This is a genomic window from Stenotrophomonas humi (assembly GCF_001431415.1).
GTDB lineage: Bacteria > Pseudomonadota > Gammaproteobacteria > Xanthomonadales > Xanthomonadaceae > Stenotrophomonas > Stenotrophomonas humi.
The window spans coordinates 115,344-171,493 of sequence record NZ_LDJI01000027.1 but is presented as its reverse complement, the minus strand read 5'-3'; the positions used below and the strand labels follow the sequence as shown (position 1 = coordinate 171,493).

Sequence of the window (56,150 nt, the reverse complement as noted above, 5' to 3'; positions counted from 1 at the left end):
CGGCCTGGCCATCTCCGAGCGCTTCGGCACCCAGATCCGCGGCACCGACGTTGCCATCCGCAATGCCAACGACGGCATTTCGCTGGCGCAGGTCGCCGAAGGTTCGCTGAGCGAAATCGGCAACAACCTGCAGCGCGTGCGTGAACTGGCCGTGCAGGCCTCCAACGCCACCAACTCGGCCAGCGACCGCAAGGCGCTGCAGGCCGAAGTGACGCAGCTGGTCAGCGAAATCGACCGCGTTGCCAAGCAATCCGAGTTCAACGGCACCAAGCTGCTGGACGGCTCGTTCTCCAGCAAGCTGTTCCAGGTGGGCGCCAATGCCGGTCAGTCCATCGCCATCGACAAGGTGGTCGACGCCAAGGCTGACGCACTGGGCAATGCTGGGTTTGACGTCACTGCGATCACCATCGCAGCCGGTGGCTCGGTGGCTGCCGACAAGGGCAAGACCATCAGCTTCGACGGTCTGAAGATCGGTGGTGGCGGCCTCACCGCCGCAGTGGCCATCGACAAGGTCGAGATCACCTCGACCGGCGTTCCGGCCGACGACCAGAAGGCACTGGTGGCCGCCGTGGCCACTGCTGTCAACGCGAAGATCGGCGAAACCGGTGTCTATGCTGAAATCGACGCCGCCGCCGGCAAGATCAACCTGACCTCGGTGAAGGAAAGCGTCGACAAGAACGGCAACTTCAGCGCCATGAGCGTCACTGCCGGTACCAGCGCAGGTGTTACGGGTTTCAACTCCGCTGCTCCCACTGCAACGACCGGCGCGACGGGCAAGCTGCTCAAGGACGTCAACATCGATAGCGTCAAGGGCGCCCAGCAGGCTCTGGAAATCGTCGACAAGGCGCTGAGCTCGATCAACAGCACGCGTGCTGACCTCGGTGCGATCCAGAACCGCTTCACCTCGGTGGTGGCCAACCTGCAGACCTCGACGGAAAACCTGTCGGCGTCGCGCAGCCGCATCAAGGACACCGATTTCGCCAAGGAAACCGCCGAACTGACCCGCACCCAGATCCTGCAGCAGGCCGGTACGGCCATGCTGGCCCAGGCCAACCAGGTGCCGCAGAACGTGCTGAGCCTGCTGCGTTGATTCAGCAACTGGTGCACTTTGCTTGATCCCTTCTCCCGCTCGCGGGAGAAGGGGGCCAGAAGAGCCGGAACCCCTCTCCTGCAAACGGGAGAGGGGCTCTGGAAACCGCTTCACAGGTGCAGGCCATGCCCGGCCCGGGGACTCCCCGAGACCGGCCCGGCATCGCCAGCCCCTGTGGCTCTTGAAGTTTCAGCGTTGTGGTTTTTTTGACTGTACGTACCGGACGGCTTCGTCTCCCTCCGATTGTCAGTAGCCTGATCCCTCCCCTGCTTTGGGGGAGGGTTTTCTTGCAGACCACCAGCAGCCTGCGGCATATCGCCCGCACCCTGCCCCCCAGCTCCTGCAACCCGCGTGCCAGAACCGTCCCGCGCCGTTGGCACAGCTCCTGCATCAATCCAGTCCTCAAGACCCGGCGGCGCAAGCCGCTACTTTCGTTGACGACGTGGTCAGCGGCCATCCGGCCCGGCCAGGAACAAGGAGATACAACGTGGCAGACTTTGGTTACGGCGGCATCGGTTCGGGGCTGGATATTTCCGGCATGGTCAGCCAATTGGTAGCTGCTGACCGCAAACCCGCCGACAACGCGCTCAACCTTCAACAGTCCAAGGCCAAGTTGCAGCTCTCGGCCATCGGCACGGTCAAATCGGCGTTTGACACGCTCAAGACCGCGCTGGAAGCGCTGAAGGCCAACACCGCGTTCGACACGCGCACTGTCACCGCCAGCAAGTCCGGCACCGACGAGATCCTGTCCGCCTCGGTCTCGCTGATTGAAAACGTCACCGGCAAGACCGCTGCTGCGAACGGTACGCACATCATCAAGGTTGACTCCCTGGCAACCGCCAACAAGTGGATCGCCAACACGTCCGTGCCCAAGACCCAGACCTTCGCGGCTGGCACCTTGACGCTCACCGTCGGTACCGGCGACAAGCAGAAAACACTGAACATCGAAGTCGAGGAAGGTGACACCCTCACCACCATCCGCAACAAGATCGACGCGACCGGCCGCAAGGAAGGCGTGCAGTCCACGCTGATCAGTTCGGGTGACAACCAGTACCTGTCGATCGCACAGGAAAAATCCGGCACGGCCAACGCGATCCAGCTGTCCTATGCCGGTAGCGATCCGGGCCTGACCGCACTGGTCGGCTCCATGACCGAGCACACCAAGGCCACCGACGCCAAGCTGACCATTGACGGCGTCTCCGTGGTGAGCAGCGAGAACACCATCACCGATGCGGTTCCGGGGCTGACGCTGAACCTGAAGAAGGAAGGCACCAGCACGGTGACCATCAGCACCGACGTGGCGGCAGCCACCAAGGTCATGCAGGATTTCGTCACCGCGTACAACGCCGCGCTGGCAGCGATCAACGGCGCCACCAAGTATGACGCCGAGAACAAGGAGCCATCCGCGCTGACCGGCGACGCGCAGATGCGCGGCGCATCCAGCCAGCTCCGCTCGATGATGAGCGGTGTACTCAAGGAATTGTCCGCATCCGGCCTGGATCCCAAGACGCTGGGCCTGCAGACCCGTGGCTATCCCAACGCCGACGGCAGCCTTGTCCTGGACACTACCAAGTTCGGTGCGGCCCTGGCCAACCAGCCGGAGAAGATCCGTCAAGCCATCACAGGGGACCTTGGCGGCGCAGGCAAACTGTTCGGGGTCGTGGACGGCTACGTCAACACCACCGTCGGCAAGGAAGGCGCATTCGTCTCCCGCACCAAGAGCCTCAACGCCAACCTGACCGACATCGACAAGCGCAGAAAGGCGCTGGATACCCGTATGGAAGGCGTGGCGGAGCGATACAAGAAGCAATTCCTGGCCCTGGACACCTTGATGGGCAAGCTCAGCCAGAGCAGCGCCGCCCTGCAGCAACAGTTGGCGCAGCTGTCCGGCTGACAGGCAGTCACGGACGCGTGGCACTCAAGTTTTGCGCCACGCTCACCGATAACAGGCTAGAAACGTCACCGTCGCACTGCGACGCGCAAGCCACCCAAACGGGTGCGTACCAGGAGAATCAGCCAATGTACGGTTCCAGCCGTCAATACGCAGAACAGTACCGCCATGTGGGCGTGAGCAGCGCGGTCGCCGAAGCCGACCCCCACAAACTGGTGGCCCTGTTGCTGTCCGGCGCGCTGGACCGCTTGCGCCTGGCATCGGCCAGCCTTGAGCGTGGCGACCAGGCACGCAAGGGCAAAGCCATTGGCGAGGTCTGCGCCATCGTTGGGCACCTCAACGGCTCACTCGATCATCAGGCCGGCGGCGAGATCGCCGCCAACCTGTCGGCGCTGTATGACTACGTGCTGCAGCGCCTAACTGACGCCAACCTGCATAACGATCACAGCGCATTGGATGAAGCCCTGCAGTTGTTGACCGAAATCGACAGTGCATGGAACGCCATTCCCCACGACCAGCGGCAGCCGGCCAAGGCGACACCATGACCGTCGCCGCGCTCAATGCCCACCTTGATGCGTTCGAGCACGCGCTCGGTGAGCAGGAACTGGACAACGCCGAAGCCATCCTCGGCCGCCACGACGACGCCCTGCACGCGCTGCTGCAACAGCCCATTGATCCGGCCCAGGCATCTGCACTACGCACGTTGCTGCAGCGTCAGCAGAGCATTCTCGGCAAGCTGGGCATCCAGCGTGAAGCAGCTGCCTCACTCGTGCGCGAAGGCCAGCGCACCACGCGCGCGGTCAACGCCTACCAACAAGCCGGCGCATTGCCATGACGCCGGACAGCCTCTCGCACCCTGCTGAAGTGGAACTGTTTGACGACACATTGACCTGTGACGTCATCCTGCCCGTGGTGTTTGAGGCCGGTGCCAGCGTGCAGAGGCCGGGGGCATCGGAAGTGCTCCTGCGCAGCGTTGCACTGGTGGAGGATTCGCGCAGTGGCGATGACAGCGAGGAGCGCGCTGAGAGCAGCGCACAACTGCAGCGCCTTGAAGCGCGCATGGACTTGACCCTGGTGTTGCTGGGGCGCCTGCTGCAGCAATCCAACGCCACGCTGCCCACACGCCCAATGCGCTGGTCGCGTCACGGCCTGCGCATCGATCTTGAACAGCCCGCCAACGTATCCCCGGGCACGGCAGGCGTAGTGAGACTGCAACCGGCCGAATGGTTGCCCGACAACATCGAACTGCCGGTACTGGTGCTTGCCGAGACGGGGACCGCTGGCCAGTCTCACCTGTGGTTGCGGCTGCACAATGCCAGCGATGCACTTGGCTCAGCCTTGGAAAGACATCTGTTTCGCCTGCACCGTCGTCAAATTGCCGACAGTCGACGCAATCGTTGAAACACACAGTACTTTTGGCCTGCTGGCGCCTGCTCCCCCGCTCCGTTAAGGTGCTGCATTCCGTTGAGTTGACCGATTCCCGTGCGCGTTCTGATCGTTGACGACCACACATTGGTGCGGGCCGGGCTGACCCGGTTGCTGCAGTCGTTCGACGGTATCGAGGTCGTCGCCGAAGCCAGCAATGCCGAGCAGGCATTGGAAATGGCGTTGTTCCATGTCCCCGACCTGGTGTTGTTGGACCTGTCACTGCCGGGCCGCAGCGGCCTGGACGCACTGAGCGACATCCGCGAACGCATTCCACACGCACGTGCAGTGATCATGTCCATGCATGACGATGCCGCGCATGTGCGCGATGCACTGGATCGCGGCGCGGTAGGTTTTCTGGTCAAGGACGCGGCACCGGCCGAGCTGGAGCTCGCGCTGCGGGCGGCACATGCCGGCCAGGTGTTCCTCAGCCCGCAGATCTCCGCCAAGATGCTGGCCCCGCTGCTGTCGCGCGCGCGCCCGACCGGCATTGCCGCACTGTCACCGCGTCAGCGACAGATCCTGCGCTACCTGGGCAATGGCCGGACCACCAAGGAAATCGCCGCCGAACTCGGCATCAGCGTAAAAACAGTGGAAACCCATCGCGCCCGGATGATGGAAGTGCTGGGTTGCCGTCGCGCAAATGACCTGCTGCTGCTTGCCGTGCGCCACGAAAAAGACCTGGCCTGAGCCAGCTCGCGCCCTCAAACCTGCGCGACGTCACAGAAACGGATTTCCGGCACGGCATGCAATGCAATCGTTTAAAATCAATTGCTTGCGCGTTATCCAGGCACTACTGGCGTCATATAACCGTCGCTTTGTAGGGGAAACCCCTACATGACGTAGGTCCGACAACCACTCCCCTCAGGTGGGCACCTATTACGGGCCTGACAGCGGCCACGCAAGATGCGTTCCACAACGCGCCATTGAAGCGGCGCACCGGGGAAAACGCATGAAAACCACACTGTCCGCACAACTGGGTCAACAGCTGCATTTGACCCCCGCCCTGCTCCAATCCATCCGCCTGCTGCAACTCAATGGCATGCAGTTGGAGCTGGAGGTGCGACAGGCGCTGGAGAACAACCCGCTGCTGGAGTTGAGCGAAGAGCGCGAAGAGACCGCCCCGGCCAGCACCACCGACGAGGCGCAGATTGAAACCGCCGCGTTCGATGAGCTGCCCGAAAGCACCATGTGGGACGTGCCCGCCTCCAGTTGGAACGGCGCTGACGACGACCACATGGCGCGTATCGCCGCCGGCGAATCCAGCGATCCTCAGCTGCGCATCCTCAAGGCACTCGCCCTGGAGCTGGATGAAGCCGACCTCGGCATTGCCCGCTACTGGCTGGAGCAGTGCGACGACGCCGGTTACCTGCAGGGTTCATTGTCGGCACTTACGCAGTTGGCCTGCGCGCGCCTGGACCGCACCAGCAGCGATGTTGAAATGGTCCGTCAACGCCTGCTGCATGGCGAGCCGGCCGGCATGGCGGCGGTTGATCTGCGTGAGTGCCTGCTGGCCCAGCTGACCTCCCTGCCAGGCCGCGTCCCCGCGCGTCATCTTGCAGTGCGCCTGCTGGATGCCGATCTCCAGCTGCTGGCCAACCACGACCTGCCCGCGTTGGCGCAGGTACTGGATGCGGAACTGGACGACGTGCGCGAGGCATTCCGCCTGGTGCTGTCGCTTCAGCCGCGTCCGGCCGAAATCCTGCTCCCGCAGCCGGAATTGACCGTCATCCCGGATGTGGTGGCTTGGCACGCCGATGGCCAATGGCGCATCGCGCTCAACCCGGCAACCACGCCGCGACTGGGCATCAACGCCAGCTACGAGCGCGTGGTGGCCGAAAGCTCAGGGGACGCCGCACAACCGCTGCGCGAGCTGCTGCAGGAGGCACGCTGGCTGACCCGCGGGCTGTCGATGCGCTACGACACGCTGCTGCGCACCGCACGCGTGATCATCGAGCGTCAGGCCGCCTTCCTGGTCAATGGCGAAGAGGCCATGGCGCCACTGACCCTGAAAGAAGTGGCCGACACCATCGGCATGCACGAGTCCACCGTCTCGCGGATCACCTCGGGCAAATACCTGCAGACCCCGCGCGGGACGTTCGAGCTCAAGCACTTCTTCGCGGTGCGGCTGGAAGGTGCCAGCGTCTCCGGTCAGGCCGTCAAGGCCATGGTCAAGCGCCTGATCGACTCCGAACCGGCCGCGCGCCCCCTGGCCGACGAAGCCATCGCCGGGCTGCTGGCACGCCAGGGGGTGAACATTGCACGCCGCACCGTCGCAAAATACCGCGAACAGCTCGATATCGCCCCGGCCCGAGAGCGTCGCCGGTGCAATGCCAAGCCCTCGCTGGCCCGTGTGGGCTGAAACCAAGGATTCCCATGAGCAAGCTCACCGTATTGCTGGTCGACGACCACGAAGGTTTCATCAACGCCGCCATGCGCCACTTCCGCAAGATCGACTGGCTGCAGGTTGTCGGTAGTGCCGCCAACGGGCTGGAAGCGATCGAGCGTTCCGAAGCGCTGCGCCCACAGGTGGTGCTGATGGACCTGGCCATGCCGGAAATGGGCGGGCTGCAGGCCACGCGCCTGATCAAGAGCCAGGACGACGCGCCCTATATCGTGATCGCCAGCCACTTCGACGATTCCGAGCACCGCGAGCATGCGCTGCGCGCCGGTGCCGACAACTTCGTCAGCAAACTGTCTTACATCCAGGAAGTCATGCCGATCCTGGAAACCCTGAAGGACCCGAGTCATGAGTGAGTCGCGCATTCTTGTCATCGATGCCGATGCCGTGCGTGCGGAGCGCACCATCGCGCTGCTGGAGTTCATGGACTTCAACCCACGTTGGGTCAGTGACGCACAGGACATAGACACACGTCGCCACCGTGCCAATGACTGGATGGCGATCGTGGTTGGCACACTGGAAGATGCCGACCGCGCTGCAGGCTTCTTCAACTGGCTGGCCGCCGCGTCGCTGCCGCCGCCGATTCTGTTGGCCGGAAGCGACCCGTTGGCGTTCTCTCGCCACTACGGTCTGCATGAAGCCAACGTCTGGCCGCTGGAACAACCGATGCGGCACGCGCAGGTCGAAGCATTGCTGCGTCGTGCCAGCCTGAACCGACTCGATGCCGAGCACCAGGCCAGCACCAACGACGACACCGGCCCCACCGGGCACAGCCCGGCTGTCACCGAGCTGCGTCAATTGATCGAGCAGGTCGCCAACTTCGACACCACCGTGCTGGTGCTGGGTGAATCTGGCACCGGCAAGGAAGTGGTGTCGCGTGCCATCCACCAGCGCTCGCCCCGCCGCGACGGCGCGTTCGTTGCGATCAATTGCGGCGCGATTCCGCCGGACCTGCTGGAAAGCGAGTTGTTTGGCCACGAGAAGGGCGCCTTCACCGGCGCGCTGAGCGCACGCAAGGGCCGTTTCGAAATGGCCGAGGGCGGCACGCTGCTGCTGGATGAGATCGGCGACATGAGTCTGCCGATGCAGGTGAAGCTGCTGCGCGTGCTGCAGGAACGCAGCTTCGAGCGCGTCGGTGGCAACCAGACCATCCGCTGCAACGTGCGCGTCATCGCCGCGACCCATCGCGACCTGGAAAGCCGCATCGCCGAGGGCAAGTTCCGCGAGGATCTGTTCTATCGCCTCAACGTGTTTCCCATCGACGTGCCCGCACTGCGCGAGCGCACGACCGACATTCCGGCGCTGGTGGAAACCATTGCCGCGCAGTTGGCGCGTACCGGTCGCGGTGAAGTGCGCTTCACCCATGAAGCGCTGCAGGCACTGGCCGGCTATGCCTGGCCGGGCAATGTGCGTGAGCTGACCAACTTGGTCGAACGCCTTGCGGTGCTGCATCCCAACGGTCTGGTGCGGGTGCAGGATCTGCCCAGCCGCTACCGGGGCGATCAGCTGGCCGTGCAGGCTGCTAACGGTGATGACGAACGTCCGTTGCAGTCGATGGCCGTGGCGACATCCGTTGCCGCAGCGCCGGCGCGCGCCAACAACGGTGGCGTCGCTGCGCCGGCGCAGGAGCAGACCCATCTACCCAGCACTGGGCTGGACCTGCGTGACCATATGGCCAGCATCGAGTTGACCCTGATCAACGAAGCGCTGGAACGTACCCAGGGTGTGGTTGCACATGCGGCCCAACTGCTCGGCCTGCGGCGTACGACCCTGGTGGAAAAGCTGCGCAAATACGGCATCGAACGCGATCAGCTGGAAGCGACCGGCTGATCAGCACTTCGGCTGCCCCCGGCAGGCAGCCATGAGCGAGTGGAGCCTGCCTCATTCAGCTTGATGTCCTGCTGTCGCCCCTGCCGTCCATTCCGCAACCGGACTGCCGGGACATGCCGATGATGCAGGCCGGTCCACAGGCCAGGAGGAAATCCTGGCACCCGCCCGACCGCGGTTCGCTGATTGTCGCGATCACCCTGCACTACTTCCCGCGCGCAGCATCCGCCGATGGGGGTCATGCCACTGAGCGCAAGCATGCTGCAGCGAAACTCGGGCAGGACTGCCCTCCGCACATGGCCCGGCACAGCAGCCTCCCCTCCGCGCGGACCGGACCGTAACGCCAGCGTCGTCGCTCGCACCCTCTCCCCCTCGCTGCTGAAACCGCGCCTGGTCGTCGACGCTAGCCCTACTGTGACGTCGGAAACCCGACAACACGCAGGATTGCAGACATCGTTTGGCACCGTGGTGTCGGATAAATGTCTTCACATTCGTGGCACGCCACTTGCAACCGTGAAGGCAGAAAGTTCTCTCTCTGGAATCCGTTTCGATGTCTCATTCCATCACCTCTGTTCTCTCCCAGATCCGAACCCTGCAGACCCAGGTAGGCCAGGTTGCGCCGCCTGCCGATATGCCGCGCAGCAATGCGATCCAGGGGCTGAGTGAAGGCCAGAACATCAATGCGCCGTCGTTCAGCCAGACCCTGCAGGGCGCCATCAAGGGTGTGAACGAGGCTCAGCAGAAATCCGGGCAGTTGGCCGCCGCCTTTGAGCGCGGCGAAGCCGGTGCAGATCTGGCCAAGGTGATGGTCGCCTCCCAACAGTCCCAGCTGGCGTTCCGCGCCACCGTGGAAGTCCGCAACCGTCTCGTCCAGGCTTACCAGGACGTGATGAACATGCCGCTGTAAGGATAGAAACGCATGGCCCTCGCGCTTCCCAAAGACTCGTTGAACACCCAGCAGGCCGGTGCCTGGTTCGACCGCCTGCAAAGCCTGCAGATCACCCGTCGCCTGGGATTGATGGCGATGATCGCCGTGGCCGTGGCGGCGGGCCTGTTCGTGTTCTTCTGGGCTCAGAAGCCGCAGATGATGCCGCTCTACACCGGGCTGGACCAGAAGGCGACCGCCGAGGCCACCGACCTGCTGCGTGCGGCGCAGATCCCGTTTGAACTCAATGCCAGCACCGGCGCCATCAGCGTGCCGGAGAAGAACGTCCACGACGCACGCCTGAAGCTGGCCGGCTCCGGCTTGACCGAAAGCGGTCGCCTGGGCTTTGAAATGATGGAGCGCGACCCTGGCTTCGGCGTCAGCCAGTTCGTTGAAAGCGCCCGTTACCAGCACGCACTGGAAACCGAGCTGGTACGCACCATCTCCACGCTGCGCCCGGTGCGTGATGCGCGCGTGCATCTGGCCATTCCCAAGCCCAGTGCCTTCACCCGCCAGCGCGATGTCGCCAGCGCCTCGGTGGTGCTGGAACTGCGTGGCGGCCAGCAGCTGGAGCGCAACCAGGTGGATGCCATCGTGCACATGGTTGCGTCCAGCATTCCCGATCTCGCACCCGAGCGCGTGACCGTGGTCGACCAGAGCGGCCGCATGCTCACCATCGCCGACCCCAACAGCGATGCCGCGCTCAACGCTGCACAGTTCGACCAGGTGCGTCGCCTGGAAGGTTCGTACAACCAGCGCATCCGCGAACTGCTGGAGCCGATGGCCGGCGCCGGCAGGGTCAACCCGGAAGTCAGCGTGGACATGGACTTCTCCGTCACCGAAGAAGCCCGTGAGCTGTACAACGCCGAGCCGCAGAAAATACGCAGCGAGCAGATCAGCGAAAACTCCACCAGCACCGCCGGCCCGCAGGGCATCCCCGGCGCGGCCAGCAACACGCCCCCGGGCGCTGCGGCAACACCTCCGCCGGCCACGGCCGCCACACCGACCGAAACCTCCAAGAACGCCACCCGCAACTACGAGCTGGACCGCACCCTGCAGCACACCCGCCAGCCGGCAGGCCGGGTCAAGCGCGTGTCGGTGGCGGTACTGGTCGATCACGTGCCGCGTGCCGGCGCCAACGGCAAGGTCAGCGACCAGCCGCTCAGCGCGGCCGAGCTCACCCGCGTCGAAGCATTGGTCAAGCAGGCCGTCGGCTTCAGCGCCGAGCGTGGCGACACCGTGTCGGTGATGAACGCGCCGTTCGTGCGTGAAGCCATCCCGGTGGAAGCGCCCAACTGGTGGGAGAACCCGCAGCTGCGCGATGCACTGCGCCTGGTCCTGGGCGCCATCGTGGTGCTAGCCCTGCTGTTCGGCGTGCTGCGCCCGGCCCTGCGCCAGATTTCCGGCCCGCCCAAGGCCCTGCCAGGCAGGAGCGACGATCCGTTGAGCGCCGATGTGCAAGTGCTCGACGATGGCGTGCAGATGCCCGAGCTGGCGGCGGACCGCCTGCGTCTGGACAACGACGCCAAGCTCGCCCTGCCGGTCGATGCCTATGAAGAACGTCTGCGCATGGCGCGCGAGGCCGTGCGCACCGATTCCAAGCGCGTGGCACAGGTAGTGAAGGGTTGGGTGGCAAATGACTGATGTAGTTCCCATGACCGGCGTGCAGCGCGCCGCCGTATTGCTGTTGTCGCTCGGTGAAACCGATGCGGCCGAAGTGCTGCGCCACATGGAACCCAAGGAGGTGCAGAAGATCGGCATCGCCATGGCCACGCTCAGCGATGTCACCCGCGAGCAGGTGCAGCAGGTGATGGACGACTTCGGTGCTCAGCTGGGCAACAAGACCTCGCTGAGCGTCGGCTCGGACGACTACATCCGCAACATGCTGGTGCAGGCGCTGGGCAACGAAAAGGCCAGCAACCTGATCGACCGCATCCTGCTCGGCCGCAACACCACCGGCCTGGATGCATTGAAGTGGATGGACCCGCGTGCGGTGGCCGACCTGGTCCGCAATGAACATCCGCAGATCATCGCCATCGTCATGGCCCACCTGGAAACCGACCAGGCCGCCGATGCGCTGAAGCTGCTGCCCGACCGCACCCGCGTTGACGTGCTGCTGCGCATCGCCACGCTGGACGGCATTCCACCCAATGCCCTGAACGAACTCAACGAGATCATGGAGCGCCAATTCGCCGGCAACCAGAATCTCAAGTCATCCAACATCGGTGGTGTGCAGTGCGCGGCCAACATCCTCAACTTCATGGACGGCGGCCAGGACCAGACGATCCTCAGCGAGATCGCGCGCATAGACGCGCCGCTGGGCAACCGCATCCAGGACCTGATGTTCGTGTTCGACGATCTGGTGGACCTGGACGACCGCGAAATGCAGCTGGTGCTGCGTGAAGTCAGCGGCGAACGCCTCGGCCTTGCGCTGCGCGGCGCCGACATCAAGGTGCGCGACAAGATCACCCGCAACATGTCGCAGCGCGCCGCGGAAATCCTGCTCGAGGACATGGAAGCCCGTGGCCCGGTGCGCCTGTCCGACGTCGAAGGCGCGCAGCGCGAGATCCTGGCCATCGTCAAGCGCATGGCCGATGAAGGCACCGTCACTCTCGGTGGCAGCGCGGAGGCAATGCTGTGAACAACGCCGTGCGCTGGCATGCGCCTGACCTGAATGCAACGCGGGTGCCCGGCGAAACATCCGCGCCGACGTTCGCATCGGATTTGATCGAAACCATCACCGCTGCCGAACCGGCACCGCCGCCGCTGCAGTTGCCGACGCTGGAGGAGGTGCAGGCCATCCGCGATGCCGCGCAGGAAGAAGGCTTCCAGCAAGGCCACACCGAAGGCTATGCGCAGGGCCAGGCTGAAGTACGCCGTCTGGTCGCGCAGATTGAAGGCATCCTGGACAACTTCAGCCGGCCACTGGTGCGCCTGGAAAACGAAGTGGTCGGCGCGCTGGGCGAGTTGTCGGTGCGCATCGCCGGCTCGCTGATCGGCCGCGCCTACGAGGCCGATCCATCACTGCTGTCCGAGCTGGTCAACGAAGCACTGGACACCGTCAGCGGCGCCAACCGCGATGTCGAAGTCCGTCTGCATCCGGACGATATCGCCGCGCTCAGCGGCCTGCTGTCGTTACCCGAAGGCCAGCGCCTGACCGCCGACACCGGCCTCAGCCGTGGCGATCTGCGCGTGCATGCCGAAACCGTGCGCATCGATGGCACGCTCGATGCACGCCTGCGCGCGGCATTGAGCACGGTGCTGCGCCGTGCCGGAGCCAACCCATGACCGCTGCCCCCTCGCCTGCCCCGGCCGAATGGGCCGCTGCGCGCAACCTGCGTCTGGCCTCGCGCCTGGACAGTATTTCGCTTGATGCGACGGGCGGCCACGGCCTCGTCCGCGAAGGCATCCTGCGGCGAGCAGTCGGCCTGACCCTGGAAGCGGTTGGCTGTGAAGCGCCGATGGGCGCCAACTGCAAAGTGGAAATCATCGACGGTGGCTGGGTGGATGCCGAAGTGGTCGGCTTCTCCGGTGACCGCTCCTATCTGATGCCCAGTGCGGAACTGCACGGCCTGCTGCCCAACGCACGCGTGGTGCCGTCGTACCGGCGCAGCGGCGTGGAAGTGGGCGAAGGCCTGCTCGGCCGCGTCATCGACAGTGACGGCGTGCCGCTGGACGGCAAGGGCCCGATCCGCGCCGAAGGCAACGTCAGCATGGCTGGCGTGTCGATCAACCCGCTCGCCCGCGAACCGATCATCCAGCCACTCGATGTGGGTGTGCGCGCGATCAATGCGCTGCTACCGATTGGCCGTGGCCAGCGCGTGGGCTTGTTCGCCGGCTCCGGTGTCGGTAAATCGACGCTGCTTGGCATGATGACCCGCTATACCGCCGCCGACGTGATCGTGGTGGGACTGATCGGTGAACGTGGCCGCGAAGTACGCGATTTCGTTGAAACCACGCTGGGCGAAGAAGGCCTGCGCCGCGCCGTCGTCGTCGCCAGTCCCGCCGACCGGCCGCCGTTGGCGCGCCTGCATGGCGCCTACCGCGCCACTGCCATCGCCGAATGGTTCCGCGACCAGGGCCTGAACGTCCTGCTGCTGATGGATTCACTGACCCGCTTCGCGCAGGCGCAGCGAGAAATCGGCCTGTCCGTCGGCGAGCCGCCGACCACGCGTGGCTATCCGCCTTCCGTTTTCGCCAAGCTCCCCGCACTGGTGGAACGCGCCGGCAACGGCGCCAAGGGTCGCGGCTCGATCACCGCGTTCTATACCGTGCTGACCGAAGGCGACGATCCGCAGGATCCGATTGCCGACGCTGCCCGCGCCATTCTTGACGGCCACATCCTGCTGTCACGCCGTGTCGCTGACAGCGGCCTGTATCCGGCCATCGACGTGGAATCGTCGGTCAGCCGTGTGGTGCAGGACATCGCCGACGACACCTGGCGCCTGCGCATCCGCAAACTCAAACGACTGGTGTCGGCCTATACCGCCAACCGCGACCTGATCGCCATTGGCGCCTATCAGCGCGGCAACGACCCGGTCACCGATGAAGCGCTGGACCGTTGGCCGGAGATCATGGAGTTCCTCGGCCAGGACGTGCATGCCGCCGCCGACCTCGGCCACAGCCTCAACGCATTGCAACAGCTGGTAGATAAAGAGAGCGCCGCATGAGCCCTTCACGCCGCATGGATCCCCTGCTCCGTCACGCGCAGGATCGCCAGGACGAAGTCGCCAAAGAACTGGCCGAGCGCCAGCAGGCACTGGACGTCCACCAATCGCGCCTGTCCGAACTGCGCCAGTACGCCGAGGAATATGCCAACGCGCAGATGTCCACGACCAGCGCCGCGCAGTTGCTCAACCGCCGCGCGTTCCTGGATCGTCTGGACAACGCCGTGGAAGCGCAGAGCAAGACCGTGGACAGCAATCGCGAACGCGTGGATGCCGAGCGCGCCCGCTTGTTGCTCGCCAGCCGAGACAAGCAGGTGCTGGAGCAGCTGGCCGCCAGCTACCGCGCGCAGGAAAAGAAAGCCGAAGACCGCCGCGACCAACGCGAGATGGATGAAATCGGCGCGCGCCGCGTGCGTGTCGCGCAGGCCGCGGCGGCGGCCGAAGGGGAAGACGCATGAACGTGCTGACCTCCAGCCTGTCGGTGGGCAGCGGCAATGCTGAGACCGGCAATGGCCCACGCACCAATGGCAACGCCGGCAGCAAATCCAAATCAGGCTTCGACGCGCTGCTGCAGGACTCGCCGGCCACGCAGAGGAGCGATAAGCCGTCGCCGCCTGCAGGCCAGGACACCAAGCCCAGCCAGCCCTCCTCGGCCAGCGATGAAACCCGGTCCAGCGAAAGCGAAGACGCTGTCCCCGCTGCGCCCGCCAACGGCCAGGACGACAACGCCGACACCGGGCAGCAGGCTGACGAAGCACCGTGGCCGCCGCTGGGCCTGTCAGCCATGTTGCTGCCCGCACCCGAGGCCGCGCCTGCGCCAATCGTGCCGCCCGCCGCGGCTGCGCAGGGCGACACCCGCCCCGGCAGCAACCCCGCGCTACCGGGCGTTGCCACGACATTGCCGGCCACAGCGGCAATCACCGCTGCACAGGCACCGGCCGCCGACAGCGCCGAGCCCTTGCCGGCGGCATTGACCGCAGCCATCGCACAGGGCGCCGATGACGCGGCCAGCAGCAAACTCGATATCGCGGAAAGCCCTGCGCCCACAACCTTCAATGCGCTGCTGCAGAACCCGGCCCTGCACGAACTGCGCGCCACGGCGGCGGGCGGCAGCGTGCCACCCCCAACCGCCACGCCGGACATCAACAGCGGCGACTTCGATGAAACCTTCGGCGCCCGCGTCGGTTGGATGGCCGACCAGAAGATCGGGCACGCCCATATCCGCATCACCCCGCACGACCTCGGTCTAGTCGAAGTGAAACTGCAACTGGACGGCGATCGTGTCCATGCCAGCTTCAGCAGCGCCCATGCCGACGTCCGCCACGCGTTGGAAAGCAGCCTGCCACGCCTGCGCGAGATGCTGGGCGAACAGGGCCTGCAACTGGCGCAGGCCGATGTCGGCCAGCAACCGACCTCGCAGCAGCAAGGTGGTGATGGCCAAGCTGCCTCCGGTGGCGGGTTTGCCGATGGCCAGGATCCCGCTGTCGACATGCCGGCACCCAGCACCCAGACCCTGCGCATGCGCGGACTGCTGGACGCATACGCCTGAGACGACGCGCGGAAGCCAGCACCGCGCTGGCTGTCGCCGCCTGTCCCAGCTCGGCCGCGAGGCCGCTAGCGCCAGACCAATGGCACGGCCTGCCGTCGCCCGCTCGCGCGCAATGCGGCGCTGTTGGAGCCCGGTACTTCCCGGCCTGGGGCCTGTCATGAAGGCCAGGCGACTGGGTTCGCAGCGGCCCACCCCGCCCCCGTCAACATTCCGCCACCAGTCGCCACATCTCCTCCGGCACGCCCCTTGCATGTGAACGGGCAGCATTCTCGAGGAGCACACCGTGGCTGTTGCCGCCGACAAATCCCGTAAACCCGAACCGACCCAGGAGGCGACGGGTAAGTCGCGGCGTCCGCTGTTGGTAATCGCATTGATCGCACTGGTCGCTGCCGGCGGTGCCGGTGGCGCCGTCTGGTATTTCACCCAGGGACAGGGCGTGGCCAAGGCCGACAAGCCGGTCGCAGCGACGCCTGCTCCGGCGCAGTACTTCGCGCTGGACCCCTCGTTCGTGGTCAACCTCAACGGCCCCGTCGATGGCCCCCGCTACCTGCAGGTGGACGTGCAGCTGATGACGCGTGATCCGCTGGCGTTGCAGGCAATGCAGACCCACGCACCGGCCATCCGCGCCAAGCTGCTGATGCTGTTCTCGCAGGTCGAGCCGGCACAGATCGCCGACCGCGCCGGCAAGGAAGCGCTGCAGGCCTCGGCACTGGCCGAGGTGCAGAAGCTGATGAAGGCCGAGACCGGCAAGAAGTCGGCCGATGATCTGCTGTTCACCAGCTTTGTCACCCAGTAAGGGAACACGATGAGCATCAACGACCTGCTGTCACAGGACGAAATCGATGCCCTGCTGCATGGTGTCGATTCCGGCAATGTCAGCACCGCCGAGCCGGCCCCGGCACCCGGCGAAGCACGCTCCTATGACTTCGCCAGCCAGGACCGCATCATCCGTGGGCGCATGCCGACGCTGGAAATGGTCAACGAGCGCTTCGCCCGCCTGTGGCGCATCGGCCTGTTCAACCTGATCCGCCGCTCGGCCGAGCTGTCGGTGCGTGGCATCGAACTGATCAAGTTCGGCGACTACCTGCACTCGCTGTACGTGCCGACCAATCTGAATCTGATCCGCTTCAAACCACTGCGCGGTACCGGCCTGATCGTCTTCGAACCGACCCTGGTGTTTGCCATCGTCGACAACTTCTTCGGTGGTGACGGGCGCTACCCAACCCGCATTGAAGGCCGCGAATTCACCGCGACCGAGATGCGCGTGATCCAGCTGATGCTCAAGCAGACCTTCGCCGATCTGCGCGAGGCCTGGGGGCCGGTGTTGAACGTCGATTTCGACTACATCAACTCCGAGATCAACCCGCACTTCGCCAATATCGTCAGCCCGCGCGAGTACGTGGTGGTCAGCCGTTTCCACGTCGAACTCGACGGCGGCGGTGGCGACATCCACATCACCCTGCCGTATTCGATGCTGGAGCCGATCCGCGAACTGCTCGATGCCGGTATTCAAAGCGACCGCAATGACCGCGATGAAAGCTGGGCCATCATGTTGCGCGAACAGCTCAACACCGCCGAAGTCGAACTCTCCAGCGTGCTGGCCAACCGCCGCATGAGCCTGCGTGAACTCACCAAACTGAAGATCGGCGACATCCTGCCCATCGACATGCCCAAGGAAGTCCCGCTGTGCGTGGAAGGCATCCCGGTATTCACCGGCCAGTTCGGTGTCGCCAACGAGCGCAACGCCATCAAGATCACCGCAACCCATCCGCCGGGCAAGCGTCCCAACGTTCCCGTGATCCAGGACACATCCAATGAATGACACCGAAGCCCCCGATACCGTCGCCTCCGCCACGCCGGCACAGTTCGCCAATCTGCAGGCCGATGCCGCCAGCGGCACCGACCTCGATCTGGACGTGATCCTCGACGTCCCCGTGACGCTGTCGCTGGAAGTCGGCCGTGCGCGCCTGCCGATCCGCAACCTGCTGCAGCTCAACCAGGGCTCGGTGGTGGAACTGGAACGCGGTGCTGGCGAATCACTGGATGTGTTCGTCAACGGCACCCTGATCGCCCATGGCGAAGTGGTGGTCATCAATGATCGCTTCGGCGTGCGTCTGACCGATGTGGTCAGCCCCAGCGAGCGGATCCGGAGACTGCGTTGATCGCATTGCTCGCCCTCGCCGCGCCTGCCGCCAAGGCGGCAGCACCGGTCGGCCAACATGCGGCGAGCACGCCCAGCATGTTCGGCGCGGTGTTCATGCTGCTGGTCGTGTTGGGTTTGATCATCGGCCTGGGTTGGGTGCTCAAGCGCCTGCCCGGTGGTGCGTTCCGCCCGGCCGAAGGCCTGAAGGTGGTGGCGAGCATCAACGTCGGCGCCAAAGAGCGCGTGGTGGTGGTGGACGTCAACGGCCAGCAACTGCTGCTGGGCGTGACGGCCGGCGGCATCAGCGCCCTGCATACCCTGCCCGAGCCGCTACCGCAGACGCCGGCTCCGGCGCTTCCCACACTCAAACACCTTCCGAATTTCGCACAGCTGCTCTCGCAGAAGCTGCGCAAGGATTCCTGATCATGCCGGGTCTTCGTTTCAGCCAGCGCCATTGCTGGCAACTGTTCCTGCTGCTGGCGATGCTGGCACTGCCGTTGTTCGCCTTTGCCGCACCGGGCACGCCACAGATGCCTGCATTGCCTGACGTGAATGTCGGCAAGATCGGCAGCCAGCCGGTGAGCCTGCCGCTGCAGACCCTGCTGCTGATGACGGCCATCACCCTGCTGCCATCGATGCTGCTGGTGCTCACCGCGTTCACCCGCATCATCATCGTGCTGGGCCTGCTGCGTCAGGCGCTTGGCACCGGCCAGACGCCGTCCAATCAGATTCTGTTGGGACTGGCGTTGTTCCTCACCGCAATGATCATGATGCCGGTATGGGACAAAGCCTGGTCCACCGGCATGGCGCCCTACCTGGATGGCCAGATTGATTTCCAGACCGCCTGGCAGCTGACCACGGCGCCCCTGCGTGCCTTCATGCTGGCGCAGGTACGCGAGACCGATCTGATGACGTTTGCCGGGCTGGCCGGGCATGGCGCTTATGCGAGTCCGGACGCGGTGCCGTTCCCGGTGCTGGTGGCATCGTTCGTGACCAGCGAATTGAAGACCGCGTTCGAGATCGGTTTCCTGATTTTCATCCCGTTCGTGATCATCGACCTGGTGGTATCCAGCGTACTGATGTCGATGGGCATGATGATGCTGTCGCCGATGCTGGTGTCGGCACCGTTCAAGATTCTGTTGTTCGTGCTGGTGGATGGCTGGGTGCTGGTGGTCGGCACATTGGCGGCGAGCTTCAACGCGGTGTGATCCACGCTCGTTGATGCCTCCTGACAAAGCCGCGACCACGTCGCGGCTTTGTCGTTTTCCCCTCCCTGCGCTTTGCGCAAGAGCGCGCGGGCAGCACCGCCATCATCCCGTCACGCCTCTGGCACCAACCTTGCATCCAATGCCTGCATGAGCCCCGAACTTGCCCTAACCGAACTGCGTGGCGGCCTCGTCGCCACCCTCTGGGTCGCCGGCCCCCTGCTGCTTACCGTCCTGGTGGTCGGTGTGGTGGTGGGTGTGATCCAGGCTGCCACCCAGCTCAATGAACCAACCATCGCCTTCGTCGCCAAGGCCGCTGCGCTCACCGCCGCGTTGTTCGCGCTGGGTAGCCTGCTGATCGGCCACCTGGTCGAATTCACCGTCCAGCTGTTCCAGCGCATACCCCATCTGATCGGATAGCCCGGCGATGGATTCCGCCACCCAGATGGTCGTCGACGGCCAACAGGCCTTCGCCATCATCGGCAACACCCTGTGGATCATGCTGCGTATCGGCGCCATGCTGATGGCCATGCCGATGATCGGCACCCGTGCGGTGCCAGGCCGCGTCCGAGGGCTGCTGGCGGTGACGCTGTCGGTCGCGCTGGCCCCGGTGCTGCCACCGGTACCGCTGTTCCATGGCTTCGATTCGATCACCGTACTCACGATCCTGCGCGAGCTGGCCGTTGGCATCACCATGGGCTTCCTCTTACGGTTGATCTTTGAAGCGGGCGCGATGGCCGGCGAGATGATCGCGCAGAGCACCGGCCTGGCGTTCGCGCAGATGAGTGACCCGCTGCGCGGTGGCAGCTCGGGGGTCATCGGACAGTGGTTCTATCTGTTGTTCGGCCTGCTGTTCTTCACCAGCAATGGCCACCTGGCGGTGATTGCGTTGCTGGTCGACAGCTACAAGGCACTGCCGATCGGCACCGCCCTGCCCGACCCGCATGCCGTTGCCAGCATTGCCCCGACACTGGCGCTGCAGATTTTCCGCGGTGCACTGTCACTGGCCCTGCCGCTGGTGGTGGCCATGCTGGCCATCAACCTGGCCTTCGGTGTGCTCGCCCGTGCCGCGCCGGCGCTCAATCCCATCCAGCTGGGCCTGCCGGTCGCATTGCTGGTGGGGCTGTTGCTGCTGGTGTTGCTGTCAGGAGAAATGGGCCCGCCGGTGCAGCGCCTGTTCGACATGACGTTCGATGCGGCACGGCAGGTAACAATGTGATGTACTCCACAGCTCGCGCGTCCGGTTTTCCTATTGCGTCCTCTGGCTATTGCCGCCATCGGGGTAGCTCGCGATAGTCTGCCCCGGTAGGCCAGCGCGGACTGGATTGGCCATTCGTCATGCGGGGGCATGACGCCATGCGGTACGGACACTAAAGGGAGTGGGTTTGATGCTCGTCGGCAGCTACAACCCGTTGTTCGTGGTGCTCTCCATCCTCGTTGCCATCCTGGCCTCGTTCACGGCGCTGGACATGGCCTCGCGGGTGTCCGCAACCCAGCCCCGGCGCACTGCCGCCCGCTGGCTGCTTGCCGGCGGCGTAGCCATGGGGGCCGGCATCTGGTCCATGCACTTTGTCGGCATGCTGGCCTTCCGTCTACCCATTCCGCTGGGTTACGACCTTTGGCTCACCCTTGAGTCGCTGCTGGTCGCGGTGGCTGCATCGTTGTTCGCACTGTGGCTGGTTTCCCGGGCCACGCTGCCGCACCTGCGCCTTGCGCTGGGCGCACTGCTGATGGGCCTGGGCATTGCCTGGATGCATTACGTCGGCATGTCGGCACTGCGCATGCAACCGGCCATCGACTACGACCAGGTCTGGTTCGTGCTTTCCATCGTGATCGCGGTCGGCGCCTCATGGAGTGCGCTGTACATCGCCTTCCGCCTGCGCACCATTGAACACGCGCTGCTGCCTCGCCTGATCGCCTCGGTGGTGATGGGCCTTGCCATTGTCGGCATGCATTACACCGGCATGGCAGCCGCCCGTTTTCCTGCCGATGCGGTCTGTGGCGCTGCCGCCAGCGGCGGCGTCCCCACCGAGTGGCTGGCCGCCTGCGTGGTCCTGTTGACCGTGGGCGTCATGGCCATCGTGCTGATCTTCTCGCTGCAGGAACAGCGCATGCAGTCGCGTCTTCTGCACCTGCGCAATTCGATGCTGGCCGCATCGTTGGACGATGCCCGCAAGGAGCTGTTCCATGCCAGCCAGCACGATGCCCTGACCCGCCTGCCCAACCGTCAGCTTTCCCACGAACGCATCGAACAGCTGCTGCAGGATGGCAACGCCTTCGCGGTGATGTCGATCGATCTGGACGGCTTCCGCCACATCAACGGCGCGTTCGGTTCGCCCGTGGGTGATGCCGTGCTGATGGACATCGCCGAGCGGCTGCGGCGGATGCTTCCACCCGAAGACCTGGTAGGCCGGCTGGGCGGCGATCAGTTCATCATCGCCACCACGTTGAAGAGCGCCAATGAAGTCGATGCCTATGCCGAGCGCATCATCCTGGCGGTCAATTCGGCGCGCGGCGGTGGCCGCGAGCTGCGCATCACCGGCAGCCTGGGCATGGCCCTGCATCCGGACCATGGCAACTCGCCCGCGCAGCTGATCGCGATGGCCGAAACCGCCATGCGCTACGCCAAACAGGCCGGGCACAACACGCACACAGTGTTCGCCGACTGGATGAATGACAACGTCGAACAGGATCGATACCTGCTCGAAGACCTGCGCAAGGCGATCGGTACCGCCCAGCTTTCATTGCACTACCAGCCCCGTGTCCATGCCGAGAGTGGCCAAGTCAGCGGTGCCGAAGGGCTGATCCGCTGGCGCCATCCCGAGCATGGCTATGTTCCCAGCGAACGGATCATCCGCCTGGCCGAACAGAACGGCCTGATGAACGTGCTCGGCACCTGGATTCTGGACGAGGCATGTCGACAGATGCGCAGCTGGCAGGATGCCGGCCACAACGAGTGGAACATCTCGGTGAACGTGTCCGACCGCCAACTGGGTTCACAACAGCTGCTGGATGATGTCCGCAATGCGCTGGAGCGCAATGAACTGGAACCGGCGCGCTTGATCCTCGAGATCAGCGAAAGCGCGATGATGCGTGACACCGAGAGCACCATCGCGGTCCTGCGCAATGTCGCCGCACTGGGCGTGGGCATCTCCATCGACAATTTCGGCACTGGCGTGTCCAGCCTGCTGCATCTCAAGCGGCTGCCCGCCAGCGAGATCAAGATCGACCGTGCGTTCGTGCTGACCCTGGAAGAAAGCGACGAAGACGTGGTGATCGTCTCGGCCATCGTGGCCTTGGGGCACGCGTTGAACATGTCCGTGGTCGCGGCCGGCATCGAAAACGCCGCGCAACGCGCCTACGTGGAGCGGCTGGGGTGTGACCAGTTGCAAGGGGTGCTGCTTGGCCGCGCCGTCAGTGCCGAGAACTTCATCCGTCTGCACGGCGGCGGTGCCCGCCAAGCCGCGCTCGAGGCGCGACTGTCCTCGTTCCAGAACACGCCGGAGTAAGCCCCTCGGGTTCGCGCGGGGGGAATCCCAAGGACGCACGCAGTTCTTCGGGCAGAACCACACCGCACGCCAGATCGTAGCTGCGCAACAGCGTGGCGAGGACTGCAGGTTGGACAACTCCGGGCCGATCCATGGACTCTGCCGTTCAAACTACCGCGAGCGGCAGGAGTGCAGCACGCATCCGCCGCCGGAAACAGTTCAGCCCCTGGCACCTTGGCCCAGACGCACCCTCAGCGCAGTTCAAAGGGAAACTGTTGACGGGTTTCCATCCGGATCGGCTTCCCACTCAATGTTGCAGGAGTGAATTTCCAAGTGCGGACCGCCTCAAGCGAGGCGTCCGAAAATTCCGGGCGTGTTGCAGATTCAACACGCGCATCCACGACGCTCCCTTGCTCGTCGATGGTGAAGACCAACGTCGCGCTACCAGTGATGTCTGCAGCTATGAGCTCTGGCGGGTAAGTAGGCGCGGAGCCGGAAACCAGTTCAGGCAACCTGTCGCACTTCCCCGAACCACAGTAATGCTCGTGCCCTTGGGCCACGATCATCTGGTTGTAGGCACCTGCGTTGACGGGTGTGCCGTTCGGAACTGCGATCTCATATCCACGACCTGCATCTTGCGTAATGCCAGGTACATCAGCGGCTCTACTCTGCTGAGAGAGCCAAACGCACGCACCGACAGAACACACCACCATCAAGATTAGTTTGGCTGATTTCATACAGGGTCCATGCGTCTGATCCAAGCCAGCTTCGGAATCAAGCCTGGCTGCAAAGCAGCGGAGGCCTCTTTGGAAGCATTGCACACCCGCTGTTCAATGTTGATCCCCCGCGATTCCCCCGCCTCATACGCCTCGCCACTTTGTGTAGAGACTCGCGCAGGTTTTGTGGGAAATCGACGCTTTCGCCATGGCAATAGCGGCGGAAGCGCTGTTCCAACGCTGTGGAGCAAAGCGCTGGAAAAATTCTTCAGCCATGAAAAAGCCCCTGAAATCAGGGGCTTAATCAATGTTTTGGCGGACAGAGTGGGATTCGAACCCACGGAAGGTTTAACCCTTCGCCGGTTTTCAAGACCGGTGCCTTCAACCGCTCGGCCATCTGTCCTTGCTGTGCTTGAGCCCGGCGATGAGGTGCGTGGCCGGGCGCGCATTCTCGCATGCTTGCCGCGGTTTTGCTCAACCGGTCTCGATGGCCAGTGCACCAACGGTCGAGGCACGGATCTTTTCCTTGGCCCGTTCGCAGGCGCCGCCGCAATCCAGGCGTGAGGCCTCCAGTTCCGGCGGCAGATGTTCGGCCAGAAAGTCGATGAACACGCGCACTGCCGGCAGCAGGCCGCGACGGGAGGCGAACACCGCGTGGCAGATGCCCTGCGGCAGCGACCAGTCCGGCAACACCACCTCCAGCTCGCCGTTGCGCACGGCCTCGGCGCAGATGGTTTCCGGCAGCATGGTGATGCCGAAACCGTCCTTGACCATCGACTGCAGCAAGGGGAAATCCGAGCCCGCCACACGCGGCTGCAGCTCCACGCGATGCACCTCACCGCCCGGGCCGTGCAGCTCCCAGCGCTGGCGCGCTTCGTCTTCGCTGATGCTCAGGGTGACGTGGTTGGAGATGTCCTGCGGCGACGCTGGGCGGCCGGCACGATCCAGATAGGCGGGGCTGGCGACCAGCAGCTCCTGCACCTGGCCGAAGCTGCGCATCACCAGGCTGCCGTCGTCATCCAGCCGTGAGCGAACGCGCAGCGCCACGTCGTAGCCTTCGTTGATGATATCCACGCGCCGGTTGGTGATGGCCAGCTGCAGTCGCACCTTCGGGTATTGCGCCAGGAATTTCGGCAGCAGTTTGGACAGCTGCATCTGTGCCAGCGACACCGGCACGCTGGCGCGCACCAGTCCGCGTGGCTCGGCACTCAGCCGGTCAACCACCTCGCGCGCGGCCTGTGCCTCGGACAGCATCGTCTGGGCATGCCGGTGCACGCTCATGCCAACGTCAGTCACCGCGAAGCGGCGGGTGGAACGCTGCAGCAGGCGTACGCCCAGCTCGGTTTCCAGTTGGCTGATGCGCCGGCTCAGGCGCGACTTGGGTATGCCCAGTGCGCGTTCAGCGGCGGCAAAACCGCCATGATCCACCACCATCGCAAAGTAGTAGAGGTCGTTGAGGTCTTGCATGGATTGATCCCAGATTTGGAACGAACTCGCGAATTCAATCACCTTTGTCCTGAATTTACAAATCAGACCCCAAACGGTCCTCTTTATATACCTCGACGCCGCAGCGATAAGGACAGAAAGTTCTTACGGTTCAATCGCTTCAGTGCGAGAACACGAAAAAGCCCGCATCGCTGCGGGCTATTTTCTCAATCCAGACTGCGCGAACGGGATCAGCCGATACGCTCGGCACCACCCATGTACGGCCGCAGCGCCTCCGGAATGGTGATCGAGCCATCGGCGTTCTGATAGTTCTCCATCACCGCGATCATGGCCCGGCCCACCGCCACGCCCGAACCATTGAGCGTGTGCAGCAGCTCCGGCTTGCCACCCGGGTTGCGCCAGCGCGCCTGCATGCGACGGGCCTGGAAATCGCCACAGTTCGAGCACGAGGAGATTTCGCGGTAGGTCTGCTGCGACGGCAGCCAGACTTCCAGGTCGTAGGTCTTGATCGCCGCGAAGCCCATGTCACCGGTGCACAGCAGCACCTTGCGGTACGGCAGGCCCAGCTTCTGCAGCACGGCCTCGGCACATCCGGTCATGCGCTGGTGCTCGGCCTCGCTGTCCTCGGCGGCACAGACGCTGACCAGCTCCACCTTCTCGAACTGGTGCTGGCGGATCATGCCGCGCACGTCGCGACCACCGCTGCCGGCTTCCGAGCGGAAGCACATCGAGTGGGCGGTCATGCGCAACGGCAGGCGCTCGGCGTCGATGATTTCATCACGCACGATGTTGGTCAGCGGCACTTCCGAGGTCGGAATCAGATAGCGCGTGGATTCACCCAGCGCGGTCTTGAACAGGTCTTCCTCGAACTTGGGCAGCTGGCCGGTGCCACGCAGCGAGTCGGCATTGACCAGCACCGGCACGTTGGTTTCCTCGTAACCATGCTCGTTGCTGTGCAGGTTGAGCATGAACTGGCCCAGCGCACGGTGCAGCCGCGCGATCTGGCCACGCAGCACGGTGAAGCGCGCGCCGGACAGCTTGGCGGCCGTCTCGGCATCCAATCCGCCGTTACGCGCGCCCAGCTCAACGTGATCGAGCACCGCGAAATCGAACTCACGCGGGGTACCCCAACGCAGCTGCTCGACGTTCTCACTCTCATCCTTGCCGGCCGGCACATCCGCCGACGGCAGGTTGGGGATGCCCATCGACAACACGTCGATCTTCTCGCGCAGCACGTCCAGCTGGATTTCCGAGGCTTTCAGCTCATCGGCGAAGGCGGCCACCTCGGCCATGATCGCCGACACGTCCTCGCCCTTTGCCTTGGCAAAACCAATCGCCTTGGAACGACTGTTGCGCAGGCTCTGCAGTTCCTGGGTGCGCACCTGGATACGCTTGCGATCGGCCTCAAGTGATTCGAAGGCGGCCACGTCAAGCTCGTAGCCGCGCGTTTCACGCAGGCGTTGGGCAAGTTCGGCGGGCTGCTGGCGAAGAAGGGCTGGATCAAGCATGGGCAGGCACTGTGTACGGATATGAAAGGGGATTATCGCGCGAACCGCGACTTTCTGCCGCCTGTCGCTATTGTTATGCAAGAATCGTCCTGTTCAATCCGGTCCAGCCCATGTCCGCATCACGCTCCCGCACCGACCAGAACATCACCTTTCAGTTGCCCCGCAACGCCCTGAAGATCGCCGGTATCGCCTTTGGCGTTGGCCTGCTTTTGTTCGTTGTGGTCTGGCTCAATGCGCGCCGCAACAGCGACTTCTACCGTGCCGGGCCTGCCCAGCCGCAGGCCGAAGTCGCCGAAATTACTCCGTTGCCGGCTCCCCTCCCGGCCGGTGCTGGGGCCAGTGACATGCCCGATGCGCGCCCGGTAGCGGTTGAAGAGGCCCCCGCACTGGTGGAAACCCCTGCTCCACCGCCGGCTCCCATTGCCGAGCAACCTGCACCCGCGCCAGCACCGGCCCCCGCTCCGGTTGCCGCAGCACCGACCGATCGGCCGGTTCCCCTGCCGGGGCAGAGTCCAGCCCCGGACTACCCGCCGGCGGCCCTGCGCCGTGGCGACAGCGGCACGGTCGTTGTGCAGGTGGAAGTGGACGCCAAGGGCCTGCCTCTGGACGCCAAGGTGATCCAGCGCAGCGGCTCGCGTGATCTGGATCGCGCTGCACTGGATGCGGTTCGTGGCTGGCGTTTCCAGCCTGCCCAGAGCAACGGCCAGCCAATGCAGGGCACGCTCGAAATCCCCTTCGATTTCAAACCCGCTCAGTAAGCTGAACCCCAGGCGTCGGGCCTCGGCTGGGTTTAGCCGCAGGTCACTCCGCCATGGCCAGACTGGCCGCATTGCAGAACGTGCAAGGCAGCCAAGTCCATGTCCAGCATTCCCCACGATCAAGCCAGCGCCAGCACCACCACCCCTCAGTCGGGCACGGTGGCCGCTTGGCTGTGGGTGCTGCTGGCGGCGTCCCTGGTGATCGGCATGCTGTTGTTCGCACGGCATGTTGCACAACCGCTTTCCGACGAACCCTCCGCGGTGGTTGCCCCCAGTACGGCCATCCAGCACGCCCCGGTTACTGCCACGCCCATGGCCAATGGTGATGCCGAACCGCTGGCAGACAATCCGCTGCCGGACTATCCGGCAGACGTACTCCAGGCTGGCATCGAGGGTGACGTGATCGCCCGACTACAGATCGACCGCAACGGGCATGTGATCGAACTGAGCATCGTCGCGCGTCAGGGCGCCGCCGACCCACGCCTGGACGATGCCGCCATGACAGCACTGCGCCAGTGGCGTTTCCGCCCGGCCATGCGGGATGGCCAGGCGGTACCGAGCGTGGTGCAGGTGCCGGTGGAGTTCAGGACCGGGCGCTGAGCCCGAAGCCCGCACCGTTCGCCAGTGTGTCGAAACCGGGGAACGAGGTTGCCACGTTGGCCACATCGTTGATGCGCACTTCACCCGTGCTCAGCTGACCGGCGATGGCGAACGCCATCGAGATGCGGTGGTCACCGTGGCTTTCAATCGTGCCGCTGCCCAACGGGCCACCGAAAATGGTGGCACCGTCCTCGGTCTCGTCCACGCGCAAACCCAGCGTGCGAAGGCCGGTGGCCATGGCCGCAAGGCGGTCCGACTCCTTCACCCGCAATTCGGCCGCACCGCGCACCACGGTCTGGCCTTGTGCCGCTGCAGCGGCGACAAACAGCGCCGGGAACTCATCGATCATGTCCGGCACCACATCCACCGGAATTTCTGTGCCCTTGAGCGGCGCGTAGCGCACCACCAGGTCGGCAACCGCTTCGCCACCGTGCTCGGCGTGGTTTTCTTCGGTGATGTCCGCGCCCATCATACGCAGCGCGGTAAGCAGGCCGGTGCGGCGCGGATTCAAGCCCACCGAACGCAGGCGCACTTCCGAGCCCGGAATGATGCTGGCGGCGACGATGAAGAACGCCGAGGACGAGAAATCCGCCGGTACCGAAATGTCGGTCGCACGCAGCCGCTGGCCGCCGCGCAGGCGTGCCTTGCCCGGCTCGAAATCGATTTCCACGCCGAACGCGCGCAGCATGCGCTCGGTGTAGTCGCGGGTCGGATGCGGCTCGACCACGGTGGTGTCGCCCTGCGCATACAGACCGGCAAGCAACACCGCTGACTTCACCTGCGCGCTGGCCACCGGCAACTCGTAGTGAATGCCCTGCAGTGGCTGGCCACCGTGGATATGCAGTGGCGGCGTGCCATCGTCCTGGGTGTCGATGCGCGCACCCATCAGTGCCAACGGGCCGGTGACGCGGCGCATCGGCCGCTTGGTCAACGACTCGTCACCAACCAGAGTGCTGCCGAACGGCTGTGCCGCCAGCAGGCCGGCCAGCAGGCGCATGCCGGTGCCGGCATTGCCACAATCCAGTTCGCCTTGCGGGGCCTGCAGGCCGTCCACGCCCACGCCGTGCACGATGCGCCGTGACGGCGTCGGGGTTTCGAAGCGCACGCCCATCTGGGCGAAGATGTTCGCGGTGGCCCGGGTGTCTTCGCCTTCCAGGAAGCCGTCGATGTGTGACACGCCATCGGCCAGTGCAGCGAACATCACCGCACGGTGCGACACCGATTTGTCGCCGGGGATGTCGAGCGTGCCCTGCAGGGCGGAACCTTTGCGTGCAATCCAGTAGGGCTGGGAACTCATGCGGACTCTCTGAACGTTCTTCCCTTCCTGCTCAATGCGGGAAGCGGGGGCTGAAGGCGGATTGGATAACGGCGCAGAGCCTGCCCCCATCCGCCCTTCGGGCACCTTCCCCCGCCTCGCGGGGAAAGGGATACATGCGTCGATGGTTACGGCGAAATCAGGGCACGGCGACCGGGTAGGAACCCAGCACCTTGATTTCCGCCGAGTGCGCCTTCAGTTCGGCCAGCGCCGCCTGCATGGATTCGTCTTCGATATGACCGGCCAGGTCGATGAAGAAGCCGTATTCCCACTTGGCCTGGTGCGACGGCCGCGACTCGATCCGGTTCATGCTGATGCCATGGCGTGCGAACGGGCTGAGCACGTCGAACAGCGCACCCGGCTTGTCATGGATGAACACCAGCACCGAGGTGCGGTCGTGGCCGGAAGTCGGGAAGAACTGGCGGCCAATCACCAGGAAGCGCGTGGTGTTGTCCGCGTCGTTCTGGATCGGCTTGGTCACCACCTTCTTCAGGCCATAAACGTGGCCGGCGCTCTCACCACCAATCGCGGCGGCATCGTCGGCATTGCGGGCACGGCGCGCGCCCTCGGCGTTGCTCGAAACCGGAATCTTCTCGGCCTTGGGCAGATTGGCACGCAACCAGGCCGAGGTCTGCATGAACGACTGCGGATGCGCATAAATGCGCTCGATATCATCGATGCGACCACTGCGCGACATCAGGAACTGCTGGACGCGCAGTTCCACTTCGCCACAGATCTTGAGGTTGGAGGTCAGGAACATGTCCAGCGTGATCTGGATCGTCCCCTGCCCCGAATTCTCCACCGGCACCACACCGAAATCCGCGTTGCCGGCTTCCACTTCCTGGAACACTTCTTCGATGCTCGCCATCGGCAGGCCCATTGCCGAGCGGCCGAAGTGCTTGAGCACGGCCTGCTGGCTGAAGGTTCCTTCCGGGCCGAGGTAGCCGATCTTCAGCGGTTCCTGCTGGGCCAGACAGGCGGACATGATCTCGCGGTACACGTGCACCAGCACTTCATCGCTGAGCGGGCCTTCGTTGCGGTCCACCACCATGCGCAGCACCTGCGCCTCGCGCTCGGGCCGGTAGTAATCCACCGCTGCGGCCAGCTTGCCCTTGGCCTTGCCGACCTGGTGGGCGAACTGCGCGCGCTCGGCGATCAGCGACTGGATGTTGCGGTCAATCTGGTCGATCTTGGCGCGCACGTCGGCCAGCACCGGCTTGGCGACGGGGACGACAACGTCTTTCTTGGCGACGGTCTTCTTGACGGCCTGCTTCTTGACGGCCTGTTTGGCCGGTGCCGGTTTCGCCTTGGCGGGGGTCTTGGGTGGCTTGGGTGCCATGGAATCGTCTACCTGTTGCAGGCCGGCGCCAGGCGCGCGGCGTAAAAAGTTGATCAGCCGTTGCGCTGCTGGAAATCACGCATGAAGGCAGCCAGCGCCTGCGCGCCTGCCAGCGGCATGGCGTTGTACAGCGAGGCACGGATGCCGCCCACGGCCTTGTGGCCCTTCAGCGCCAACAGTCCGGCCGCTTTGGACTCACTGACGAAGCGCGCATTGAGTGCGTCGTCCGCCAGGAAGAACGGGATGTTCATGCGCGAACGCACCGCCGGCACCACATCGTTGCGATAGAAGCCGCCGGAGCCATCGATGGCCTCGTAAACCAGCGCCGACTTGGCCTGGCTCAGCTTGGCAAACGCTTCCACACCGCCCTGCGCCAGCATCCATTTGAACATCAGCCCGGCCAGATACCAGTTCCAGGTCGGCGGTGTGTTGAGCATCGAATCCCGCGCGACATGCGAGCGGTAGTCAAAGATATCGGCGCGCGGTTGGCCCGCGCGCTCCAGCAGGTCCCGGCGGATGATCACCACCGCAATACCAACCGGGCCGAGATTTTTCTGCGCGCCGGCATAGATCACGCCGTAGCGCGACACGTCGATCGGTTCGGAGGCGATGGAAGAACTGAAATCGGCGATCAGCGGCACATTGCCAACGTCCGGCACATCGCGGAACTCGATGCCATGGATGGTTTCGTTGGCGGTGATGTGCACATAGGCCGCGTCCTTGGACAACTGCCACTGCGCCACCGCTGGAATGTCGTGGAAGCCATCGGCTTCTCCGCTGGCGGCGATATGCGCATCCACGTACGGCTGGGCCTGTTTGACCGCCGTCTTGCCCCAGTGGCCACTGACCACGTAGTCGGCACGCTGGCCGGGCTCGGCAAAGTTCAACGGCAGCAACGCCTGCTGGGTGGTGGCGCCACCGCCCAGGAACAGCACCGCATAGTCATCCGGAATGCCGATCAGGCGGCGAAGGTCGGCTTCGGCCTGTGCCGCGACCGCCATGAAATCGGCGCTGCGATGGCTTATTTCGACGATGGACGCGCCAACGCCATTCCATTCCAACATTTCCTCCTGCGCCTGGCGGAGAACTTGCTCCGGCAGCGTTGCAGGGCCGGCACTGAAATTGAATGCGCGCGTCATGTCACACCTTTAGGCAGAACGCCTAGTATGCCGCAGCGCAACAGCCTTTGGGGACACGGAAAAAGTTGCATCTGCACCCAATAACTGGGGCGGTTTACCCCCCAGCCGCCGCATTGCGGCGGGGACGCAAACGCCGGATCAGCGGGCGCCGAACATCAGCAGGGCGCTGATCGCCGCACCCAGCAACAAGGCGCTGAGCAGCAGCCACGGCCAACGCCGCGAACGGGGTGGCTTGGGCGCAGGAACCTCCACCTCGGGGGTCAAGGGCGCTTCGTCGGCGACAAAGGCCTGGTTCGGCACGCCCTGCCCCAGCGGCATTTCCAGCACGAAACGATGGCTGCCCTCGAATACCACCTGGTCGCCCGCCTGCAGCCAGCAATGCCGGCTGAGCACGCCATTGACCAGGGCACCCTCGGCCGAGCCCAGGTCGCGCAGCAGCACTTTTTCACCATGCCGCTCGAAACGGGCGTGGGCGCCGGCAAAAGCAGGGTCGTCGATGACGATATCGCTGCCCGGCTCGCTGCCGACCGTGCGTGGACGCTCCAGGGTGAAACTGCGCCCGTGGTGACGACCACCCACACCGCGCAGCAACACGCGCAGGTCTTCGATCTGCTCGGTGGCAGCCTCGGGCGGATCGGGCAGCTGCTCGCAGCTGCCCCGCAACAGCATTTCGGCGCCATCGGCATAGATCGAATCACCGGCCCGCAGCAAGGCCATGCGCCGCACCGGCCGACCGTTCACATGAATGCCGCGCACGCCGTTGGCAACCTGCAACCAGACGCCGCGTTGGTCGGAACAGAACTGGGCCAGCAGCATCGGGCCGACGCTGTCGTCGCCCAGCCGCACCTGACCCGAAGCATGGCGCACGATGCGCTGGACGCCCGGCGTTATCGGCTGGTCGGGCTGTTGTCGATTGCTGAAATGGACTTGCAAAGTTCGCACCGGTGGCAGACTAGCAGGTCACTGGATCATTCAGAAGATGGCCGCGGGGCTTGGAGTGCATCGTCAACGTCCGCACAATGCCGCACCTCTTCAATCAAGCCGCACCCAGGAACAGCCCATGTCCAGCATCGACATCCAACACGCCCACTCCCTGTCCGACGACAAGGCCCGCAGCGCCATCGGTGAAGTGGCCGAAAAACTGCAGGAACGTTTCGACGTCGCCACCCGCTGGGAAGGCCAGGTGCTGCACTTCACCCGCTCCGGCGTGGAAGGTGCCATTGAGCTGTTGCCCGGCGCAGTGCGGGTGAAGGCACAGCTGGGCTTCCTGCTGTCGGCGATGAAAGGCATGGTCGAATCGGAAATCCAACGCGTGCTGACTGAAAAACTCGGCTGAACCGGCTCCCATCACGCCGCGCTGGCAAGCGGCCGGTTACGGTGTTTCTGGGCGCTAGATACCCAGACTCAGGAGCACCGTAATGAACTCACATGAACATCGCACCGGGGACGAAAATGGCGGCGGTCCCCGCTTGCAGGACCAGGCCGAGCGCCTGGGCCGCAAGGTGACTCATTCCGCTCAACAGGTCTGGCTTGCAGGGTTGGGTGCGCTGGCACGCGCACAGGACGAAGGCAGCCGGCTGTTTGAATCGCTGGTCAAAGAGGGCGAAACCGCCGAAGCGCGCTCGCGCGAGGAATCGACCGCCGGGGCCAGCCTGCGCGACACCGTCGAAAACACTCTTGGCCAGGCACGTGATCGTGCAGCCGGCACCTGGGACCGCGTCGAGAAAAGCGTCGATGACAGCGTGCACCGCGTGCTGCGGCGGATGGACATCCCCAGCCGTTCGGATATCGAAGCCTTGAATGAACGCCTGGACGCGCTCAACCGGCGCCTGAGCCGGGCTGAAAGCCGTGCCTCGCATACGACGACGAAGCCTGAAGAACATTGATGTTGCAAAGCAGCAAAAGTTGAGCAAGAATCACTTGACCCGCCAGCAGTACCGCGCCGTTTGTCTCCCTCCCCTCACGGCACCGGATGGCGGGTTTTTCGTGTCTGGCGTTTAATACGGTGCCGGGAAGAGAACTGCCATGCCCCCCGCATCGCCTGAAACCGCCACCCGCCACGACCAGCACGGGCGCTACCCGCGCGCCGAAACGGTCGAGGATTTCGCCCACAACCTGGCCGTGGTGCGCCAGCGCATGGCTGCCGCGTGCCTGCGTGCCGGCCGCGACCCTGCTCAGGTCCGTCTGCTGCCAGTCAGCAAGACCATCGACGAAGCACATATCCGCCTGGCCTACCAGGCCGGCTGTCGCCTGCTCGGCGAGAACAAGGTGCAGGAGGCCCACCACAAGTGGGAAGCAATGCAGGACCTGGGCGACCTGCACTGGTCGGTGATCGGTCACCTGCAGACCAACAAGGCCAAGCTGGTGGCGCGCTTTGCCAGCGAGTTCCAAGCCCTGGACAGCCTGCGTCTGGCCGAAACACTGGACCGCCGCCTGCAGCACGAAGGCCGATCGCTGGATGTGTTCGTGCAGGTCAACAGTTCGGACGAGGACAGCAAGTTCGGCCTGCCGCCGAGTGAAGTGGCAGGCTTCATCCAGGCGCTGCCGCAGTTCACCGCCCTGCGCGTGCGCGGGCTGATGACGCTGGCGCTGTTTTCGGCCGAAGCCGAACGCGTGCGCGCCTGCTTCGTGCGCATGCGCGAGCTGCGCGACCGCCTGCGCCAGGACGCCCCGGCCAGCGTTGCCCTGGATGAACTGTCGATGGGCATGTCCGGTGATTTCGAAATCGCCATCGAAGAAGGCGCCACGGTGGTCCGTGTTGGTCAGGCCATCTTCGGCGCGCGAGCCGTGCCTGACAGTCACTATTGGCCGGGCCTGGTATCAGCAGGCTGAACCGCCAACCCGGTCTCGGAAAATAGACGGGACAGGACGACCTTCCGAACACACCAACAACGATAAACTTCCGATCCAACTCTCTGCTTTGGGTGCTGTTGATGTTTTCCTGGATTTTGGCTTTGGCGCTCGCGCTGGTTCTGTGGGGCCTGGCCACGGCTTATATGTGGCTGGTCAAACGCAGGAAAACCGAAATCCGCCACGGCCTGGCCGCATTGGCCGGTCTGCGCTGGCGTGAGTTCTCGCAGATCGTGCGCCAGGCCATGGCTGACCAGCGCAACCTGCTGCCACTGACCGACAGCGAGGACAACGACCGCGGCACCAGCAGCGACTTCCTGCTGCAGCAGAACGCGCAGCGTTGGCTGGTGTCCTGCAAACATGGCCGTGCCTACCGCTTTGATGCCACTGCGGTGAACGAACTGGCCTCGGCCATGCGCCTGACCGGCGCGGAGGGCGGCCTGCTCATCACCGAAGGCCATGTCAACCGGGATGGTTTGAACGAAGCGCAGAAGCAGTCCATCGAAGTGTTCGACGAGCGCAACCTGTGGCAGTTGCTCAAGCCCTACGTCTCCGACGACATGCGCCAGACGGTTACCGGTATTGCCCAGCGCGAGGCTGCACGTCACACCGGTATTGCCGGCCTGGCAGCGCTGACCATCGGCCTGCTGGCCGGTATGGGCTACCTGACGATGCAGACGGATGAAGCGGCTTTGTCGCCGGTGAGCGCTGCGCTTGCACCAGCCGAGGTGCGCAGCGCCGATGCAGGCGATGCTGCGACACCGGTCGCCACCCGCGCGGAAACGCCGGCAGCAACCGCGCCGGTCGACGCAACCACGCAGATCGCCGATCCGGATCCCGCCACTCTGCTGCGCTACCAGCAATCGGTTTCCAAGACGCTGGCCCGCACGCCCGGCGTGGTCAGCGGCATCTGGCTGACACGCTCCACGCTGTCGGTCGAACGCAGCGGTGACGATGCGGCAGTGTGGCCGCTGATCTGCCAGGAACTGGAACGCTACCCGGCACTGCGCACCGTACGCGTGCAGCTCAACCCGCGCCCGGGCGTTGAAGAGTCCGTGCGCTGGCGACAGTGCCGGACGTATTGAGTGGGTTTCCGCAGCTGCTTGACCTCTGATCCCGGCTGAGCTTCTTTTCTGGAAGCAACGAGATCAAAAGAGAAGCTGCCTTATCCGCCCCTGCGGGGCGCCGTGCCCCAGCCACGCAGGAGCCAGTGGCTCGTAAGCGGCACGCCTTCACCCCGTTTGCGGGAGAAGGCATGAATCAGGCGCTTTGGTACCCCGACTGACACCGCATCAGCAAACCACACGCCCCTCAGCGCGAGCCGGGGGCGAAGCGGGCGATGAGGTCGTAGGCGTCGCCGAGAAATTTCTGGCGTACCCAGGTGATCTGCTGGTCGCCGCGCCAGGTCTGGCGGTCGATCACCAGGCAGGCGGTACCGGTCGGCACTTTCAGGACTGCGGCTTCGTCAGCGGTGGCGGCGACCGCGCTGATGCGATGCTCGCCACGCGTCCACGACACGTTCTGCAGCAACCAGCTACCCGGAGCATGGCGGGAGAAATCCACCTTCAGCGTTTCCGGCACAGCGTCGGGATTGATGAAGCGCCGCTCCAGCGCCAGCGGCTTGCCATCGGCCAGATGCAGGCAGCGCATTGCCAGCAGCTTGCCTTCGCCCACCAGCAACAGCTCCTCGGGTGCATCCGCCTTGGCCTTGCGGTGAGAGTGGTCAAGCAGCTGGTAGCCGTATTCGTGGCCACGCTCGGTGACCGCGACTTCGATATCCGGGATCTCCAGCGCCACCTGCTCCAGGTGCGGGGGCTGACGCGCCACGAATGAACCTGCGCGACGACGGCGCTCGATCATGCCGCTCTCGGCAAGTGCGGTGAGCACCTTGTTCACGGTCATCCGCGAGCAGTCGTACTGCGCCATCAGTTCATGCTCGAACGGAATCCGGTACCCCGGTGCCCATTCGCCACTGAGGATGCGGCTTTCGATCTCGTTGCGGATGCGGTGATTGAGGGTGGGAGCTTTCTTGCTCTTCACTCGGAGTTCCTGGAATGGATGGCGCCCGGCGGTTGCGAGCGTCAGGCCAGTATCCGGCTCAACGCGGCGCGGTAGCGCGTGGTGATCGCTTCGCGATTCACGTGGCGACCAGCACGCACCCATTCGCGGCCGTTGCGCCAAACGCTGCGGAGGGCGCCATTACGTGCGGCGAACAGCCAACTGTCAAGCAAGGCATCGCCCTGACGGCCATGCAGCGATGGATGTTCGGTGTCCAGTTCCAGCAGATCCGCAGGTGCACCCACCGCCAATCCAGCGGCAACTCCCAGCACTTGTGCCGCACCCTCGCCTGCCTGCTGATACAACCAGCGACCGCTGGACAAACTGCCCGGCGAGATCACGTTGCGGCCCTGCAGCGTCAGGCGTTGCCCGTATTCGAGCAGCCGCAGTTCTTCGGCTGCATCAATCAACACATTGGAGTCGGAACCGACGCCGAATCGTCCACCGGCAGCGATGAACTCGCGCATTGGAAATACACCATCGCCCAGATTGGCTTCGGTGATCGGGCACAGGCCGACCACCGCACCGCTATCGGCCATCGACTTCACTTCCTGCGCGGTGACGTGGGTGGCATGCACCAGGCACCAGCGCGCATCGACCTCGATGTTCGCATGCAGCCATTCCACCGGGCGCTGGCCGCTCCAGGCCAGGCAGGCTTCGACTTCGCGTGTCTGTTCGGCGATGTGGATGTGGATCGGCCCTGGCGCCATCGCAGCCAGCGCCTGCAGTTCCCGCGGCGTGCAGGCGCGCAGGCTGTGCGGTGCCAGCCCCAGCACTGCGTCGGGAGTGCGCGACAAGGCGCTGCGGCAACCCTCCAGCAGCCTGGCGAAGCCGTCGATATCGTGCAGGAAACGGCGCTGCGCCGGCATCGGTGCGGCACCACCAAAATCCGAGTGCGCGTAGAACACCGGCAGCAAGGTCAGGCCCAGGCCGGACTCGTTGGCGGCGGCGGCAACGCGGCCGGCCATTTCGGCGTGATCGGCATAGCGACTGCCATCGGCAGCGTGGTGCAGATAATGGAACTCGCCGACGCGGGTGAACCCGCTTTCCAGCATTTCCATGTAGGCCTGCCCGGCGATGGCCTGGAAGTCGTCCGGATCGATCCGGTCGAGGAAGCGGTACATCAGCTCACGCCAGCTCCAGAAGCTGTCACCCGAGCGCCCCCCCACTTCGGTCAGGCCGGCCATGGCGCGCTGGAAGGCGTGACTGTGCAGATTGCCCAACCCGGCCACAACGGTACCCAGTGACTGGTCGCCCGTTTCCCGGGCGCTTCCGGCGGTGACCGCGGTGATGCGCCCACCCACGCTTTCAATGCGCACATCCTGCGCCCAGCCGTCGGGCAGCAACGCTTGGGCGGCGTGGAAACGAACTGATTTGCTGGCGTTGTCAGGCATCACTGGACACTCTCCGTTTTCCGTCGTTATTGTATATACAAATTGACGGGATGAGTGCACATGCGCTGCGACACACTCTGGCACAACGCCAACCTGATGACACTGGATGACGCCAGCGGCGGCCTAGGTCTGGTCCGCGATGGCGTGATCGCCGCGCGCGACGGCCGCATCGTCCACGCCGGCCCCGCGCATGCCGTTCCGGTGTTCGAGGTCGACCAGCGCATCGACTGCGAAGGCCGCTGGATCAGCCCCGGCCTGATCGACTGCCACACGCACCTGGTCTACGCGGGTAACCGTGCCGGTGAGTTCGAGCAGCGGCTGCAGGGCGTGAGCTATGCCGATATCGCCCGTGCCGGTGGCGGCATCGTCTCCACCGTCCGCGCCACCCGCGCCGCGGACGATGCCGCGCTGCTGAAAGCCACCCTGCCCAGGCTCGATGCGATGTTGGCCGAAGGCGTCACCACCATCGAGATCAAATCCGGCTATGGCCTGAGCCTGCCCGACGAGCGCAAGCAACTGCGCGTGGCGCGCGAACTGGCGACGTTGCGCAAGGTGGAAGTGGTGCCGACGTTCCTCGGCGCACATGCAGTGCCGCCGGGCCACGAAGCGCAGGCCTACATCAACGAAGTGTCCGCGGTGATGATCCCCGCCATCGCCGCCGAAGGGCTGGCTGAAGCCGTGGATATCTTCTGCGAGAACATCGCCTTCTCCCCGGCACAGGCGCAGCAGGTCTTCGAAGCCGCCCGGAAGCATGGGCTGGCGATCAAGATCCATGCCGAGCAGTTGTCCAACCAGCACGGCGCTGAACTGGCCGCCCGCCACGGCGCGCTCTCGGCTGACCATATCGAACACCTCGATGATGCCGGTATTGCCGCGATGCGCGCTGCCGGCACCGTCGCCGTACTCCTGCCGGGTGCCTACTACTTCACCCGCGAAACGGTGCTGCCGCCGATCCAGCAGCTGCGCGATGCCGGCGTGCCGATCGCGCTGGCCACCGACAGCAACCCCGGCACCTCGCCGCTGACCAGCCCGCTGCTGACCATGAACATGGGCGCCACGCTGTTCCGCCTGACCGTGGACGAATGCATCGCCGGCTTCACCCGCGAAGCGGCGCGCGCGCTGGGCCGCGGCGACCGCATCGGCCAGCTCGCAGCCGGCATGGAATGCGACCTCGCCATCTGGGACATCGAAGCACCTGCCGATCTGGTCTACCGCATCGGCTTCAACCCCCTGCATGCCCGCATCTGGCGCGGGCAGCCCGCCTGAAACACCGCATCACACGCACAGCTGGAGAACACATGAGCACCACCCTTACGCTTCTTCCCGGTCACGTTCCGCTGGCGCAATGGCGGCAGATCTATCGTGGCGCCGATGTCCGCCTGGACGCTTCGGCACAGGCGGCCGTGCAGCGCAGCGCACAGGTCGTTGCCGACATCGTCGCCAAGGGCGAGCCGGTCTACGGCATCAACACCGGCTTCGGCAAGCTGGCCAGCGTGCGCATCGAGCGTGAGGACCTGGAAACCCTGCAACGCAATATCGTGCTGTCGCATGCCGCTGGCGTGGGCGAGCCGATGCCGGCCAATGTGGTGCGGCTGATGATGGCGCTCAAGCTCACCAGCCTGGCACAGGGCGCCTCGGGCATCCGTCCACAGACGCTGGCATTGCTGGAGGCCATGCTGCAGAAGGACGTGGTGCCGGTGGTGCCGTGCCAGGGCTCGGTCGGCGCATCTGGCGACCTGGCCCCGCTGTCGCATCTGGCCAGCGTGATGATCGGCGTCGGCGAAGCCTTCGTCGCTGGCGTGCGCATGCCAGCCGAACAGGCATTGAAGCAGACCGGGCTGGAGCCACTGGTGCTCGGTGCGAAGGAAGGCCTGGCCCTGCTCAACGGCACCCAGTACTCCACCGCCTATGCTCTGGCCGGCCTGTTTGAGATCGAAACCGTGTTCCAGTCAGCACTGGTTACCGGTGCGCTGTCGGTGGAAGCGGCCAAAGGTTCGGATACGCCGTTCGATCCCCGCATCCACAGCATCCGCGGCCAGCGCGGGCAGATCGCCACCGCCGCAGTGCTGGGCGAACTGATGAAGGGCTCGGCCATCCGCGAATCACATCGCGACAACGACGTGCGCGTGCAGGACCCGTACTGCCTGCGCTGCCAACCGCAGGTGATGGGCGCGGCGCTGGACATCATGCGCCAGGCGGCGACCACGCTGGAGATCGAAGCCAACGGCGTCTCCGACAACCCGCTGGTGTTCACCGATACCGGCGAAGCGCTCAGCGGCGGCAACTTCCACGCCGAGCCGGTGGCGTTTGCCGCCGACATGCTGGCGATGGCGATCTGCGAGATCGGTTCGATCAGCGAGCGCCGTACCGCGATGCTGGTCGACCCGGCGCTGTCCGGCCTGCCGGCGTTCCTGACGCCAAAGCCGGGCCTGAACTCAGGCTTCATGATTCCGCAGGTCACCGCTGCGGCGCTGGTGTCGGAGAACAAGCAGCGTGCCTATCCGGCAAGCGTGGATTCGATTCCGACCTCGGCCAACCAGGAAGACCATGTATCGATGGCCGCGCATGGTGCGCGTCGCCTGCTCGCGATGGCCGAGAACGCCGCCAACGTGATCGGCATCGAACTGCTCGCCGCCGGCCAGGGCTGCGACTTCCATGCACCGCTGCGTTCGAGCGCTGCACTGGAAAGCATCCGCACCACGTTGCGCGCGCATGTACCGACGCTGGAGGACGACCGCTATTTCCACCCGGACATGGTCCTGGCCACCGAACTGGTGCGCAGTGGCGCACTGGTGAAGAACCTTGGCGTGCAGTTGCCGGGCGTGGACGAGGCTGGCAACTGACCTGACGACATGCTGCATTGGGTGCACATGGGCGGTTCTTTGCACTTTCGCTTTACCGCGAAGAATCTCCCTCATCTGCCCTCCGGGCATCTCGCTTCGCGCCCCGGCCCAGCGCAACGCGCTGGGCGTTCAGCCATGCACGAGCCAATGGCTCGTAGACCGCATGTCTTCACCCCGCCTGCGGGAGAAGAAACGGCGCCGGAATCTCCGACGCTACCGGGTATTGCCACACACCCAACGTTCGCCGCAAACCCTTCTCTTCTCCCGCAAGCGGGAGAAGAGATAACGCACTCCCACACGCCTCAGCGTTATGCCCTGCCTTCCGGAGTCCACCATGACCCACTCGCCTGACTGGCTGCAGATTCACCGCGGCGATGCCCCGTTGATCATCAGCTTCCCGCACACCGGCACCGAGTTGCCCGATGAACTCGTCGGTCACTTCGTGTCGCCATGGCTGGCCCGTCGCGATGCCGACTGGTGGGTGCATGAGCTGTACGCATTTGCGGCCAGGGAGCTCGGCGCGACCACCGTGCGCACCGCCGTCTCGCGCTCGGTGATCGACGTCAACCGTGACCCGTCCGGTGTGTCGTTGTATCCGGGCCAGAACACCACCGGCCTGTGCCCGACCACCACCTTCGACAACCAGCCGCTGTACCGCGACGGCCATGCCCCGGACGATGCGGAAATCCAACGCCGTCGGCAGACCTGGTTCGATCCGTACCACGCCGCGTTGAGTGAGGAAATCGCCCGGTTGCGCGAACAGCACGACACGGTCGTCGTCTACGACGCGCACTCGATCCGCTCGCTGATCCCGCACCTGTTCGATGGCCAATTGCCGCAGTTCAATATCGGCAGTGCCGGCCCCAGCGGCGCGCCGGATACCTCCTGCGACAACGCGCTCACCGACGTGGTGGAAAACCTCTGTGCGATGAGCGGTCTGGGCCACGTCCGCAACGGCCGCTTCAAGGGTGGCTGGATCACCCGTCACTACAGCGACACCGCTGGTGGCGTGCACACCCTGCAGATGGAGCTTGGCTGCCGTGGCTACATGCACGAACCAGCGCCCGCCGACGTGAATGAGCACAGCTGGCCCACCCCTTACGACCCCGATCACGCCGAACCGGTGCGCAACACCTTGCAACAGGTACTTCGCGCCTGCCTCGATTTCGCTTCCCGGAGAAATGCATGACCCGTCACGATCCCACCCGCAGCCCGCGCGCACCGCGCGGCAACACGCTCAACTGCAAGTCCTGGCAGACCGAGGCGCCGTTCCGCATGCTGCAGAACAACCTCGACGCCGAAGTGGCCGAAGACCCGACCTCGCTGGTGGTTTACGGCGGCATCGGCCGCGCCGCGCGTGACTGGGAGAGCTATGACAAGATCCTGGAAACGCTCAAGCGCCTGGACGACAACCAGACCCTGCTGGTGCAGTCGGGCAAGCCGGTCGGCGTGTTCCCCACCCATCCCGATGCGCCGCGCGTGCTGATCGCCAACTCCAACCTGGTGCCGCACTGGGCCAACTGGGAGCACTTCAACGAGCTCGATAAGAAGGGCTTGATGATGTACGGGCAGATGACCGCCGGCAGCTGGATCTACATCGGCAGCCAGGGCATCGTGCAGGGCACCTACGAAACCTTCGTCGAGATGGGCCGCCAGCATTACGGCGGCAGCCTCACCGGCAAATGGATCCTCACCGCCGGCCTCGGCGGCATGGGTGGCGCGCAGCCGCTGGCCGCCTCGCTGGCCGGCGCCAGCAGCCTGACCATCGAATGCCGCCAGAGCAGCATCGATTTCCGCCTGCGCACCCGCTACGTGGACGAACAGGCCAACGACATCGACGACGCACTGGCGCGCATCGCCAAGTACACCGCCAGCGGTGAAGCCAAGTCGATCGCCCTGCTTGGCAATGCCGCTGAAATCCTGCCGGAACTGGTGCGCCGTGGCGTGCGCCCGGACTGCGTCACCGACCAGACAAGCGCCCATGACCCGGTGCACGGTTACCTGCCGATCGGCTGGAGCGTGGAGCAATGGCTGGCCGAACAGCAGGCCAATCCGGAAAAAGTGCGCGACGCCGCCAAGGCCGCCATGCGCGTGCACGTGGAGGCGATGCTGGCCTTCCACGCGGCCGGCATCCCGACCGTGGACTACGGCAACAACATCCGCCAGATGGCCTTCGATGAAGGCCTGAAGAACGCGTTCGACTTCCCCGGCTTCGTGCCCGCCTACGTGCGTCCGCTGTTCTGCCGTGGCATCGGCCCGTTCCGTTGGGTGGCGCTGAGCGGCGACCCGGAAGACATCTACAAGACCGATGCCAAGGTGAAGGAAATCATCGCCGATGATCCGAACCTGCATCGCTGGCTGGACATGGCGCGTGAGCGCATCGCCTTCCAGGGCCTGCCGGCGCGCATCTGCTGGGTCGGCCTGGGCCTGCGCCACAAGCTGGGCCTGGCCTTCAACGAAATGGTCCGCAACGGCGAGTTGAGTGCACCGGTGGTGATCGGTCGTGATCACCTCGACAGCGGCAGCGTCGCCTCGCCCAACCGCGAAACCGAATCGATGAAGGACGGCTCGGATGCGGTCTCCGATTGGCCGCTGCTCAACGCCATGCTCAACGTCGCCGGCGGCGCCACCTGGGTGAGCCTGCACCATGGCGGCGGTGTCGGCATGGGTTACTCGCAGCACTCCGGCGTGGTGATCGTCTGCGACGGCAGCGAGGCAGCTGACCAGCGCATCGCCCGCGTGCTGTGGAACGACCCCGGCACCGGCGTCATGCGCCATGCCGACGCTGGCTACGACATCGCCATCGATTGCGCGGAGGAAAAGGGATTGGATCTGCCGGGCATTCTCGGCTGATCCAAGCGCCGTGCGTTGCACCCAACGGGCAGGCCCATGACCTGCCCGTTGGTGTTTCTGCTGGCCTGGAACTGCGCCGCGAAAACGCTGGAGCCACCTGCCCGTAGACTCGAGAACGGGCGCCGTTGACAAAGCCTCGGCGGCGATGGACGCTGCGCCACTTTCCGCCAACCAAGCACGTGTTCAACGCGCTGTATACAACAGGGAGTGATGCAGGGAATGAGGGGACGAAACGTAGTGATCGGCACGTTGCTGGCGGGAGGAATGCTGGCGGGAACAGTGCAGGCGCAGGCCTTTGATCCGGGTGCGCACAAGGGGCCGCAGCACGGCGTGCAGAACGAGGTCATGGTGCTCGGCACCCCGCATTTGTCGGGAATGCCCAAAACCTTCGACCCTTCAACACTCGATGCCCTGATCGACCGGCTGGCGACGTGGCGGCCGCAGGCAATCTCCATCGAGGCGGTGTCCGGCCAGCAGTGCGACACGCTGCGCCGCTACCCCTCTCGCTACGCACTGACGGTGAACGATTACTGCCCCGACCTGTCAGTGGCGGCAAAGGCGACCGGGCTTGATGTGCCGGCGGCCAATGCTGCGGCAGAGGCCATGCTGGCGACGTGGCCCGCACAGCCGACGGCGGCACAGCGCCGAGAGCTGGCAGCCACATTCCTGGCAGCCGGTGAACCCGATTCGGCGCTGGTCCAATGGCTGCGCCTTCCGGTAGCGGAGCGACATGCAGATGAGCGCCTGGATCCGGCGCTGGTTGACGCTCTGGAAGCGCTGCGCGTCAGCCGCAATGAAACGACGCTTGTCGCTGCCCCCCTTGCAGCACGCCTGGGCCATGAACGGCTCTGGCCGACGGACGACCACAGCGCTGATCGCTACGGTCCTGACCCAAAAGCCTACGTAGCCGCCATCAGGAAGGCATGGGACAACCCTGCATCCAAACAGCGGCGGGAGATGTCCAGCGGCCTGGAAGCACAGCTGGACACAGCGGAGAAAGTGCTGGCGATGTACCGCCGCAACAACGCCGCGGACGTGGCTCCCATCGCCTTCCAAAGTGATTACGGCGCCGCGTTGGAAGAGCCGTCTTCACAAGGCTACGGGCGTATGTATGTCACCTCCTGGGAAACGCGCAACCTGCGCATGGCAGCCAACATCCGCGACCTGATGGGCCCAACCCCGGGGATGCGCACGCTGGTACTCGTCGGCGCATCGCACAAAGCGTATCTGGATGCATATCTCGACCAGATGCACGACGTGCGGATCGTCGATTCCCAGGCGTTGCTGAAGTAGCTCCGCCAGCACAGGTGTTGGATTCGCCCGTTGTTGACGGCTGATCCAATTGCAGTACATGACACCCAACGGGCAGGTCTTTGACCTGCCCGTTGGCGTTTTCATGGGGCGAGTGATGGGAGTGAACCCCCTCGCCCCCCAACCCTCCTCATGCCTGGTAAGACGGGTCCTGGTGGGCGGCGAGTTGGAGCGGTACGCGCAACCGCAGCCCCTGAAGCCCCTCACCCCTGGCGGGAGAAGGGTTGGCACTTCGAAGCCACCCCATCGCCGCACGCTTGCAGCCCCTGCACCCGATTCCGGAACAGTTCTTGCACCACCCGGATGACCTCCTTATCCGCGCCGTGCCATGTCCGAGAACGAACAGGCCGGGGAAAAAACCGAACTCCCCACCGAAAAACGCCTGCGCGACGCGCAGGAACAAGGCAACATCCCGCGCTCGAAGGAACTCGCCACCGCTGCCGTGTTCACGGCGGCGGTGGTGGCACTGGCGACGCTGTCCGGCCCGGTCGCCAACAGCTCGCGGGAGTGGATGAAAGCGGCGCTCAGCCCCGACCCCTCCCTGCTGGACACCCCGCAGGCACTGTTCGGCCACGCCGGGTGGCTGATCCTGCGGCTGATGCTGGCGGTCAGCCCGGTGATCCTGGTGTGCCTGCTTGCAGGCTTCATCGCCCCGGTGCTGATGGGTGGCCTGCGTTTTTCCAACAAGGCGCTGATGCCCGATTTCAAGCGCATGAATCCGATGAGCGGGCTCAAGCGGCTGTATGGCGGCGAGGCGGTGGCCGAGCTGATCAAGTCGATGCTGCGCGTGGCCTTCATCGGCGGCGCCGCCAGCCTGAGCATCTGGCACAGCATGGACAGCCTGCGCGGGCTGCTGCACCAGCCGCTTGAAAGTGCCGTCAGCAACGGCCTGGGCTTCACGCTCAAGCTGCTGCTGGCCACCGGCGGCGCCCTGGCGTTGCTGGCCGCCATCGACGCGCCTTACCAGAAGTGGAACTGGCTGCGGAAGCTGAAGATGACCCGCGAAGAGCTCAAGCGGGAGATGAAGGAAAGCGAGGGCAGCCCCGAGGTCAAGGGCCGCATCCGCCAGATGCAGATGCAGATGTCACAGCGCCGGATGATGGAAGCGGTGCCCACCGCCGACGTGGTGGTGGTCAACCCCACCCACTACGCGGTCGCCCTGAAGTACGAAAGCGGTCGCATGAACGCCCCCACCGTGGTTGCCCGGGGCGTGGACGAAGTGGCCCTGCGCATCCGCCAGGTGGCCGACGGCAACAAAGTCGCCATCGTCTCCGCACCGCCTTTGGCACGCGCCTTGTATCGCGAAAGCCAACTTGGCAAGGAAATCCCCGTGAGACTGTATTCGGCCGTCGCCCAGATCCTGTCCTACGTCTACCAACTGCGCCAGTGGCGCACCGGCCCGATGCCGTCGCAGCCGGCCTTCGAGATCGACGAATTCGGCACCGGAGCCAAGCCATGAGTGCGCAGGCCTCGGGCGTCAACGCGCGCCGCGTACTGGACATGCTGCGTCAGGGACTTGGCGCGCCACTGATCGTGCTGGCGCTGCTGGCGATGGTGGTGGTGCCACTGGCCGCGCCGGTGCTCGATGCGCTGTTCACCCTGAACATCGCCATCTCGCTGATGGTGCTGCTGGCCGTGGTCTATGTGAAACGGCCGCTGGATTTCACCATCTTCCCGATCGTGCTGCTGATCACCACGATGCTGCGGCTGGCGCTGAACGTGGCTTCCACCCGCGTGATCCTGCTCAACGGCCAGAACGGTCACGAAGCGGCCGGCAAGGTGATCGCCGCGTTCGGTGAGTTCGTGATCGGGGGCAACTACGCAGTCGGCATCGTGGTGTTCGCGATCCTGACCATCATCAACTTCGTGGTCATCACCAAGGGTGCCGGGCGCGTGTCGGAAGTGACCGCGCGCTTCATCCTGGACGCGATGCCCGGCAAGCAGATGGCCATCGATGCCGACCTCAACGCCGGTTTGCTGACGCGTGAGGAGGCCAAGGCCCGTCGCGAAGAGGTACGTGAGGAAGCCGACTTCTACGGCGCGATGGACGGTGCCAGCAAGTTCATCCGTGGCGATGCCATTGCCGGCATCCTGATCCTGTTCATCAACCTGCTCGGCGGCCTGGCCGTGGGCGTGCTGCAGCACGACATGGCGTTCGGCGACGCCGCCGCCACCTACACCCTGCTGTCCATCGGTGACGGCCTGGTGGCGCAGCTGCCGGCGCTGTTGATCTCCAGCGCGGTCGCCATGCTGGTCACCCGCGCCTCGCGCTCGCAGGACATGGCCCAGGCCATGATGGGTCAGGTGTTCGGCCAGTACCGTGCGCTGGCCATCGCGGCCGGCATCATCGGACTGGTCGGCCTGGTACCGGGCATGCCGAACCTGGCCTTCCTGACGCTGGCCGCGATCCTGGCGTTTCTGGCCTGGAAGTTCTGGAAGCGCGAAACCGCGGCTGCCGCCAACCCGAAAGCGACCGCCACTGCGGGCGCCGAGACCGGCATCCCGGGGCTGGCGCCACCCGCCTCGCCGACCGCCGAACTGAGCTGGGACGAACTGCGCCCGGTCGATCCGCTGGGCCTTGAAGTCGGCTACCGGTTGATTCCACTGGTGGACAAGACCCAGGGCGGCGAACTGATGGCACGCATCAAGGGCGTGCGTCGCAAGCTCACCCAGGACCTGGGCTTCCTGATTCCGCCAGTCCATATCCGCGACAACCTGGAGTTGCCCGCCAGCGCCTACCGCCTGCTGATCCATGGCGTGCCGGTCGCCACGGCCGACATCCACCCCGACCGCGAACTCGCGTTGGACCCGGGCAGCGCCATGGGCAAGCTTGAAGGCATTGCCGGCAAGGACCCGGCCTTTGGCCTGGATGCCACCTGGATCCAGCCCCACCAGCGCGCCCATGCCGAATCGCTGGGTTACACCGTGGTTGATCCGGCCACCGTGGTCGCCACCCATCTGTCGCACCTGATCCGTGAGCACGCACCGGAACTGCTTGGCCATGAGGAAGTGCAGCAGTTGCTGGCGACCCTGGCCAAGAGCGCCCCCAAGCTGGCCGAGGAGCTGTCGCCCAAGGCGTTGCCGCTGTCCACCGTGGCGCGCGTGCTGCAGAACCTGCTGATCGAACGCATCCCGGTGCGCCAGCTGCGCAAGATCGCCGAAGCCCTACTGGAAACCGCACCGGTCACCCAGGACCCGGCCGCGCTCACTGCCGCCGTGCGCAACGCGCTGGGCCGTTTCATCGTGCAGGAGATCGCCGGAATGTCGCCGGAGCTGCCGGTGTTCACCCTCAACCCGCAACTGGAACGGGTCTTGCAGGAGTCCACGCAAGGCAATGGTGCCGCACTGGAACCCGGTCTCGCCGAACGCCTCCATCAAAGTCTTGCCGATTGTGTCGGCAAGCAGGAGGCCCGCAACGAGCCCGCGGTCGTGCTGGTACCGGCGCCGGTCCGCGCCGCGCTGGCGCGCCTGGTCCGCCACAGCGTTCCCTCGCTGTCGGTCCTGGCCTACAGCGAGGTACCGGAGGACAAGCGGCTGAAGCTGGTCGGCACGATCAGCTGAGGCAGCCCGGAACCCGGCGCTGATACCTGCGCCGGTGACGGAAAACAGACACCTGACCCATTACCAGACACCCCCGCACGAAGGAGCACGCCACGCCATGCAGGACACCGCCATCGCCAACGCTGCTGCTTCGGGCCAGCCCCACTCCCGGTACCAGAACATGAAGATCAAACGTTTCGTCGCCGCCGACATGCGCACCGCCATGAACCTGGTGCGCAAGGAGCATGGGCCGGATGCCGTCATCCTCTCCAACCGCCGCATCGAGGAAGGCGTCGAAATCGTGGCAGCTGCCCATTACGACGAAACCGCCGTGCAGCAGGCACTGGAAGCCAGCCGCCCGGCCGCGCCGGCACCGGCCAAGCCGCGCAGCGCCGCCGAAGCCATCATGGCCGCCGTCACCCGGCGTCGGACGCCCGAGCCGGAGCCCGTCACCGCCACCACCTCGGCCGTGGCAGCGCTGGCGCGCTCGGCCGTCGGCGCTACCGGCCGCTCCATCGACAGCAGCCTCGAGCTGGCACCGGGCAGCCGTTTTGCCTCGCTGCTCAAGCGCCCTTCTTCGGATGACCTGGAGCCGCTGCTGCAGCTCGAAGCGCAGCGCTTCGCCACCCTGCCCGCCAGCGACGACGAACCGCCGGTGGTGCCGGTTTTCCGTCCCGCAGGCAGCACCCCGACCCGCGTCGCCGCGCCGCAGTTGCCGGAAGTCGCCAGCGAACGGCCGGTCGAGCGCGCACGTTTCTTCATTGATCCGCCACAGCACGACGACGCGCCCCTGGCAGCGGTGGTGCCGCAGCCGGCGATTGCCACAGCTTCAATGGCCGCGCCGGCCTTCGCAGAGTCCCCCACGGCCGCGGCGATTCCGGCGATTCCGGCAGCTCCGGCCAATGCCGAAGCCGCCCCGATCCTCACCACGCAGCTGATCAGCAACCCTGGCAACGAGCGCGAGCTCAATCAGCTGCGTCAGGAAGTGGTCGGCATGCGCCAGATGATCGAGCGCGAAATGAACCGCTTCACCGACGAACGCCTGCGCGGCAGTGCGGTGCGCGGCAACGCATTGGATCTGATGGACGAATACGGCTTCGATGCGGGCCTGTCGCGTGACGTGGTCATGCAGATCCCGGCCGACATTGAACCGGCCCGCGCCCGCGGCCTGATGCTGGGCCTGATCTCGCGCAAACTGCCGATCGCGCCCATCGACCCGATCGAAGCCGGTGGCGTGATCGCGCTGGTCGGCCCCACCGGTGCCGGCAAGACCACCACCATCGCCAAGCTCGCATCGCGCTTTGCCAATGCCCATGCCGCCCGCGACGTGGCATTGGTCACCACCGACACCCAACGCATCGGCGCACGTGAGCAGCTGTATGGCTTCGGTCGTCAGCTCGGCATCGCCGTGCACGAGGCCAACAGCAGCACCGACCTCAATCAGCTGCTGGAACGCCTGGCCGACTACAAGCTGGTGCTGATCGATACCGCCGGCCTGGGCCAGCGCGACCGCGCGCTCACCGCACAGCTGCAGTGGCTGCGTGCCGCCGGCCAGATCCGCACCCTGCTGGTACTGCCGGCCAACACCTCCTTCCAGGACATGGACGAGGTCGTGCGCCGCTTCAGCGCCGCCAACCCGCAGGGCCTGGTGCTGACCAAGCTGGACGAGACCGGCCGCTTCGGTTCGGCCCTGTCGGTGGCGGTGGACCACCGCCTGCCGATCACCTGGGTGACCGACGGCCAGGACGTTCCGGAAGACCTGCACCGGGCTTCGGCAGCCAATCTTGTACTTCGCCTTGAAGATTTGCGGCGCGCGGCCGATATGCCCTGCAATCCGGAGTTGAACAATGCAGTCGCGTGAGTACGCCAAGCTGACCCACACCTTCCCGCTATCGGCCACCCGGCGCGATCCCGCGGGCCCGGTGCGCACCATCGCCGTCACCGGCGGCAAAGGTGGCGTGGGCAAAACGAATGTCTCGGCCAACCTGGCCGTGGCACTGGCGGGCATGGGCAAACGCACGCTGCTGCTCGACGCCGACCTGGGCCTGGCCAACATCGACGTGGTGCTCGGCCTGCACCCGAAGCACACCCTGGCCGACCTGGTCGCCGGGCGCTGCACGCTGGAAGAAGTCATCGTCGAAGGCCCCAACGGCGTGCTGGTGGTCCCGGCTGCATCGGGGCGCCGGCACATGGCCGAACTGCAGCCGGCCGAACACGTCGGCCTGGTCAATGTGTTCTCCGAACTGGAACGCGACCTGGATGTGATGATCATCGACACCGCCGCCGGCATCACCGACAGCGTGTTGACGTTCTGCCAGGCCGCGCAGGACACCGTGGTCGTGGTCTGCGACGAACCGGCCTCCATCACCGACGCCTACGCCCTGATCAAGGTGCTCTCGCGCGAACGCGGCGTGGACCGCGTCCAGGTGGTGGCCAACATGGCCCGCGATCCCAACGAAGGCCGCGCCCTCTATGAAAAGCTGGTGCGTGTCTGCGAGAAGTTCCTGATCGACGTCTCGCTCAACTACCTGGGCTGCGTCCCGCAGGACGACTGGCTGCGTCTGTCGGTGCAGCGCCAGCAGCCGGTGGTGAAGCTTTACCCGTCGGCACCGGCGTCGCTGGCGATCCAGGAGATCGCCCGCCGCACCGCCCGTTGGCAGGCGCCCACCGCACCCCGCGGCGGCGTCGAATTCTTCCTGGAACGCATCCTCCAGCAGAAGGTGAGCGCATGAACGCCGCAGCCCAATACCGGGAAGTCCAGCGCAACGCCGCCAATGAATGCATCGCCCGCCACGCGGATCTGGTACGGCGCATCGCCCACCATCTCGCCGCACGCCTGCCGGCAAGCGTCGAGGTCGATGACCTGATCCAGGCCGGCATGATGGGCCTGATCGAAGCCTCGCGCAGCTACGACGCAGAACAGGGCGCCTCGTTCGAGACCTACGCTTCCATCCGCATCCGTGGCTCGATGATCGATGAGATCCGGCGCGGCGACTGGGTTCCGCGCTCGGTGCATCGTCGCGCGCGCGACGCCGCCGCCACCATTCGACGCCTGGAACAAGCCAGCGGCCGCACCGCCAGCGCCAGCGAAGTGGCCGAGGCGATGGAAATTCCGTTGCCCGAATACATGCGCCTGATCGAGGACGCATCGCGCGGCCAGGTACTGAGCCTGGAATCGCGCATCGAAGACCACGGCGAGCTGGACACCCCGTCCACCGGCGGCCCGACCCCGCAGCAGATGCTCGAACGCAGCCAGTTCGGCGCCGAGCTGGGCAAGGCCATCGCCCTGCTGCCCGAACGCGAACAACTGGTGCTCTCGCTCTACTACGAGCAGGAGTTGAACCTCAAAGAAATCGGCGCGGTACTCGGCGTAAGCGAGTCACGCGTCTGCCAGATCCACGGCCAGGCCACGCTGCGTCTGCGTGGCCGGTTGAAGAGTTTCGAGGCCGCTGACGCCGGCCTTGGGGAACCATGAAGAGGAACATCCTTTGAACAAGAACATGCGCATCCTGATCGTTGACGACTTCTCGACCATGCGTCGCATCGTCAAGAACCTGCTCGGCGATCTGGGCTTCACCAACACCGCCGAAGCCGAGGACGGGCATGCCGCGCTGGCCCTGCTGCAGAGCCAGCCGTTTGATTTCGTGGTCACCGACTGGAACATGCCGGTGATGACCGGCATCGAGCTGCTCAAGGCCATCCGTGCCGACGCCAAGCTCAAGACCCTGCCGGTGCTGATGGTTACCGCCGAAGCCAAGCGCGAGCAGATCATCGAAGCCGCCCAGTGCGGCGTGAACGGCTACATCATCAAGCCGTTCACCGCGCAGACATTGGAAGAAAAACTCGGCAAGATTTTTGAACGCCTGGCAGCGAGCGCCTGATGGACCTGCACGCCGAAGCGTTGAGCGACAAGTCGGCCCTGGTGCAGCGCCTGCAGGATGCGTTGGCGGCGCTGGAAAACGGTGACGAAGCCAGCTGGCGCCGGGAAATCGACGCGCTGGCCGCGCTGCGTACGCAACCGATGATGGCCGGCCTTGGCCGTCTGGCCCGCGAGCTGGGCCAGGCGTTGGGCGAACTGCCAAGCGTGCCATCCGAAGCGGGCGAACTGGACGATGCCTGTGCACGACTGGATCACGTCGTGCAGATGACCGAACAGGCGACCCATCGCACCCTGGATCTGGCCGAGGAATGCCGCGAGCTGACCGAGCGCCTGCGCGCCGAAGGCCTCAACCCGGATCAGGACCAGTTGCTCGACCGCATTCGCCACAACCTTACCGAGGTGGCGCTCACGCAGAGCTACCAGGACCTCACCGGGCAGATCATCCGCCGCGTGGTCGGCATCGTGCGCCGCGTGCATGAAGGCTTCGGTGCACTGGGTCTGCCACCAACGGAAGAAGAGGCCCGCAATCCGGGCCTGGCCGGCCCTGCCCTCAAGGGCCTGGACCGCCACGCGGTTTCCCAGCACGACGCCGACGACCTGTTGTCGGATCTGGGGCTGTAAGACATGAGCGCCTTTGCCGACGACATCGCCGCCGATTTCATCCTCGAAGCGCAGGAGATCCTCGATCGGCTGGGCGAACAGCTGGTGGCACTGGAACAGGCGCCGCAGGACAACGACCAGCTCAACGCCGTGTTCCGTGGCTTCCACACGCTCAAGGGTGGCGCGGGCTTTCTGGCGATCACGCCCATGGTCGAGCTGTGCCACGCCGCCGAGGAAACCCTGGGCATGGCCCGTGCCGGCAAGGCGGAGCTGCTCGCCCATCACTTCGATGCGGCCCAGCAATCGCTGGACTGGCTGCAGTCGATGCTTGATGCCGTGTCCAATGGCACCGACCCGGAACACGCCCCGGCAACGCTGATCGCACAGTTCGATGTCGGCGCCGCGCCCGTTGTGGTGGCTGCACCGGTCAGCACCGACAGTGACCTGATCAGCGAGGACGAGTTTGAAGCCCTGCTCGACCAGCTGCATGGCGGCACCGTGCCGGGCGCTGTGGCGGCCAAGGTGGATGACACCCTGATCAGCGAGGATGAATTCGAAGCCCTGCTCGATCAACTGCACGGCGGTGCTGCCCCGGGGGCGGTGACCGCTGCGCCGGTGGCTGCGGCGATCACACCCGCCAAGCCTGCAGCAGCACGCCCGGCAACTGCCCCCAAGGCAGCGGCGGTCAAAACCGCCGAGCCTGAGCAGACGGTGCGCGTGGATACAAAGCGCCTGGATGCCATCGTCAACCTGATCGGCGAACTGGTGCTGTCGCGCAACCGTCTCAAGACGCTGCGCACACGGCTGAAGGATGAAGAGCTCGATCGTGCGGTATCCACCCTGGACATCGCCACCGCGCGCCTGCAATCGGCAGTGATGCGCACCCGCATGCAGCCGGTCGGCAAAGTGTTCTCACGCTTCCCCAAGGTGGCGCGCGATGTTGCCCGCTCGCTGCAGAAAGAAGTGGATCTGGAGCTGATCGGCGCCGACACCGAGCTGGACCGCAACCTGGTCGAAGCGCTGGCCGACCCCTTGGTGCACCTGGTGCGCAACGCCATTGATCATGGCGTGGAAATGCCGGATCTGCGCGAAGCCCAGGGCAAGTCACGCATGGGAAGGGTCCGGCTCTCCGCGCAACAGGAAGGCGATTACGTCAGCATCGAAGTGCAGGACGATGGCGCCGGCATCGACCCCGAACGCCTACGCGCCAAGGCGCGTGAGAAAGGCTTGATCGACCCGGAAGCCGCCGCCCGCCTGACCAGCGAGGAGTGTCTGCACCTGGTGTTCCTGCCGGGTTTCTCGACCAAACAGCAGGTCACCGATATCTCCGGACGTGGCGTCGGCATGGACGTGGTGCAGTCACGCATCCGCGAACTCAGCGGGCAGATCCAGATTCAATCCGAACTGGGCCGCGGCAGCCGTTTCCTGATCCGCGTGCCGCTGACCCTGGCCATTCTTCCAACCCTGCTGGTGCAGGCCGGTGAGGACGTCTACGCCCTGCCGCTGGCGCGGGTGATGGAAGTGCTGCACGCACCGGCCACCTCGCTGGGCTGGTTTGACGGCCGCGCCGTGCTTGATCGCAAGACCCACACGCTGGCCTTGCTGGACTTGCGTCAATGGCTCGGCGTCACACCGATGCCGACGACGCTGTTGACCATCGTGGTGCTGCAGATGGGTGAAACCCGGTTCGGGCTGGTGGTGGACCAGGTACGCGGCCGCGAGGAAGTGGTCATCAAGCCACTGCCACGCGCACTGCGGGGGCTGCGCGGCTACGCCGGCGCCACCCTGATCGGCGACGGGCGCATGGCATTGATTCTCGACGTCGATGGCCTGCGGGGTGGTCAGGGGTAAGTAGACGTCAGCGATGCATGACGCGGGCTGCGGGCTGCCGGCTGCGCGCCACCTCCCCTTTCCCACGTGCGGGAGAGGGGCTAGAAATTTCTCCAACTCAAGACCGCATTCACCAGGCCGATATCCAACACCATGGACCGACTCAGCATCATTGGACTTTTCCTCGCCCTGCTCTCACTGGTGGGCGGCAGCATCCTGAAGGGTGCCGGTCTGTCCTCGCTGTGGTCGCCGGCCGCATTCGTGATCGTCATTGTCGGCACCCTCGCCGCGATCCTGCTGCACACCTCGCCGGCCGTATTCAAGCACGCCTTCAAGATCGTGCGCTGGGTGGTCAAGCCGCCGGTCAGTGATCGGCGCGCGCTGATCCAGCAGATCGTGGACTGGAGCAACATCGCCCGCCGCCAAGGCCTGCTCGGCCTGGAGCCGCAGGTGGAAATGCAGGACGACGCGTTCATCCGCAAGGGCCTGCAGCTGGTGGTCGACGGCGTCGAGCCGGACACTATCCGCCACATGATGGAAATCGAGCTGGGCAGCCAGGAGCAGCAGGATCTGGCCGCCACCAAGGTATTCGAGGGCATGGGCATCTATGCGCCGACGCTGGGCATCATTGGCGCCGTGCTCGGCTTGATCGCGGTGATGAAGAACCTGGCTGACCCAAGCAAGCTCGGTCATGGCATCGCCGCCGCGTTCACCGCCACCATCTACGGCATCGCCTCGGCCAACCTGCTGTTCCTGCCGGTATCGGCCAAGCTCAAGGGCGTGATCGCACACACGACCCGTGAACGCGAAATGGTCATCGAAGGCCTGATCGCCATTGCCCAGGGTGAGAACCCGCGCAACATCGAGAACAGCCTGGCCGGGTTCGTGAACTGAGCCATGGCACGTCGCAAGCGCCACGAAGAGCACGGCAATCACGAAGCATGGGCCATTCCCTATGCCGACCTGATGACCCTGCTGCTCGCCTTTTTCGTGGTGATGTACGCCATCTCCTCGCTCAACGAGGGCAAGTACCGGGTGATGGCCGACTCCCTGTCCACGGCATTCGGCGGTGCGCCGCGCACCATCACCCAGGTCCAGGTCGGCAACATGCAGATCCAGGGCGGTGGTCATGACACCCCGTCGGTGATCCGCTCACCCAGCATGACCGGCGGCGCCATGTCCGATCCCACCCAGCTGCCGTCGATGGCGTCGCATATGCGCATGCCGGTGTCCGCGCACAACCAGGAACAACTGCGCCGCGCCGAGCGCCAGTTGAACCAGATTGCCGACCGCTTGAGTTCGGCGTTGGCGCCACTGGTCAAACAGGGCGTGATCACGGTGCGCCGCACCGAACTCTGGCTGGAAGTTGAAATCAACAGCGACATTCTTTTCAGCACCGGCTCGGCCGCACTCGATGTCGGCGCGCGCGACACGCTCGGCAAGCTCGCCGATGTGCTGCTCGACGCCCCCAACGGCGTGCGCGTGGAAGGCCACACCGACAACCTGCCCATCGCCACGGCGCAGTTCCCATCCAACTGGGAATTGTCCGCCGGCCGTGC

General features: G+C 65.1%; 54 protein-coding genes and 1 tRNA gene (1 of these 55 only partly in view). 45 read left to right on the top strand and 10 right to left on the bottom strand.

Translation table 11 applies throughout. From position 1 onward, the window contains the following. The 24 genes from ABB26_RS14885 to ABB26_RS14765 all read left to right on the top strand — a co-directional run. The coding region (locus ABB26_RS14885; protein ID WP_057635489.1) for a flagellin at window positions 1-1,090 on the top strand (1,090 nt) is incomplete at its 5' end. Window positions 1,091-1,577: 487 nt separating this feature from the next. Further along, window positions 1,578-2,984, top strand: a complete 1,407-nt coding sequence (fliD, locus tag ABB26_RS14880) for a flagellar filament capping protein FliD (RefSeq protein WP_057635488.1) — start codon at window positions 1,578-1,580, stop codon at window positions 2,982-2,984. 125 nt (window positions 2,985-3,109) lie between these two features. Continuing rightward, on the top strand, window positions 3,110-3,526 hold the full coding sequence (fliS, locus tag ABB26_RS14875; protein WP_057635487.1) for a flagellar export chaperone FliS: 417 nt from the start codon (window positions 3,110-3,112) through the stop codon (window positions 3,524-3,526). After that, the gene (locus ABB26_RS14870) at window positions 3,523-3,816 is read left to right on the top strand and encodes a hypothetical protein (RefSeq protein ID WP_057635486.1); all 294 of its coding nucleotides are present in this window, start codon (window positions 3,523-3,525) and stop codon (window positions 3,814-3,816) included. The genes fliS and ABB26_RS14870 overlap by 4 nt, the downstream gene beginning before the upstream one ends. Then, window positions 3,813-4,382: a PilZ domain-containing protein gene (locus tag ABB26_RS14865; protein WP_057635485.1), complete on the top strand. Its 570-nt coding sequence runs from the start codon at window positions 3,813-3,815 to the stop codon at window positions 4,380-4,382. The genes ABB26_RS14870 and ABB26_RS14865 overlap by 4 nt, the downstream gene beginning before the upstream one ends. An 81-nt stretch (window positions 4,383-4,463) precedes the next feature. After that, a complete protein-coding gene (locus ABB26_RS14860) occupies window positions 4,464-5,096 on the top strand; it encodes a response regulator (RefSeq protein WP_057635484.1) in 633 nt (210 codons plus the stop codon). A gap of 262 nt (window positions 5,097-5,358) precedes the next feature. Continuing rightward, on the top strand, window positions 5,359-6,768 hold the full coding sequence (rpoN, locus tag ABB26_RS14855; protein WP_057635483.1) for an RNA polymerase factor sigma-54: 1,410 nt from the start codon (window positions 5,359-5,361) through the stop codon (window positions 6,766-6,768). A 14-nt stretch (window positions 6,769-6,782) separates the two neighbouring features. Continuing rightward, on the top strand, window positions 6,783-7,163 hold the full coding sequence (locus tag ABB26_RS14850) for a response regulator (RefSeq protein ID WP_057635482.1): 381 nt from the start codon (window positions 6,783-6,785) through the stop codon (window positions 7,161-7,163). Continuing rightward, window positions 7,156-8,637: a sigma-54 dependent transcriptional regulator gene (locus ABB26_RS14845; protein WP_057635481.1), complete on the top strand. Its 1,482-nt coding sequence runs from the start codon at window positions 7,156-7,158 to the stop codon at window positions 8,635-8,637. Before ABB26_RS14850 ends, ABB26_RS14845 begins: the two co-directional genes overlap by 8 nt. 547 nt (window positions 8,638-9,184) lie before the next feature. Further along, window positions 9,185-9,541, top strand: coding sequence for a flagellar hook-basal body complex protein FliE (fliE, locus tag ABB26_RS14835; protein ID WP_057635479.1), 357 nt, complete (start codon window positions 9,185-9,187; stop codon window positions 9,539-9,541). A 12-nt stretch (window positions 9,542-9,553) separates the two neighbouring features. Next, complete coding sequence (gene fliF / locus ABB26_RS14830) at window positions 9,554-11,203, top strand: flagellar basal-body MS-ring/collar protein FliF (protein ID WP_057635478.1); 1,650 nt, start codon at window positions 9,554-9,556, stop codon at window positions 11,201-11,203. Between the two features lie 10 nt (window positions 11,204-11,213). Then, window positions 11,214-12,200: a flagellar motor switch protein FliG gene (gene fliG, locus ABB26_RS14825; protein ID WP_057635477.1), complete on the top strand. Its 987-nt coding sequence runs from the start codon at window positions 11,214-11,216 to the stop codon at window positions 12,198-12,200. After that, window positions 12,197-12,847, top strand: a complete 651-nt coding sequence (locus ABB26_RS14820; protein WP_057635476.1) for a FliH/SctL family protein — start codon at window positions 12,197-12,199, stop codon at window positions 12,845-12,847. The genes fliG and ABB26_RS14820 overlap by 4 nt, the downstream gene beginning before the upstream one ends. After that, the gene (gene fliI / locus ABB26_RS14815; RefSeq protein ID WP_057635475.1) at window positions 12,844-14,229 is read left to right on the top strand and encodes a flagellar protein export ATPase FliI; all 1,386 of its coding nucleotides are present in this window, start codon (window positions 12,844-12,846) and stop codon (window positions 14,227-14,229) included. The genes ABB26_RS14820 and fliI overlap by 4 nt, the downstream gene beginning before the upstream one ends. After that, a complete protein-coding gene (gene fliJ / locus ABB26_RS14810) occupies window positions 14,226-14,684 on the top strand; it encodes a flagellar export protein FliJ (protein ID WP_057635474.1) in 459 nt (152 codons plus the stop codon). Before fliI ends, fliJ begins: the two co-directional genes overlap by 4 nt. Next, window positions 14,681-15,775 carry a flagellar hook-length control protein FliK gene (locus ABB26_RS14805; protein WP_057635473.1) on the top strand — a complete coding sequence of 365 codons (1,095 nt, stop codon included), beginning with the start codon at window positions 14,681-14,683 and terminating at the stop codon, window positions 15,773-15,775. The genes fliJ and ABB26_RS14805 overlap by 4 nt, the downstream gene beginning before the upstream one ends. Window positions 15,776-16,058: 283 nt before the next feature. Then, a complete protein-coding gene (locus ABB26_RS14800; protein ID WP_057635472.1) occupies window positions 16,059-16,571 on the top strand; it encodes a flagellar basal body-associated FliL family protein in 513 nt (170 codons plus the stop codon). A gap of 9 nt (window positions 16,572-16,580) precedes the next feature. Then, a complete protein-coding gene (gene fliM, locus ABB26_RS14795; RefSeq protein ID WP_057635471.1) occupies window positions 16,581-17,597 on the top strand; it encodes a flagellar motor switch protein FliM in 1,017 nt (338 codons plus the stop codon). Beyond that, on the top strand, window positions 17,590-17,937 hold the full coding sequence (gene fliN, locus ABB26_RS14790; RefSeq protein ID WP_057635470.1) for a flagellar motor switch protein FliN: 348 nt from the start codon (window positions 17,590-17,592) through the stop codon (window positions 17,935-17,937). The genes fliM and fliN overlap by 8 nt, the downstream gene beginning before the upstream one ends. Beyond that, window positions 17,934-18,341: a flagellar biosynthetic protein FliO gene (fliO, locus tag ABB26_RS14785; protein ID WP_057635469.1), complete on the top strand. Its 408-nt coding sequence runs from the start codon at window positions 17,934-17,936 to the stop codon at window positions 18,339-18,341. Before fliN ends, fliO begins: the two co-directional genes overlap by 4 nt. A gap of 59 nt (window positions 18,342-18,400) precedes the next feature. After that, window positions 18,401-19,126: a flagellar type III secretion system pore protein FliP gene (fliP, locus tag ABB26_RS14780; protein WP_425477266.1), complete on the top strand. Its 726-nt coding sequence runs from the start codon at window positions 18,401-18,403 to the stop codon at window positions 19,124-19,126. A 147-nt stretch (window positions 19,127-19,273) separates the two neighbouring features. Beyond that, window positions 19,274-19,543, top strand: coding sequence for a flagellar biosynthetic protein FliQ (locus tag ABB26_RS14775; RefSeq protein WP_057635467.1), 270 nt, complete (start codon window positions 19,274-19,276; stop codon window positions 19,541-19,543). Between the two features lie 7 nt (window positions 19,544-19,550). Next, complete coding sequence (gene fliR / locus ABB26_RS14770) at window positions 19,551-20,342, top strand: flagellar biosynthetic protein FliR (RefSeq protein ID WP_057635466.1); 792 nt, start codon at window positions 19,551-19,553, stop codon at window positions 20,340-20,342. A gap of 169 nt (window positions 20,343-20,511) precedes the next feature. Then, on the top strand, window positions 20,512-22,632 hold the full coding sequence (locus tag ABB26_RS14765) for a putative bifunctional diguanylate cyclase/phosphodiesterase (protein ID WP_083490860.1): 2,121 nt from the start codon (window positions 20,512-20,514) through the stop codon (window positions 22,630-22,632). 230 nt (window positions 22,633-22,862) lie between these two features. Here ABB26_RS14765 and ABB26_RS14760 read toward each other — a convergent pair whose 3' ends face one another. The 4 genes from ABB26_RS14760 to serS all read right to left on the bottom strand — a co-directional run bounded on the left by ABB26_RS14760 (window position 22,863) and on the right by serS (window position 26,281). Then, on the bottom strand, window positions 22,863-23,348 hold the full coding sequence (locus ABB26_RS14760; RefSeq protein WP_057635465.1) for an energy transducer TonB: 486 nt from the start codon (window positions 23,346-23,348) through the stop codon (window positions 22,863-22,865). 292 nt (window positions 23,349-23,640) lie between these two features. Continuing rightward, window positions 23,641-23,730, bottom strand: a tRNA-Ser gene (locus ABB26_RS14755). A gap of 71 nt (window positions 23,731-23,801) precedes the next feature. After that, on the bottom strand, window positions 23,802-24,794 hold the full coding sequence (locus ABB26_RS14750) for a LysR substrate-binding domain-containing protein (RefSeq protein ID WP_057635464.1): 993 nt from the start codon (window positions 24,792-24,794) through the stop codon (window positions 23,802-23,804). 209 nt (window positions 24,795-25,003) lie between these two features. Further along, the gene (gene serS, locus ABB26_RS14745; RefSeq protein WP_057635463.1) at window positions 25,004-26,281 is read right to left on the bottom strand and encodes a serine--tRNA ligase; all 1,278 of its coding nucleotides are present in this window, start codon (window positions 26,279-26,281) and stop codon (window positions 25,004-25,006) included. A gap of 110 nt (window positions 26,282-26,391) precedes the next feature. Between serS and ABB26_RS14740 the strand changes: the two genes are divergently transcribed. Together ABB26_RS14740 and ABB26_RS14735 are read left to right on the top strand one after the other, a co-directional pair. Further along, window positions 26,392-27,039: an energy transducer TonB gene (locus ABB26_RS14740; RefSeq protein WP_057635462.1), complete on the top strand. Its 648-nt coding sequence runs from the start codon at window positions 26,392-26,394 to the stop codon at window positions 27,037-27,039. A 99-nt stretch (window positions 27,040-27,138) separates the two neighbouring features. Next, on the top strand, window positions 27,139-27,639 hold the full coding sequence (locus tag ABB26_RS14735) for an energy transducer TonB (protein ID WP_057635461.1): 501 nt from the start codon (window positions 27,139-27,141) through the stop codon (window positions 27,637-27,639). Here the strand turns inward: ABB26_RS14735 and aroA are convergent. The 4 genes from aroA to ABB26_RS14715 all read right to left on the bottom strand — a co-directional run bounded on the left by aroA (window position 27,623) and on the right by ABB26_RS14715 (window position 32,374). Then, window positions 27,623-28,936, bottom strand: coding sequence for a 3-phosphoshikimate 1-carboxyvinyltransferase (gene aroA / locus ABB26_RS14730; RefSeq protein WP_057635460.1), 1,314 nt, complete (start codon window positions 28,934-28,936; stop codon window positions 27,623-27,625). The two genes, ABB26_RS14735 and aroA, sit on opposite strands and share 17 nt — an antisense overlap. 157 nt (window positions 28,937-29,093) lie before the next feature. Beyond that, entirely contained in the window at window positions 29,094-30,293 is a 1,200-nt protein-coding gene (gene pheA, locus ABB26_RS14725; protein ID WP_057635459.1) for a prephenate dehydratase, read from the bottom strand. A 53-nt stretch (window positions 30,294-30,346) separates the two neighbouring features. Continuing rightward, the gene (serC, locus tag ABB26_RS14720; protein WP_057635458.1) at window positions 30,347-31,432 is read right to left on the bottom strand and encodes a 3-phosphoserine/phosphohydroxythreonine transaminase; all 1,086 of its coding nucleotides are present in this window, start codon (window positions 31,430-31,432) and stop codon (window positions 30,347-30,349) included. A gap of 138 nt (window positions 31,433-31,570) precedes the next feature. Then, the gene (locus ABB26_RS14715) at window positions 31,571-32,374 is read right to left on the bottom strand and encodes an FHA domain-containing protein (protein WP_057635457.1); all 804 of its coding nucleotides are present in this window, start codon (window positions 32,372-32,374) and stop codon (window positions 31,571-31,573) included. A 118-nt stretch (window positions 32,375-32,492) separates the two neighbouring features. On the opposite strand from ABB26_RS14715, the gene ABB26_RS14710 reads away from it, so the two are divergent. The 4 genes from ABB26_RS14710 (at window position 32,493) to ABB26_RS14695 (ending at window position 35,367) form a co-directional block, all read left to right on the top strand. Beyond that, window positions 32,493-32,768, top strand: a complete 276-nt coding sequence (locus tag ABB26_RS14710; RefSeq protein WP_057635456.1) for a polyhydroxyalkanoic acid system family protein — start codon at window positions 32,493-32,495, stop codon at window positions 32,766-32,768. A gap of 82 nt (window positions 32,769-32,850) precedes the next feature. Continuing rightward, on the top strand, window positions 32,851-33,318 hold the full coding sequence (locus tag ABB26_RS14705) for a phasin family protein (RefSeq protein WP_057635455.1): 468 nt from the start codon (window positions 32,851-32,853) through the stop codon (window positions 33,316-33,318). Between the two features lie 139 nt (window positions 33,319-33,457). Next, window positions 33,458-34,264, top strand: a complete 807-nt coding sequence (locus tag ABB26_RS14700) for a YggS family pyridoxal phosphate-dependent enzyme (RefSeq protein WP_057635454.1) — start codon at window positions 33,458-33,460, stop codon at window positions 34,262-34,264. A 101-nt stretch (window positions 34,265-34,365) separates the two neighbouring features. Next, the gene (locus ABB26_RS14695; protein ID WP_057635497.1) at window positions 34,366-35,367 is read left to right on the top strand and encodes a restriction endonuclease; all 1,002 of its coding nucleotides are present in this window, start codon (window positions 34,366-34,368) and stop codon (window positions 35,365-35,367) included. Window positions 35,368-35,593: 226 nt separating this feature from the next. Here the strand turns inward: ABB26_RS14695 and hutC are convergent, their stop codons facing one another. Beyond that, window positions 35,594-36,322: a histidine utilization transcriptional repressor HutC gene (gene hutC / locus ABB26_RS14690; RefSeq protein WP_057635453.1), complete on the bottom strand. Its 729-nt coding sequence runs from the start codon at window positions 36,320-36,322 to the stop codon at window positions 35,594-35,596. Between the two features lie 41 nt (window positions 36,323-36,363). Then, window positions 36,364-37,734 carry a formimidoylglutamate deiminase gene (locus ABB26_RS14685; protein WP_057635496.1) on the bottom strand — a complete coding sequence of 457 codons (1,371 nt, stop codon included), beginning with the start codon at window positions 37,732-37,734 and terminating at the stop codon, window positions 36,364-36,366. Window positions 37,735-37,794: 60 nt separating this feature from the next. Here ABB26_RS14685 and hutI point away from each other — a divergent pair, with 60 nt between their 5' ends. From hutI to motD, 15 genes are all read left to right on the top strand, one after another. Beyond that, window positions 37,795-39,000 (top strand): imidazolonepropionase, encoded by a 1,206-nt coding sequence (hutI, locus tag ABB26_RS14680; protein ID WP_057635452.1) that lies wholly within the window; start codon window positions 37,795-37,797, stop codon window positions 38,998-39,000. Between the two features lie 32 nt (window positions 39,001-39,032). After that, complete coding sequence (gene hutH, locus ABB26_RS14675) at window positions 39,033-40,577, top strand: histidine ammonia-lyase (RefSeq protein WP_057635451.1); 1,545 nt, start codon at window positions 39,033-39,035, stop codon at window positions 40,575-40,577. A 334-nt stretch (window positions 40,578-40,911) separates the two neighbouring features. Next, window positions 40,912-41,766, top strand: a complete 855-nt coding sequence (hutG, locus tag ABB26_RS14670) for an N-formylglutamate deformylase (protein WP_057635450.1) — start codon at window positions 40,912-40,914, stop codon at window positions 41,764-41,766. Next, on the top strand, window positions 41,763-43,430 hold the full coding sequence (hutU, locus tag ABB26_RS14665) for a urocanate hydratase (protein ID WP_057635449.1): 1,668 nt from the start codon (window positions 41,763-41,765) through the stop codon (window positions 43,428-43,430). The genes hutG and hutU overlap by 4 nt, the downstream gene beginning before the upstream one ends. 237 nt (window positions 43,431-43,667) lie before the next feature. Continuing rightward, entirely contained in the window at window positions 43,668-44,723 is a 1,056-nt protein-coding gene (locus ABB26_RS14660; protein WP_211261974.1) for a DUF5694 domain-containing protein, read from the top strand. Window positions 44,724-45,069: 346 nt separating this feature from the next. Then, a complete protein-coding gene (flhB, locus tag ABB26_RS14655; RefSeq protein WP_057635448.1) occupies window positions 45,070-46,200 on the top strand; it encodes a flagellar biosynthesis protein FlhB in 1,131 nt (376 codons plus the stop codon). Continuing rightward, on the top strand, window positions 46,197-48,302 hold the full coding sequence (gene flhA, locus ABB26_RS14650; protein WP_057635447.1) for a flagellar biosynthesis protein FlhA: 2,106 nt from the start codon (window positions 46,197-46,199) through the stop codon (window positions 48,300-48,302). Before flhB ends, flhA begins: the two co-directional genes overlap by 4 nt. 160 nt (window positions 48,303-48,462) lie before the next feature. Beyond that, a complete protein-coding gene (locus ABB26_RS14645) occupies window positions 48,463-50,142 on the top strand; it encodes an AAA family ATPase (RefSeq protein WP_057635494.1) in 1,680 nt (559 codons plus the stop codon). Continuing rightward, on the top strand, window positions 50,129-51,013 hold the full coding sequence (locus ABB26_RS14640; protein WP_057635446.1) for a MinD/ParA family protein: 885 nt from the start codon (window positions 50,129-50,131) through the stop codon (window positions 51,011-51,013). Before ABB26_RS14645 ends, ABB26_RS14640 begins: the two co-directional genes overlap by 14 nt. Beyond that, on the top strand, window positions 51,010-51,756 hold the full coding sequence (locus ABB26_RS14635) for an RNA polymerase sigma factor FliA (protein ID WP_057635445.1): 747 nt from the start codon (window positions 51,010-51,012) through the stop codon (window positions 51,754-51,756). Before ABB26_RS14640 ends, ABB26_RS14635 begins: the two co-directional genes overlap by 4 nt. 13 nt (window positions 51,757-51,769) lie before the next feature. After that, window positions 51,770-52,162 (top strand): chemotaxis response regulator CheY, encoded by a 393-nt coding sequence (cheY, locus tag ABB26_RS14630; RefSeq protein ID WP_057635444.1) that lies wholly within the window; start codon window positions 51,770-51,772, stop codon window positions 52,160-52,162. Beyond that, a complete protein-coding gene (locus tag ABB26_RS14625; protein ID WP_057635443.1) occupies window positions 52,162-52,782 on the top strand; it encodes a protein phosphatase CheZ in 621 nt (206 codons plus the stop codon). The genes cheY and ABB26_RS14625 overlap by 1 nt, the downstream gene beginning before the upstream one ends. A gap of 3 nt (window positions 52,783-52,785) precedes the next feature. Next, window positions 52,786-54,612, top strand: coding sequence for a chemotaxis protein CheA (locus ABB26_RS14620; RefSeq protein WP_057635441.1), 1,827 nt, complete (start codon window positions 52,786-52,788; stop codon window positions 54,610-54,612). 132 nt (window positions 54,613-54,744) lie between these two features. Continuing rightward, on the top strand, window positions 54,745-55,485 hold the full coding sequence (locus ABB26_RS14615) for a flagellar motor protein (protein WP_057635439.1): 741 nt from the start codon (window positions 54,745-54,747) through the stop codon (window positions 55,483-55,485). A gap of 3 nt (window positions 55,486-55,488) precedes the next feature. Next, a protein-coding gene (gene motD, locus ABB26_RS14610) for a flagellar motor protein MotD (RefSeq protein WP_057635438.1) crosses the window boundary here: on the top strand, window positions 55,489-56,150 show its 5' portion. It continues 283 nt past the right edge of the window; only the first 662 of its 945 coding nucleotides appear in the window; the start codon lies at window positions 55,489-55,491; its stop codon lies off the right edge, out of view.

Bases quoted from the DNA above. Each gene is read 5' to 3' on its own strand.
- fliP (WP_425477266.1), top strand. From the start codon at position 18,401: ATGCTGGCACTGCCGTTGTTCGCCTTTGCCGCACCGGGCACGCCACAG.
- fliR (WP_057635466.1), top strand. From the start codon at position 19,551: ATGGATTCCGCCACCCAGATGGTCGTCGACGGCCAACAGGCCTTCGCC.
- ABB26_RS14645 (WP_057635494.1), top strand. From the start codon at position 48,463: ATGAAGATCAAACGTTTCGTCGCCGCCGACATGCGCACCGCCATGAAC.
- ABB26_RS14635 (WP_057635445.1), top strand. From the start codon at position 51,010: ATGAACGCCGCAGCCCAATACCGGGAAGTCCAGCGCAACGCCGCCAAT.
- aroA (WP_057635460.1), bottom strand. From the start codon at position 28,936: ATGAGTTCCCAGCCCTACTGGATTGCACGCAAAGGTTCCGCCCTGCAG.
- fliM (WP_057635471.1), top strand. From the start codon at position 16,581: ATGAGCATCAACGACCTGCTGTCACAGGACGAAATCGATGCCCTGCTG.
- serS (WP_057635463.1), bottom strand. From the start codon at position 26,281: ATGCTTGATCCAGCCCTTCTTCGCCAGCAGCCCGCCGAACTTGCCCAA.
- fliJ (WP_057635474.1), top strand. From the start codon at position 14,226: ATGAGCCCTTCACGCCGCATGGATCCCCTGCTCCGTCACGCGCAGGAT.
- fliI (WP_057635475.1), top strand. From the start codon at position 12,844: ATGACCGCTGCCCCCTCGCCTGCCCCGGCCGAATGGGCCGCTGCGCGC.
- fliG (WP_057635477.1), top strand. From the start codon at position 11,214: ATGACCGGCGTGCAGCGCGCCGCCGTATTGCTGTTGTCGCTCGGTGAA.
- ABB26_RS14845 (WP_057635481.1), top strand. From the start codon at position 7,156: ATGAGTGAGTCGCGCATTCTTGTCATCGATGCCGATGCCGTGCGTGCG.
- ABB26_RS14740 (WP_057635462.1), top strand. From the start codon at position 26,392: ATGTCCGCATCACGCTCCCGCACCGACCAGAACATCACCTTTCAGTTG.
- fliE (WP_057635479.1), top strand. From the start codon at position 9,185: ATGTCTCATTCCATCACCTCTGTTCTCTCCCAGATCCGAACCCTGCAG.
- fliF (WP_057635478.1), top strand. From the start codon at position 9,554: ATGGCCCTCGCGCTTCCCAAAGACTCGTTGAACACCCAGCAGGCCGGT.
- rpoN (WP_057635483.1), top strand. From the start codon at position 5,359: ATGAAAACCACACTGTCCGCACAACTGGGTCAACAGCTGCATTTGACC.
- hutU (WP_057635449.1), top strand. From the start codon at position 41,763: ATGACCCGTCACGATCCCACCCGCAGCCCGCGCGCACCGCGCGGCAAC.
- ABB26_RS14625 (WP_057635443.1), top strand. From the start codon at position 52,162: ATGGACCTGCACGCCGAAGCGTTGAGCGACAAGTCGGCCCTGGTGCAG.
- ABB26_RS14775 (WP_057635467.1), top strand. From the start codon at position 19,274: ATGAGCCCCGAACTTGCCCTAACCGAACTGCGTGGCGGCCTCGTCGCC.
- ABB26_RS14750 (WP_057635464.1), bottom strand. From the start codon at position 24,794: ATGCAAGACCTCAACGACCTCTACTACTTTGCGATGGTGGTGGATCAT.
- serC (WP_057635458.1), bottom strand. From the start codon at position 31,432: ATGACGCGCGCATTCAATTTCAGTGCCGGCCCTGCAACGCTGCCGGAG.
- flhB (WP_057635448.1), top strand. From the start codon at position 45,070: ATGTCCGAGAACGAACAGGCCGGGGAAAAAACCGAACTCCCCACCGAA.
- flhA (WP_057635447.1), top strand. From the start codon at position 46,197: ATGAGTGCGCAGGCCTCGGGCGTCAACGCGCGCCGCGTACTGGACATG.
- ABB26_RS14760 (WP_057635465.1), bottom strand. From the start codon at position 23,348: ATGAAATCAGCCAAACTAATCTTGATGGTGGTGTGTTCTGTCGGTGCG.
- ABB26_RS14700 (WP_057635454.1), top strand. From the start codon at position 33,458: ATGCCCCCCGCATCGCCTGAAACCGCCACCCGCCACGACCAGCACGGG.
- ABB26_RS14805 (WP_057635473.1), top strand. From the start codon at position 14,681: ATGAACGTGCTGACCTCCAGCCTGTCGGTGGGCAGCGGCAATGCTGAG.
- ABB26_RS14695 (WP_057635497.1), top strand. From the start codon at position 34,366: ATGTTTTCCTGGATTTTGGCTTTGGCGCTCGCGCTGGTTCTGTGGGGC.
- ABB26_RS14705 (WP_057635455.1), top strand. From the start codon at position 32,851: ATGAACTCACATGAACATCGCACCGGGGACGAAAATGGCGGCGGTCCC.
- ABB26_RS14640 (WP_057635446.1), top strand. From the start codon at position 50,129: ATGCAGTCGCGTGAGTACGCCAAGCTGACCCACACCTTCCCGCTATCG.
- ABB26_RS14735 (WP_057635461.1), top strand. From the start codon at position 27,139: ATGTCCAGCATTCCCCACGATCAAGCCAGCGCCAGCACCACCACCCCT.
- hutI (WP_057635452.1), top strand. From the start codon at position 37,795: ATGCGCTGCGACACACTCTGGCACAACGCCAACCTGATGACACTGGAT.
- ABB26_RS14710 (WP_057635456.1), top strand. From the start codon at position 32,493: ATGTCCAGCATCGACATCCAACACGCCCACTCCCTGTCCGACGACAAG.
- fliN (WP_057635470.1), top strand. From the start codon at position 17,590: ATGAATGACACCGAAGCCCCCGATACCGTCGCCTCCGCCACGCCGGCA.
- ABB26_RS14620 (WP_057635441.1), top strand. From the start codon at position 52,786: ATGAGCGCCTTTGCCGACGACATCGCCGCCGATTTCATCCTCGAAGCG.
- ABB26_RS14865 (WP_057635485.1), top strand. From the start codon at position 3,813: ATGACGCCGGACAGCCTCTCGCACCCTGCTGAAGTGGAACTGTTTGAC.
- ABB26_RS14685 (WP_057635496.1), bottom strand. From the start codon at position 37,734: ATGCCTGACAACGCCAGCAAATCAGTTCGTTTCCACGCCGCCCAAGCG.
- ABB26_RS14765 (WP_083490860.1), top strand. From the start codon at position 20,512: ATGCTCGTCGGCAGCTACAACCCGTTGTTCGTGGTGCTCTCCATCCTC.
- ABB26_RS14870 (WP_057635486.1), top strand. From the start codon at position 3,523: ATGACCGTCGCCGCGCTCAATGCCCACCTTGATGCGTTCGAGCACGCG.
- hutG (WP_057635450.1), top strand. From the start codon at position 40,912: ATGACCCACTCGCCTGACTGGCTGCAGATTCACCGCGGCGATGCCCCG.
- pheA (WP_057635459.1), bottom strand. From the start codon at position 30,293: ATGGCACCCAAGCCACCCAAGACCCCCGCCAAGGCGAAACCGGCACCG.
- hutH (WP_057635451.1), top strand. From the start codon at position 39,033: ATGAGCACCACCCTTACGCTTCTTCCCGGTCACGTTCCGCTGGCGCAA.
- ABB26_RS14850 (WP_057635482.1), top strand. From the start codon at position 6,783: ATGAGCAAGCTCACCGTATTGCTGGTCGACGACCACGAAGGTTTCATC.
- fliS (WP_057635487.1), top strand. From the start codon at position 3,110: ATGTACGGTTCCAGCCGTCAATACGCAGAACAGTACCGCCATGTGGGC.
- ABB26_RS14615 (WP_057635439.1), top strand. From the start codon at position 54,745: ATGGACCGACTCAGCATCATTGGACTTTTCCTCGCCCTGCTCTCACTG.